Annotated in this window: 28 protein-coding genes, 1 rRNA gene and 1 pseudogene (1 of these 30 only partly in view); 15 read left to right on the forward strand and 15 right to left on the reverse strand. The window is 57.0% G+C overall.

Features of this window, described 5'->3' with window-relative positions:
* A protein-coding gene (locus tag B5M42_RS08005; protein WP_230632804.1) for a UvrD-helicase domain-containing protein crosses the window boundary here: on the forward strand, nt 1–136 show its 3' end. It extends 863 nt beyond the left edge of the window; 136 of the gene's 999 nt are visible here — the last part of the coding sequence; its start codon lies beyond the left edge, outside the window; its stop codon occupies nt 134–136.
* A gap of 242 nt (nt 137–378) precedes the next feature.
* On the opposite strand, the gene B5M42_RS08010 is transcribed toward B5M42_RS08005, so the two are convergent.
* From B5M42_RS08010 to B5M42_RS08020, 3 genes are all read right to left on the reverse strand, one after another.
* Entirely contained in the window at nt 379–4,911 is a 4,533-nt protein-coding gene (locus B5M42_RS08010; RefSeq protein ID WP_134755541.1) for a glutamate synthase-related protein, read from the reverse strand.
* Between the two features lie 1,011 nt (nt 4,912–5,922).
* On the reverse strand, nt 5,923–7,362 hold the full coding sequence (locus B5M42_RS08015; RefSeq protein WP_134755523.1) for an aspartate aminotransferase family protein: 1,440 nt from the start codon (nt 7,360–7,362) through the stop codon (nt 5,923–5,925).
* Between the two features lie 85 nt (nt 7,363–7,447).
* Nucleotides 7,448–8,470, reverse strand: coding sequence for an LCP family protein (locus B5M42_RS08020; protein ID WP_134755525.1), 1,023 nt, complete (start codon nt 8,468–8,470; stop codon nt 7,448–7,450).
* Between the two features lie 213 nt (nt 8,471–8,683).
* On the opposite strand from B5M42_RS08020, the gene B5M42_RS08025 reads away from it, so the two are divergent.
* Genes B5M42_RS08025 through B5M42_RS08035 form a run of 3 tightly spaced genes read left to right on the forward strand, consistent with a single transcriptional unit; the run spans nt 8,684 to nt 11,316 of the window.
* Nucleotides 8,684–9,739, forward strand: coding sequence for an ABC transporter ATP-binding protein (locus B5M42_RS08025; RefSeq protein WP_134755527.1), 1,056 nt, complete (start codon nt 8,684–8,686; stop codon nt 9,737–9,739).
* The gene (locus B5M42_RS08030) at nt 9,732–10,526 is read left to right on the forward strand and encodes an ABC transporter permease (protein WP_134755529.1); all 795 of its coding nucleotides are present in this window, start codon (nt 9,732–9,734) and stop codon (nt 10,524–10,526) included. Before B5M42_RS08025 ends, B5M42_RS08030 begins: the two co-directional genes overlap by 8 nt.
* A gap of 4 nt (nt 10,527–10,530) precedes the next feature.
* Entirely contained in the window at nt 10,531–11,316 is a 786-nt protein-coding gene (locus B5M42_RS08035; protein WP_134755531.1) for an ABC transporter permease, read from the forward strand.
* A gap of 216 nt (nt 11,317–11,532) precedes the next feature.
* Here B5M42_RS08035 and B5M42_RS08040 read toward each other — a convergent pair whose 3' ends face one another.
* Nucleotides 11,533–12,846, reverse strand: coding sequence for an S-layer homology domain-containing protein (locus tag B5M42_RS08040; protein WP_134755533.1), 1,314 nt, complete (start codon nt 12,844–12,846; stop codon nt 11,533–11,535).
* Nucleotides 12,847–13,091: 245 nt separating this feature from the next.
* Between B5M42_RS08040 and bcp the strand changes: the two genes are divergently transcribed.
* The gene (bcp, locus tag B5M42_RS08045) at nt 13,092–13,556 is read left to right on the forward strand and encodes a thioredoxin-dependent thiol peroxidase (protein WP_134755535.1); all 465 of its coding nucleotides are present in this window, start codon (nt 13,092–13,094) and stop codon (nt 13,554–13,556) included.
* A 161-nt stretch (nt 13,557–13,717) separates the two neighbouring features.
* Here bcp and B5M42_RS08050 read toward each other — a convergent pair whose 3' ends face one another.
* From B5M42_RS08050 to B5M42_RS08065, 4 genes are all read right to left on the reverse strand, one after another.
* Nucleotides 13,718–14,728, reverse strand: coding sequence for a BclA C-terminal domain-containing protein (locus B5M42_RS08050; protein ID WP_209280758.1), 1,011 nt, complete (start codon nt 14,726–14,728; stop codon nt 13,718–13,720).
* 110 nt (nt 14,729–14,838) lie between these two features.
* The gene (locus B5M42_RS08055) at nt 14,839–15,813 is read right to left on the reverse strand and encodes a hypothetical protein (RefSeq protein ID WP_230632795.1); all 975 of its coding nucleotides are present in this window, start codon (nt 15,811–15,813) and stop codon (nt 14,839–14,841) included.
* On the reverse strand, nt 15,803–16,108 hold the full coding sequence (locus tag B5M42_RS08060; protein ID WP_134757257.1) for a hypothetical protein: 306 nt from the start codon (nt 16,106–16,108) through the stop codon (nt 15,803–15,805). Before B5M42_RS08060 ends, B5M42_RS08055 begins: the two co-directional genes overlap by 11 nt.
* Nucleotides 16,109–16,164: 56 nt before the next feature.
* Nucleotides 16,165–17,238, reverse strand: a complete 1,074-nt coding sequence (locus B5M42_RS08065; RefSeq protein ID WP_134757255.1) for a tetratricopeptide repeat-containing glycosyltransferase family 2 protein — start codon at nt 17,236–17,238, stop codon at nt 16,165–16,167.
* A gap of 156 nt (nt 17,239–17,394) precedes the next feature.
* Here B5M42_RS08065 and B5M42_RS08070 point away from each other — a divergent pair.
* Nucleotides 17,395–17,754, forward strand: a pseudogene (locus B5M42_RS08070) (glycosyltransferase family 2 protein); the annotation flags it as partial.
* 768 nt (nt 17,755–18,522) lie between these two features.
* Here B5M42_RS08070 and B5M42_RS08075 read toward each other — a convergent pair.
* A complete protein-coding gene (locus B5M42_RS08075) occupies nt 18,523–19,926 on the reverse strand; it encodes a hypothetical protein (RefSeq protein ID WP_230632796.1) in 1,404 nt (467 codons plus the stop codon).
* Nucleotides 19,927–20,027: 101 nt separating this feature from the next.
* On the opposite strand from B5M42_RS08075, the gene B5M42_RS08080 reads away from it, so the two are divergent.
* Nucleotides 20,028–21,896 carry a glycosyltransferase family 2 protein gene (locus B5M42_RS08080; RefSeq protein WP_230632797.1) on the forward strand — a complete coding sequence of 623 codons (1,869 nt, stop codon included), beginning with the start codon at nt 20,028–20,030 and terminating at the stop codon, nt 21,894–21,896.
* Between the two features lie 203 nt (nt 21,897–22,099).
* On the opposite strand, the gene B5M42_RS08085 is transcribed toward B5M42_RS08080, so the two are convergent.
* Together B5M42_RS08085 and B5M42_RS08090 are read right to left on the reverse strand one after the other, a co-directional pair.
* A complete protein-coding gene (locus B5M42_RS08085) occupies nt 22,100–22,783 on the reverse strand; it encodes a class I SAM-dependent methyltransferase (RefSeq protein ID WP_134757251.1) in 684 nt (227 codons plus the stop codon).
* 16 nt (nt 22,784–22,799) lie between these two features.
* Complete coding sequence (locus tag B5M42_RS08090; protein ID WP_134757249.1) at nt 22,800–23,633, reverse strand: class I SAM-dependent methyltransferase; 834 nt, start codon at nt 23,631–23,633, stop codon at nt 22,800–22,802.
* A gap of 189 nt (nt 23,634–23,822) precedes the next feature.
* On the opposite strand from B5M42_RS08090, the gene B5M42_RS08095 reads away from it, so the two are divergent.
* Nucleotides 23,823–24,296 (forward strand): YcxB family protein, encoded by a 474-nt coding sequence (locus B5M42_RS08095; protein ID WP_134757247.1) that lies wholly within the window; start codon nt 23,823–23,825, stop codon nt 24,294–24,296.
* A gap of 164 nt (nt 24,297–24,460) precedes the next feature.
* On the opposite strand, the gene B5M42_RS08100 is transcribed toward B5M42_RS08095, so the two are convergent.
* The 4 genes from B5M42_RS08100 to B5M42_RS08115 all read right to left on the reverse strand — a co-directional run bounded on the left by B5M42_RS08100 (nt 24,461) and on the right by B5M42_RS08115 (nt 31,557).
* On the reverse strand, nt 24,461–25,330 hold the full coding sequence (locus B5M42_RS08100) for an ATP-binding cassette domain-containing protein (protein WP_134757245.1): 870 nt from the start codon (nt 25,328–25,330) through the stop codon (nt 24,461–24,463).
* Nucleotides 25,327–27,750, reverse strand: a complete 2,424-nt coding sequence (locus B5M42_RS08105) for a hypothetical protein (protein WP_134757243.1) — start codon at nt 27,748–27,750, stop codon at nt 25,327–25,329. The genes B5M42_RS08100 and B5M42_RS08105 overlap by 4 nt, the downstream gene beginning before the upstream one ends.
* Before the next feature lie 21 nt (nt 27,751–27,771).
* A complete protein-coding gene (locus B5M42_RS08110; RefSeq protein WP_134757241.1) occupies nt 27,772–28,977 on the reverse strand; it encodes a hypothetical protein in 1,206 nt (401 codons plus the stop codon).
* 1,062 nt (nt 28,978–30,039) lie between these two features.
* Complete coding sequence (locus B5M42_RS08115) at nt 30,040–31,557, reverse strand: methyl-accepting chemotaxis protein (RefSeq protein ID WP_134757239.1); 1,518 nt, start codon at nt 31,555–31,557, stop codon at nt 30,040–30,042.
* 183 nt (nt 31,558–31,740) lie between these two features.
* Between B5M42_RS08115 and B5M42_RS08120 the strand changes: the two genes are divergently transcribed.
* From B5M42_RS08120 to B5M42_RS08150, 7 genes are all read left to right on the forward strand, one after another.
* Nucleotides 31,741–33,219 (forward strand): polysaccharide deacetylase, encoded by a 1,479-nt coding sequence (locus B5M42_RS08120; RefSeq protein WP_134757237.1) that lies wholly within the window; start codon nt 31,741–31,743, stop codon nt 33,217–33,219.
* Nucleotides 33,220–33,280: 61 nt separating this feature from the next.
* Nucleotides 33,281–34,264 (forward strand): AAA family ATPase, encoded by a 984-nt coding sequence (locus B5M42_RS08125; protein ID WP_134757235.1) that lies wholly within the window; start codon nt 33,281–33,283, stop codon nt 34,262–34,264.
* 9 nt (nt 34,265–34,273) lie between these two features.
* Complete coding sequence (locus B5M42_RS08130; protein WP_134757233.1) at nt 34,274–35,845, forward strand: DUF58 domain-containing protein; 1,572 nt, start codon at nt 34,274–34,276, stop codon at nt 35,843–35,845.
* The gene (locus tag B5M42_RS08135) at nt 35,832–39,041 is read left to right on the forward strand and encodes a transglutaminase-like domain-containing protein (RefSeq protein ID WP_230632798.1); all 3,210 of its coding nucleotides are present in this window, start codon (nt 35,832–35,834) and stop codon (nt 39,039–39,041) included. The genes B5M42_RS08130 and B5M42_RS08135 overlap by 14 nt, the downstream gene beginning before the upstream one ends.
* Nucleotides 39,042–39,136: 95 nt before the next feature.
* Nucleotides 39,137–40,675: a glutamine-hydrolyzing GMP synthase gene (gene guaA, locus B5M42_RS08140; protein WP_134757231.1), complete on the forward strand. Its 1,539-nt coding sequence runs from the start codon at nt 39,137–39,139 to the stop codon at nt 40,673–40,675.
* A 130-nt stretch (nt 40,676–40,805) separates the two neighbouring features.
* Entirely contained in the window at nt 40,806–42,203 is a 1,398-nt protein-coding gene (locus B5M42_RS08145; RefSeq protein WP_134757229.1) for an NCS2 family permease, read from the forward strand.
* A gap of 382 nt (nt 42,204–42,585) precedes the next feature.
* Nucleotides 42,586–42,818 (forward strand): 16S ribosomal RNA (locus B5M42_RS08150); the annotation flags it as partial.

Below are 42,818 nucleotides of genomic sequence, written 5' to 3' on the forward strand. Positions count from 1 at the left end.
TGCGCGGGAACGCGACCGCAAGCTGCTGTATACGGTTTGTACGCGGGCCATGCATGAGCTGCATGTATTCACGCTGGGCGAGCCGAGTCCGTTTATTGGCGAGCAGCCGGAAGAGACCTATGAGCTGGAGCGCTAATGTGGAGGCGCGGCTTGGTGGGCCATCCGTGCTTGAGATTCGCTGGGTTGTGAAGGCGTTCAGGCGCAGAAACAGATGAGCAGCTTCCGGAGCGGAGTCAAGTCCAATCCATTGGCCTGGCCGGGATGGAAGGGAAGCTCCGGCGAGTCAAGCAAGAACCGTATCGATCACAAAAAGCGCAGTAAAAAACGCCCCTGCCATCCGCAAAAGCGGAAAGCAGGGGCGTTTCCTTATTTATTCACCTATTCCGTTGCGACCGACTGATCGGCTTGCAGGCCGACCGGCGCGATGCGCACGAAATGTTGATCCAGGTTGTTCAACAGCTCGTCGATGCCTGCTGCGGCTTCGGCTTGACCGGAAGCGGCCAGCTCGTTGCGGTAAGCGCCGAGCAGCTCGTTCAGATCCTTTTTGCTTTGCACGCCAACCGGCTCGATTTTGACCTTCGCGCCTTTGGCAATCCGGCGCTCGATCGCTTGCACGTCGAGGCCCAGCTCAGGAACGAGACGCTGGTAGATCACGCCGCCGGTCATCCCTGCGCAAATCCACGGGCCCGGGTCGCCCATGACGACGGCACGGCCGTTGGTCATGTACTCGAACGCGAAGCCTTTCAGGTTGGCGCGGGCAGCGATGCCGCCAAGCTCATCCTGCAGCGGACCGCTCAGCTCGCCGCCGAAGACGACGTCTGCGCCGGAGAAGCGGATGCAGGCCCGGGTATCGGCGCTGCCTTGAATCAGGAACAAGCCTTTTTGCGCGCCGTAGCCAAACGATTTACCGACGCTGCCGTTGATCAGCTTGCCGTTTTTGCCGGCTGCTTTGAGCACGGCAACCTTACCGCCGAGCGCCATTTTGCCGACGCCGTCTTCTGCGCCGCCGTGGACGGTGATGTCGACGCCGCGGGCGTTGAAGGCGGCCAAGCCGTTACCCGGCACGGAGCCGTCAACGAGCTCCAGCGATACGGTTGGAAGCTGATCGTAGCTGCCGTCGAAGCGGTCTCTGACGCGATGGCTCGCATAGCGGCTGCCGAGAATACGCGATTCGGCATCCACTTTGGACCAGCGGCGAACAATCGGCCCGTCGAAGGACAGAGCATCCGGGAAGAACTCTTGGCCTTCGGCACCTGCAGCGATGCGGATGTCCGAGGAAACCGCGGCATCTTCCTTCGCTTTGTCTTCGGCCGAGATGAATTGCAGCGGAGCCGGACGCAGGATGTCGGACAGGTCGATGCGCTCCAAATGGCTGATTTGCTGCAGCAGGTCGGAACGGCCGACCAGGTCTTGCAGGCTTGTAAAACCAAGCTGAGCGACGATTTCGCGCACTTCCTCGCCCATTGCGCCGAACAGGCGCACAAGGCTGTCAACAGCGATGTCGTATTGACGAGGCACGAAGCGGCGCAGACCTTTTTCTTCCGCTTCCTCCATCGAGTCGATTTGCGTCGCGATACCGACGTGGCAGGTATCCAGATGACAGCCGCGGCAAGTCGTACAGCCGATCGACTGCATCGCGATGCTGCCGAAGCCGGCGCGGTTGGCGCCGAGCATAACCATTTTCACGACGTCTGCACCGGATTTCAGACCGCCGTCCGACCACAGCTCAACGCGGTGGCGCAGACCGGCTTCGATCAGGGCGACGTGCGCCAGCTTCGTGCCGATTTCCGTAGGCAAGCCGACGTGCGTCAGCGAGTGAATCCGCGCCGCGCCGGTGCCGCCGTCAAAGCCGGACAGCGTAATCACGTCTGCGCCTGCTTTGGCCACGCCGACCGCAATCGTACCGATGCCCGGAACGATTGGTACTTTGACGATAATCCGCGCTTTGCGGCCGCTTGCTTCTTTCAGCTCGGAGATGATTTGCGCCAAGTCCTCAATCGAATAAATATCGTGGTTGTTGGACGGCGAAATCAGGTCGGAGCCAATCGTCGCGTTACGCGCAGCGGCGATTTTGGCTGTAACTTTGGAGCCCGGCAGGTGACCGCCTTCGCCCGGCTTCGCGCCTTGGCCAATTTTGATTTCCAGGAAGGCGACGGCGTTAGCCAGCTCGACGTTGATGCCGAAGCGGCCGGAAGCGACTTGCGCGCCGCGCGTTTTTTTGTAACGGCCTAACATATCTTTAATCTCTCCGCCCTCGCCGTTCATGGTCACCATGTTCAGGCGTTCGCCGGCTTCGGCGTAGGCACGGAAAGCTGTTTCGTTCTGGGAACCAAACGACATCGACGAAATCAGCATCGGCAGCGAATGATCGCCGATTGAAATGTCAACCTGCGACGGATCGAGCGGCTTGCGGCCTTCCGCTTGCGCCTTCTCGAAATCGAAGCCGGCAATATGACGGATCGAGATCGGGTTCTTGAGCTCTTCCTCGCGCAGCTTGTCGCGATAGTCGTTGTACGGCGTCGTGCCGGCAGCGGCTTCGTTCAGCGCCTTCCACATGCGTTGGAAGAAACGGAAGTTTTTCGCCGCTTTCGCTTTCGGATTCGTGAAGTCCGCATAACGGGCTTCGGCGTCGGCTGTCAGTTGGGCGAAGCCGGTACCGGCTTTTTCGCTGCCCAGATAGTTGACGATATCGAGCACCTCGGCGACTTCCGGATGGAGGCCGATGGCCGAGAAGAAGCGCGTGTAGCCGCGCAGCTCGTGCGTGCCGATGGTCGAGATGACTTTCTCCAGCCCTTTGGTCAGCGCGGTGTACACCTTGCGGGCCGCAGCGGCGGAGCCTTCTTTATCGGAAGCTGTGGCAAACAGCAGGTAAGGCGAAATCAGATCGGCGCCCAGACCGCAAGCGACGGCGATGTCGTGCAGGTTGCGGATGGCCGCGGAGCGCAGCACGATAGTCACATGGCGGCGCAGGTTGTCGCCCATGCCGAGCTTTTCGGCGCGCAGCGCAATGTCGATGCGGGAGACGACCAGATGCGGGTCGAGCCACAGACGGTCGTTCTGATGCGCGGCGGAGTCGTCGAGCACCAGCAGGGAAGCGCCGCCGCGAACGGCTGCGATAGCTTGCTCAGCCAGCGAGGCCAAGCCATCGGCCAGCGATGTGCCGCGGGCAAACGTCGTCGACAGGGTCGCGACTTGATCCAGATGGTTAAACAGCGCGACCAATTGCTCAAAGGACGGCTGGGACAGGTGCTCTTCGCTTTCCAGACCGTTCGTGCCTTCCAGCAGCAGCGGCGTCAGCAGCTCGATGCGCAGCTTGTTGTCGACCTGTGCGTAGACGGCCGGGCGGGAGCCCGCCACGATGCGCGTCGAGAAATGCTCCATTTCGCGGTCGCGGTCAATCGCCGGATTCGTCACGACAGCTACGCTTTCTTTAATGAAATCCGGGATGTTCTGGCGCTCCCAATGCAGCGCGGCGTGCGGCGAATCGTGACCGAGCGAGCGAATCGGCTCTGCGCCGGTTTCGGACATCGTTTCGATCATCGAGATGCCGTCGCGATCCCAGCCAAATGCGCTGTACAGCTGATCGGTCGCTTCGAGATTGGCGTTCAGCACCGCTTGCGTTCCCGTCGGCGACGGAACGAGGTGGTTGCGCATGCCGGTAATATTCAGACGGCCTTTGGCGCGTTCCAGCACGATCGATTGCACTTCGTGGTAAGGCACGACGCGGACCGGCTGGCCTGGCGTCAGCTCAACGCCGACTTTTTCGCCAGGAGCGATCGGCTTCGGCTCAGCGACCATTTCATCGACAGTAATGACGCCTTGCTCGGACGAGAAGTAAAGCGAGTTGTCGCTTTCGACCATCCAGACCGGACGCAGACCCAGAGCGTCGACGCTGAAAATACATTCGTTGCCATAGCGGGAGACAATGCCGGCAGGGCCTTGAGCATAATGTCCCCACACCTGACGATAATACACGTAAAGGTCCTGCAGCTCCGGACGGAACTGCTTCATTTCGCTGATGATCGGCGGGAATACCATTTCCATCGCTTCAAACAGGCTGATGCCAAAACGGTGGATGAACGTTTCAATGGTCCGGTTCATGTCCTGCGAGTCGGAGCCGCCGTCAACGAGCGGAACGCCCACCATATCGGCTTCGATGCGCATTTTTTTAACCGTGTTGATTTCGCCGTTGTGACCCAGCAGCGAGAACGGCTGAACGCGGAAAAAGCTGGACAATGTATTCGTCGAATAGCGGTTGTGGCCGATGGTGACTTGGGCCGCAAACAACGGATCGCGGGTATCGTTAAAATATTTCGGCAGGATGCTTGCAGCGCCCATCACTTTATAGGCGGCAGTTACGTTGCTCAGCGTAGCGACGTGCACATTGTAACGCGCTTCAATGGCAATGTGCAGCTCGAACAGGTGGTCGGCGACGTTCACTTCCGGCTTGTCGCACAGCGCGGCGATTTGCCAGAAGGTCGGCTCGTCGTTCAGCGCGTTCAGACCCAGCACCGTGTTGTCGACCTGGTTTTCCTGCTCCAGCACAATCGTCACGTTATGCGCAGCGAACAGCTCGCGGATGCCATTCTGCATGTCGGCTACGGAAAGGTCGAGCTTGCGGGGTACAAAAATATGCGCAACGGAAAAACGGTTGTCATAGGCCAGCTTGCCGTCCAGACCGGCGTCCGTCAGCTTCTTTTCCCAAAGCGCGCGCGGAATATCGGTCAAAATACCGCAGCCGTCGCCTTCGCCGTTGATAAAACCGGAACGATGCTCCATTTTGACGAGCGCATCGATCGTTTTCTGGATGTTATCGCGGGACGGGTGGCCGTTCTTTTCAATAATACAAATAATACCGCAGCTGTCGTGCTCGGTTTCCAGCAACTTTTGAAAACGGCCTTCATTTCGCATCACTTCGTTCATTAGCTCTAGGTCAGTAACCTGACCGTCACCTCCAATACAGAATGTTTTTCCCCCATACCGTACAACTGGTTTTTCTTTTCCCGCAGACACCCGATGCAATTCCCGAAATACCTTTATGACAGGCATAAATCCGCAACATGCAAGGCTATGCATAAAAATACAATGCGAGTGAATAACGGCCGCGTTCAAGCACCCCAGGTCGTCAAAATGTGGTTTCTTCCCTGCCGGCAGCACATAGGTCGAAAAGTGTGAAAATGATAACAAAACCTGTGAATTCTGCCCCATCTTACTAGGAAAAAACTGTGTTTCTTGAAAAGGGTAAAAGTATCTTTAGAATAGCATGAAAAAGATGATCCGACAATAGCTGCAGCCGCAAAAGCCGAATGTAAGCGTTACCGTTGTTGCATATTGGTGAATAAAACCAAGGGTTTTGCCGGAAAACGCTCTAGAAAAGGCGAACGAATATGAAATCGGGCTGAAATATAGTTCGCTTCTGGGACATGTTGGCAAAAACACCTGCAGGCCGCTGCGGATGCGGCTTGCGCCGGATTTGCGGCTGTAGGCGTCACCGCAAATTTCGACTTTTGCGGGAGCGGCAGCCCGGATAAAAAATGCCCGCCACAGCCGCTTGCAGCACGGATGGCGGACAGCTTGGCAACGCGGAGTTGCGGCGGCGAGCAGACTGTGGCGATTTTGGGCGGAGGCAAATATCGCCGGAGGCGTCACGGCCACAGGTGCGATCAGGCCCGCGTTGCTTGGAGCCCGTAGCCGTCGCCTGACTGCGGAAGATCGCTCGACAAGCTGCCGACGGCGCGTTGCTCCGCTGAACGAGTGCGGCCTTGGGGTGGCGAGCAGCTCTAGCGCCGGCGTCACGGCCACAGTCCGGTCGAGCTTGCCTGCACGGCTGATCCTTCGCGCCAAGCGGGTCTGACCGCTGGCGTGCGGCCGCTACTGCGGCTTCGGGCGTCGCGCACGGTGCGAAAGGCTGCTGCTTGCCTGCTAACGGGACATCGCCCGGAAGACGCGGTCGGCGGCTTCCAGCGTGTCGTCGACATCTTTATCCGTGTGGGCGACGGTCAGAAACCAGGCTTCGTATTTGGACGGCGCCAGGCAGATGCCCTCGTCGAGCATGCCGCGGAAAAAGGCAGCGAATCGTTCTCCGTCCGTATCCTGCGCCTGCTCGTAGTTGGTGATCGGATGATCGCAAAAATGGGTCGAGAACGCGCCGCCGATCCGGTTGACGGTCAGCGGCACGCCGCGGCGCGCAGCGGCTTCGGCGATGCCGCCGGCCAAGCGGCTGCCGAGCTGTTCCAGCCGCTCGTACACCCCTGCCTGCTGCAGCACCTGCAGGCAGGCGATGCCGGCACTGATCGAGGCGGGGTTACCCGCCATCGTGCCGGCCTGATACGCAGGTCCGAGCGGCGCGACCTGCTCCATCACGGCCTTACGGCCCCCGTAGGCCCCGATCGGCAGCCCGCCGCCGATCACTTTGCCGAGGGCCGTAAGGTCGGGCTCCAGCGCGGCGAAGCGATTCGCCGCCGCGCCGTTTGCGGCCGCGTGCGCTGCAGCGGCCGCAGCGCCATCGGCCCCGGGCACAGCCGTCGGGGCCGCGCTCCCGGCCGCCGGCTGCGCCCCGGCGGCATCGTCTGCGCCGGCCAGCGGCAGGCCGGCGTACGTCTGCGCCGCGCCGTAATGGAAGCGGAACGCCGTAATCACCTCGTCGTAAATGACGAGGGAGCCGTTGCGGCGGGCGGAGGCGCACAGCCGCTCAAGGAAGCCGGCCTGGGGCATGACCATGCCGAAGTTGCCGACGATGGGCTCGACCATGACGGCGGCGACATCGTCGCCCCAGCGGTCGAGCGCCGCGTCGAGTGCGTCCGGGTCATTGAACGGCACGGTGATGACCTCCTGCGCGATGCTGGCGGGAACGCCCGCGCTGTCCGGTGTGCCGAGCGTCGACGGCCCGGAGCCGGCAGCAACGAGCACGAGATCGGAGTGGCCGTGGTAGCAGCCGGCGAACTTGATGATTTTCGAGCGGCCTGTGTAGGCGCGGGCGACGCGGATCGTCGTCATGACCGCTTCGGTGCCGGAATTGACGAAGCGCACCTTGTCGAGCGACGGAATCGCTCCTTTGAGCATGCGCGCGAATTCGATTTCCAGCTCGGTTGGTGTGCCGTACAACGTGCCGCTCTGGGCTGCGCGGCAGATCGCTTCGGTGACGTGCGGGTGGGCGTGTCCAGTGATGATCGGGCCGTAAGCGGCCAAGTAATCGATATAGCGATGGTCGTCGACATCCCAGAAATACGCACCTTCTGCGCGTTTCATGAATACCGGCGCGCCGCCGCCCACGGCTTTGAACGAGCGGGAGGGGCTGTTGACGCCGCCTACGATATGCTGGAGCGCTTCTTCATACAGCGCTGCGGATTTTTTACGTTCCATGAGTGATTCGTCATCCTTTCGGTTTCCACGCCTGCAAAAAGCCTCTACCGCCAAACATCGCGGTAGAGGCGCAGGTACGCACACGTTATTTTTTGGATTTCGGTGAAGCGGTTGGCGTCGGCGATTTGCTGGCTTGCGTTTCGTCTTCCGTTCGTCCGGCAAAGACGTCCTGCACGTATTGCTGCAGCTTGTCCTTGTTGGTGGTCAGTACGGAAGCGCCGCGAATGTTTTTCTCGACGACGAGGTCCGTCGGCGGCAGCTGGGCGCTGGCAATGCCATCGGCTTTCGCTTCGTAGCCGAGCTGGGCCAGCTTGAGCATGTCGTTGACGCTCAGATTTGTTTCAATGTAAGGATCAATCGCGTTCAGAATGCGCGGCAGCTTGATCAGCGAAGACGTCGTCTGCAGCTTTTGGGCAACGGCGGACAGGAACTTGCGCTGACGCTCGGTGCGGGCGAAGTCGGACAACGCATCGTGGCGGAAGCGGACGTATTGCAGGGCCGTTTTGCCGTCGAGGTGCTGCATGCCTTTTTTCAGATTGATGTCATAGATGTGATCGTCTTCGGCGTCGGAATATTTCATATCCTTCTCGACCTCAAGATCGATGCCGCCGATAGCGTCGACAAGTGCGATAAAGCCTTTAAAATCGGTATAAACATAATATTGCACGGGTACGCCGATCAGATCGCTGACGGTTTTCATCGCCAGATTCGGTCCGCCGATCGTAATCGCGGTGTTGATGCGGTCCTCGCCGCTGCCGGGGATTTTCACGTAGGTGTCGCGAAGAATCGAGAACAGCTGGGCGTCTTTGGTCACCGGATCGATGCTCGCCAGCATAATGCTGTCCGAGCGGGGCAGCTCGTTATTCTTCAATCCGCGCGAATCGCCGCCGAGCAGCAGGACGTTGACGCGCTGCTTGCCTTCCCATTTGGGAGGGGCGTATTCTTTTCCTTTGTTTTTGGCTTCTTCAGAGGTAAATACGGTGCCAGCTTGCTCGTCGCCGTCTTTGGAAATATGGTTGGCAAATGTATAGAAGGAATAGCCGTAATATCCAGCCGCTACAAGCAGAAGTAGCCCGATCAGGAGCAAGAAACGCTTTAGTATTCGCATGGCAGTCGCTCCTTTCATCCAGCGGTAACGCTGTTGTTTTAATCTGTACTTTTTTTATTTACAGAAGTAGTGTATCATAGACCTATTGTGTATCCGTGCACAACTACACCGTTTCCTATTATAGATGCTAAGAAAGTTCGATAGCAAGTTTCGGCGAATTTTGCCAAAAAACGCGCAGACTGCGCCGAGTCTTCAATGACAGGGGGGATCGCCGTGCTGGCGATTGATGTTCAGGATTTACGCAAGGAGTTTAAGGTCCAGCAAAGCCGTCAGGGTCTGAAGGGCGCTTTTCAGGATTTGTTTCAGCGCGAATACAAGCATGTCGCTGCCGTCAAGGATATCAGCTTTCAAATTCCCAAGGGCGAGATTTGCGGATATATCGGCGAGAACGGCGCAGGGAAATCGACAACGATCAAAATGCTGACCGGCATTCTCGTTCCGACTTCGGGCGATATTAAAGTCAACGGATACGTGCCGTACAAGGAGCGCGAAAAGTTCGTTTCGGGCATCGGCGTCGTGTTCGGCCAGCGCAGCCAGCTGTGGTGGGACATCGGCGTGATTGAATCGTTTCAGCTGCTCAAGAAGGTGTACCGCGTATCGGAGACCGACTACAAAAAACGGATGGATGAGCTGGTCGAACGTCTGCAGCTGGGCGAGCTGCTGACGCGCCCGGTGCGCAAGCTCAGTTTGGGCCAGCGGATGCGCTGCGAACTCGCTGCGGCTTTGATTCACAATCCGTCGATACTGTTTCTCGACGAGCCGACGATTGGACTCGACATCGTGGTCAAAACGGAAATTCGCGAGTTTCTCAAATCGCTGAATCAGCGGTACGAAACGACGATTTTGCTGACGACGCACGATTTACAGGATATTGAAGCGCTGTGCTCGCGCGTCATTATGCTCGACGACGGCCGGATCATTTACGACGGCGGTCTGGAGGAGCTCAAGCTCAAATGGGGTAAAGGCAAAGAGGTCGTGCTGCAATTCGAGCAGGCGGTGACGCTGCAGCGGCTGCAGGAGCTGACGAACGGTTATGACGTGGCCTGGCAGCTGGAGAACGAGCTGACGGCCAAAGTATTTATCCCGCAAAATCGCGCCAATGTCTCCGAGGTGCTCAGCCGCGTGGTTGGTGTGCTGCAAATCAAGGATATCAAAATTGTCGAAACGAACACGGACGATATCGTCCGCGAAATTTACAAGTCCGGTTCGGCGGACGTCAAGCGGCCGGAGCTGGCGCGCGCTGCGGAGGAGGCAGTTACGCATGCTTAGCGCGTATATGGAATTGATCCGCATCCGCTTCCTGATGATGCTTGCTTACCGCGTCAACTATTACAGCGGTATTCTCACCTATGGCCTTAATATCGGGACCTCTTATTTTGTCTACAAGGCGATTTACGGCAATCAGGATATGATTCAGGGCCTGTCCCTGGGGCAAATGACGACCTATGTTGCGGTCTCGTGGATGGGCCGAGCGTTTTATTTCAACAATCTCGACCGCGAAATCGCCAACGAGATCCGCGATGGCAGCGTGGCGATCCAGTTCATCCGTCCTTACAACTATGTGATGTCCAAAATGATGCAGGGGCTCGGCGAAGGCTTGTTCCGCCTGCTGTTGTTTACGGCCCCGGGCCTGCTCGTCGTCTGCCTGCTGCTGCCGGTCAAGCTGCCTGACGCGCCGTCGGTGTGGGCGTTGTATCTGGTCATGCTGTTTATGAGCTTCCTGATTAACTCCCAGATTAATATTATTACCGGACTTTGCGCATTTTTTCTCGAAAATAATGAAGGCTTGATGCGGATGAAGCGCGTGGCCGTCGATTTGTTCTCCGGTCTGGTCATTCCGATTACGTTTTTCCCCGGCTGGTCGAAGACGGTGCTGGAGTGGCTGCCGTTTCAAGCGATTACGTATTTGCCCGGCGCGGTATTTATGGAAAAAATCTCGGGCGCGGCGGCGCTTGGCAAGCTGGGCGTTCAGGCGCTGTGGTTCGTATTGCTGATCGTGCCGATTATCTGGCTGTGGCGCAAGGCGCGGACGCGGCTGTTCGTGCAAGGAGGGTAAGCCGATGTTCTATTTGTCTCTTGTAGCCGATTATTTCAAAAATTATATGAAAACCCGGCTGACCTACCGATCCGATTTCTGGATTGAGGTGTTGTCCGACTTGATGTTTAACGGACTGAATCTGATTTTCATTCTCGTCATCTTCCAGCAAACGGCGCTGATGGGCTCGTGGAACCGTGATCAGATTTTGTTTATTTACGGATTTTTTATGATTCCTTACGGGTTGTTCATTACATTTTTTAACCTGTGGAATTTCAGCGAACGTTATATTGTCAAAGGCGAGCTGGACCGCATCCTGACCCGTCCGGCGTATAACCTGTGGCAGCTGATGCTGGAAAATATCGATCCGGCTTCGCTGTTCAGCGCGATTGCCGGGTTTATCGTCATGGCCTATTCGTGGAGCCAGCTGGGGCTGCCGTTCCACGTCAGCGATTTGTTCGTGTTTGCGCTGCTGGTGGTTAGCGCGGTGCTGATTTATGGCGGCATCTATACGTCGCTGACGGCGCTTGCCTTTTTCTCCGACGCGCCAACCGGCATTATGCCGCTGATCTGGAACATTCAGAACTATGGACGCTATCCGGTCAATATCTATAACAAGCTGATCAAGGGCGTGCTCACTTGGGTGTTGCCGTTCGCTTTCGTCGGCTTTTATCCGGCGGCGTATTTCCTCGATCCGGCCAACTGGAAGACGTTTGCGCTACTGACGCCGGCGGTTGGCGTCGTGTTCGCGGCGATTGGGCTGTCGATCTGGAATCTCGGCATTCGCCGCTATCGCGGCGCGGGGTCTTGAGGCTGCTAACGGCAGGCCGGTCAACACGGTCTGATAGCCGCCGTTCGGCCGGCCGCACTCCAGGAGTCGCGCGCGGTGCGGACATGATCGGCGGCTTCTCGAACAACAAGCCATCTAAAAAGCTTCCTTCCCGCGAAGTAGGGGAGGAAGCTTTTTGTTAGTGACGGCGGTTGCGAGCATACATTCAGGTTGTAAGCGGCTTACCGTGCATCCGGTTTATGGATTCGCCGGCGCGGCGGCATCGGAATCCATAGGTACACCGGCATCCGTATCGGCATCCGAGCCTAAGCCGGAGCCGATGCCGGCACCCGAACCGATGCCGGGCAGCGGCTTGGCCGATTTCGCTTCCTCCGGCACGGTGATCTCGACTGGCTCGTTAACACGCGTATTGATCGAGGTCAGCGACATCGACAGATGATCGATGGGCGCGGGTAAAGCGTCGCCGTAGGTAATGATGTAGTCGACCTCTTGGCTGAGCGGCAGCTTGGTCGCTTCGTCGAAGGTCTGCACGCCGGATATCGACATGCTCATATCGCTGAGTCCCGGCGTTTGGGCGATTTGTTCCAGCAGGGCGGAATTGCCGAGCAGATTGCCTAACGTTTGAATCAACTGCCGGGTATCGGCCAGCTTGCCGTTCATGGAAATCTTGTGCACCTGCTTGCCGTCTTCTTCCGTAACGCCCAGATCGCGATAGAAGAAATAAGGCGTGATCAGCTTGGAAACGTCCATGTTCTCCTGCTGGAGCTTGATCACTTCTGAAAATTTGAACGGCATGACGGCTGTGGTATCGAACCATTGCATTTCGCCGCTAGAAGGATCAACCGTCTTCATGTAGCTTCCGTTATCTGTGAAAAATTGTTCCATGTCGGTCGTTGTGTCGGTATCGCCCAGATGAATTTCGAATTTCACTGTCTGGTGCATGCCCTGCGCTTTGTTAAATTCGAGCATGGAGGTCGCTTTCATATCCGCTTGATCCGGGATGTCCTCAACGCCCGGCTTGAAGAATATGCGCAGGTTCATCTTCGTCTCCGAGCGATACGTGTTGACTCCCGCCTGCTCGCTGCTTGCGGCTTTCAACCACTCGACGGCGCTTTCGTCGCTGCGCAGCGCGGTACGGACAAGCCCCAGCGCTTGTTCGGCTGTCGGCGCGGCATCACCCAGCTTGGCTCCGAAGCGCTCCTTCAATTCGGCCAGCGCGCTGCTGTCAGACAGGCCAAGCAAGCGGCCGACGATATAAGCGGACTGCTCGACGGTGATCGGTTGATCCAGCCGCAGCGTGCCGTCTTCGTAGCCGTTCAAAATCTTACGCTCCAGCAGCGCGCGGGCATCGTTGGCGTAAGCCGAGCCTTCGGCTACATCACTGGGCAAAGCTGTGTCGCTGCTGGCCGGAGCGAGCTGCAATTCGCTGGTCAGCAGATGGATGAATTCGCCGCGGGTTAGCGGCGCCTCATCGGCCGCATAAGCGGCAGGGGCGAGCAGGGTGAAGCATAACGCGAAGGATAAGGTAACGCGTTTGAATTCCATTTTCATAAATAATCTCCTTTACCCGAGGAAGTATGTTCCATCTTACGGTACCACAATCCGGCGGATTGCGCCAGCTTTTCCATCCGCTCTGCGTCGGAGCGCATGCAAACAGAACCCGCCGCACGCGGCTACCGAAGCTTGGCATCGGCCGTAGAGCAACGGCGGATTCGTGCCGGATCGGGTTGCCGCATGCTTTTATATCGCCTACAATAGCAGATAGACAAATAGATGAAAGGCAGGGAGAGACGATCATGACAACGGCAGTGGGCCAAATGGCTCCCGATTTCACGCTGGCAGGCTCCAACGGTCAGGATGTCGCTTTACGCGACTATGCGGGAAAGAAAGTCGTCATTTATTTTTATCCGCAGGACAATACGCCCACCTGCACGACGCAGGCGTGCGATTTTCGCGATTATAACGGCAAATTTGCCCAATTGGGCGTGGAGGTTCTGGGCATCAGTCCCGACCCGTTGACGGCGCACGACAAATTTATCGCCAAACACGAGCTGCCGTTTGTGCTGCTTTCCGATCCCGCGCATGAGGCTGCGGAGGCGTACGGCGTATGGGCGCTCAAAAAATTGTACGGACGCGAATACATGGGGATCGTGCGGTCGACGTTTTTGATCGACGAACAAGGACGGATCGCCAGGGAGTGGCGCAACGTGCGGATTAAAAATCACGTTCAACAGGTATTGGAAGCGGCAGCGGCTCTGTAAGGAGCACGGGTGCGGGCATGAGGGAAAGCGGACAGCTACGGGCTGCCCGCTTTCTTTTTTAGCTTATGTGTGACAATCACGGCAAGGCCGGCGCTTTCGCTTCGGGAGCCGCCCATGGCGAAGAAAGTCCGGTAGACGTTGATGGCTTTCGCTTTTACTGATCAATCCAGACGAACAATAGTCAGCGTAGCGCCTGCGCCGCCGCCGAGCAGCGTGGCTGCGCCCAGCAAGCCGAACAGCTGCAGCGTGATGGTGGTGCCGGCGCTCAGGTTGGCAATGACCGAATTGTTGAAGGACGAAACCGCAAGCAGCGGATTGACGATCGAAGGGGTGTAGGCTGCGCCGTTGTGCAGTAGGCGCGAGCTAACGAGCAGCGCGGCCGACAAGTTGATCTGATAGGCCAGCAAATAGGTGCCTGCGGCCGGAACGGTGAAGGTGTCATTCGCTCCGTTGACAGTGACGCCGCCGTTCAACACCTGATTGTTCGGCAGCGGAATGTTCGTTCCGCCGAGCACAACGGCTATGATGCTGCCCGCCGTATTTGCGCCGAAGCCGTTGACATCGGTGAACACTGTGCCCGTTGCGCCTGTAGCGCCCGTGGCTCCGGCTGTTCCCGTTGCACCCGTTGCGCCTGTAAGGCCCGTGCTGCCCGTTGCGCCCGTTGCACCTGTCGCACCAGCCGCTCCGGCTGCTCCGGCCGTACCTGTCGCGCCTGTCGCGCCTCTGGCTCCCGGATCACCTGTTGCGCCTGTTGCGCCCAAGGCTCCTGCTACCCCGGTCGCGCCCGTTGCACCCGTAGCTCCTGTCGCACCGGTTGGGCCTACCGGACCGCCCGCCGGTCCTGTCGGACCCGTCGCCCCGGTTGGACCCAGCAGCGTCGGCACGCTCAGGACGCTTTCCAGCTTGGAGGAAAGCAGCAGTTCCTTTTTGATCGCCGTCTCCATTGTTGACTTCACGCTTTGGTCGATGGCCAGCACATCGTTGATGGTAGCGCCCGGTCCGGAAATGCCTGGCAGCGTACCCAGCACATACTGGATTTTTTCACCCTCTGCGTTGAGAATGTGGCTCAGACCGATTTCTTCCATCGCGATGGACGAGAGCAGCAGGTTGATGGCGTCATCGCGGGTGATGGTAATCGTAGGGCTAATATTCGGTATGTTCGGGTAAGACACGGATGTTCACTCCTTTTCGCTTCAACTGGATGTTGATGTTTAGCAGAAATCAACATGATTCGCTAAACATTTCATGATCAATATATAAATGGAATTGGAGATTTAGAATATTAACGTCGTTTTTTTTGCCGGGATGGGGGATCGGGACGTTTCGCTGAGTCTTTGTGCAGCCACGGCTTGGCCGGCGGCGCAGGATTCGACGCCGTTTCTCTGGCGCTGCCGGTTAACCCGCCGTCTGCGCGCGCTGTGCCGAGCAGCGTTTTCAAGCTGCCGATTTGCAGCAGCAAGGCGGGGAAGCTTGCAGCCTCCCCGCCTGCGTACAGCGCGCCTTCCAGACGGAGCAGGGCAGCGAACGCCGCTGCGGCTTCGACGACGCCGGGCTGCGAAGCCCCGCTGTGCGAAGCCCGGCCACTGCCGGTTCGTCCGAGCAAAGCCAGCTTGCGGCGGACGTACAGCAGCCAATCGACGGCAACGCCGAGCAGGCGCTCGCTCCAGCGGCGGCTTGTTTCGGGCGGGACGCCGGCCAGCGGCACTTGGCGGACGGAGCCGGCAGCGCCCGCCCCCCGCCCCGCCGCTGCGGGGGCCAGCCACAGCGCGGCGAGCAGCGCGGCTGTGCCTGCGAAGCTTGCGGCGGCCGAGGCGGCGTCGAGCAGCGCCCGCTCCAGCAGCTGCAAGCTGGCGAGCTGCTGAACGCGGGGGCTGGACAGCCAGAGCGGAAGCAACGTCTGCAGGCGGGTGTGCGTGGCGGCATGAAGGCTGACGGCGGCGTCGGCAAGCCGCAGCAGCGAGCCGAACCACGGCAGCGGATCTTCGGCAGCGTCAACGTCGCTTTTGCTCCAGCCGCCGTTACTGCTGCCAGCTGCATCGCCAAAGCTGCCTGCCTGGCCTGCGTCGCCCGCCTGCGCTGCCGCCGAAGCGGCTGCTTGCGGCGGACGGCCGCGAGCCAGGAGACGGGATAGCTGCCCGTCGATGCGCAGCATGAAGACGGTCAGCGCGTTTTCGGTATACGCCGCCGTTTCAAGCAGCCAGTCCGGCCCGCGCCGGTAGCTTTCGTCTTGAAAAAATAGCGGCTCGCTATTCTTCATGACAATGCTCTTCGTGCTCGATGAGGTCGATGACATCCTCCAGCTTGAATTGGAGCAGCATCTGGTTTTTGATCACGCTGCGCAGCATGCGTTCCACGCTTTTGTTCGCGAGCAGCATTTCGTGGAACGTCAAATGCTCCATTTGCAGCATTCGCTGCAGCTTTTCGCCTTCGGCATTCATAATGTGCGACATGCTGATTTCCTCCAGAGCTATGGAGCTGAGCAGCAGATAGACGACTTCCTCGCGGCTGAGCGTAATCAGCGGATTGATGTCGGGAATATTGGGCATGGACATGGATCATGACCTCCGGCACGTTGAACTGTTCGGGCGTACCCGTGGCGGTGCGGCCCTCACGCGCCGTCCGCCTCATTGAAATACGTATCGTTATGGACAATGCTGGGATGCAGGGGATGGTGAAGCTTGGCAATTTCATGGTGAATGAGTGCCTTGGCGCGCTCGCCCAAGCGGTCGTAGCAATAGGTGAGCTGCAGGTGCGGCAGCCAGGTCCACGCGGATTGATCGCTTAATCCCATAACGTCTTGACGTTTTTCCAGCAGCGCCGCTTGTCTGTACCAGTAGATCGCATTCGCGTAGTGGCCGCGGTCGGCCCAAATCGCTCCAATTTTGCAGCAAAACTCCGCTCTCGGCGCATCATACGCCAACGTTCGCAGCAGCGCCGTCATTTGCCGTTGTGGCTGTTCCAGCACGGCATAGCAATCGGCCAGCTTGTAGCAGGCCGCGATGTTATCCTCGATCCAACCGAGCCCCTCCTCCAGAAACAGCTCATAAGTTTCGGCAGCTTCGGCATGTTGACTGTGGTCCAGCAGCTCATTGGCAAAATAATACCGATCCCGCGGAGAAAAAGGTTCTCCGGCCGCCAGGCGAGCCTGATAAATCCGCAAATTCCGGTCCGTATACAGCCGTTCCTTGCGGTGAGTCACGGCAATTTCGCTGTGCAGCACACGGCCGGCCACAGCCAAATATTCATGCACAGGCCCGTGCCACTGAAAACCGCAGCTTCGCCGGACGAGCCGATTGCGCTTCAAGCTGTGTACGGGATTGCCCGCACTGTCCAGCGTAAGATGATAATCCATCGTCACGCTTTCATAAGGCAGATCCTCTTGGCTGCGCAGCTCCCGAAAAAGCCGCCGGTCCTTTTCCTCCAGCACATCGTCGGCATCCAGCCATAAAATAAACGTCATGGTCGCCTGCTCGAAGGCAAAATTCCGCGCTGCGGAAAAATCGTCCACCCAGGCAAAATCCACGACACGCGCGCCGAACGATGCGGCTATGTTCCTGGTGGCGTCGGTCGACCCGGTGTCGACAACGATGATTTCATCGACAAGATCGGCCACGGATGCGAGGCAGCGGGGCAAGCTTAGCTCCTCGTTTTTAACAATCATGCACAGGCTGATTGTGATCATGGCTACGCCCTCCTTTTTCAGCTAATTCATGTGTATTAAACTTGTACACTCATTATGAGTACCCGGCATCATAACTTTCGCAGCAGGCGAATAATCTGTAACAAACAGGCGGGAGAAGGGAAGATGCACGTGTCGGTTCCACTCGTTTCTTTATGTATGATTGTCAAAAATGAAGCGGCCCGCATTGACGGCTGCTTGTCCTCCGTTCAAGGCGTGGTCGATGAGATCATCGTTGTCGATACGGGCTCTACCGACGGCACGCCGGAGCTGTGCCGCGCTTATGGCGCAGTTATCCACAGCGAACCCTGGAAGGGCAGCTTTGCCGATGCGAGGAACCGGGCGCTGCAAGCGGCTCGCGGCCGCTGGGTTCTGTGGCTCGATGCGGACGAGGAGCTGGATGCTCGGGACCGCGTGCAGCTGCGGGCGGCTGCCGAGCGTGGCGAAGCGGATGCCTTCGGCTTGCAGGTAGTCAACTATTACGGAGCCTGCCGGGCTGAGGCGCGTCCCGACCGGGCGTATTTGCTTGCGCAAATCCGGCTGTTTCGCCGCGAGGCCGGGTTTTCTTTTGTGCGCGATATTCATGAAACGCTGCAGCGGCAAGCGGAGCCGGGAGTGCATGGAAGTGCGCCGGCGGCGGATTATCCGCTTTTGCCGGTAAAGGTGCATCATTTTGGCTATATGGATGACGCTGTGGCGGATAAAAGCAAATTTGCGCGCAATATGGAGCTGCTGGAGCGCGAAAGGCAGCAGCCGGATCATGATCCGTGGTGCGATTACCACATCGCCGGCGAATATTACCGGCAGCGGGAGCTGGATCGGGCCTTCGACGCGGTGAACAGGTCGATTGCTGGTTTTCTGGCGCGCGGTCAGCTGCCGCCGTCGCTGGCTTATAAGCTGAAATATGAGATTTTGTTCGTCCACGGCAGCATGCGCGGAGCATGGCCGGGGATTGAGCGGGCGATTCAGCTGTATCCTGATTATGTCGATTTGCATTTTTACAAAGGCGTGCTGCTGCTGGAGCATGGGCTGTATTTGGAAGCAGCAGCGGCGTTTGAGCGCTGTCTGGAGCTGGGCGAGGGCGGCTGGCGTCATTTGAGCCTGCGGGGAGTCGGCAGCTTTTATGCGGCTTCCTATCTGGGCTTGTGTATGGAAAAGCTCGGGAAGCCGGCCGAGGCTGCCGTGTATGCCCGCTATGCCGCTGCGTTGGCCGGCGCGGTGCGCGAGCGGGAGGCGGTGGGGGCGGAGGAACAGGAGCATGGGCAGGAGCAGGAGTCGTCGGGCGTCTCAGGCGAGCTTTTCGATGACGATAACGGCGTTCGTGCCGCTGCCGGACAACGTGAGCAGCAGGCCGGTGGCGATGAGCTGCAGGTTGCCGGGTACGGTCACCTGGAACATGACGAAGCCGGTTAGGCCGACTCCGGCGGTCAGGAAGTTGAACGTATTCGTGCTGGCGCTCGGCGTTGCCGTTCCAGTGAATTGCAGCTGCAGGCCGCCAAGCAGCGACAGCGTGGAGAGGTAAACGACGAAGCTGATCTTGTAAAGCCCGGTTTGTGTCAGGCCAAACGTGCTGTTGCTGACCACAGTAATCGCCGTGCCGGTCGAAGCGCCGGCTGTGTTGAACTGCACCGGCGAGCTGACGGCAATCGATAACGTCCCGCCGATGTTCGAGCGGCTCAGCGCTGCTTGCAGCCCGCCGGATGCCCCGGTAGGGCCCGTGGCGCCGGTGTCGCCCGTAGCGCCCGTGGCGCCTGTGGCGCCCGTAGCGCCCGTGGCGCCCGCCGCGCCCGTGGCGCCTGTAGCGCCCGTGGCGCCTGTAGCGCCCGTGGCGCCCGTAGCGCCCGCCGCGCCCGTGGCGCCTGTAGCGCCCGTGGCGCCCGTAGCGCCCGTAGCGCCCGTAGCGCCCGTGGCGCCTGTGGCGCCCGTAGCGCCTGTGGCGCCCGCCGCGCCCGTGGCGCCTGTAGCGCCCGTGGCGCCTGTAGCGCCCGTGGCGCCCGTAGCGCCCGCCGCGCCCGTGGCGCCTGTAGCGCCCGTGGCGCCCGTAGCGCCCGTAGCGCCTGTAGCGCCCGTGGCGCCCGTAGCGCCCGTAGCGCCTGTGGCGCCCGTAGCGCCCGCCGCGCCTGTGGCGCCCGTAGCGCCTGTGGCGCCCGCCGCGCCCGTAGCGCCCGCCGCGCCTGTGGCGCCCGTAGCGCCCGTAGCGCCCGCCGCGCCCGTGGCGCCCGCTGCGCCCGTAGCGCCCGCTGCGCCTGTGGCGCCCGCCTCGCCTGTGGCGCCCGTAGCGCCTGTGGCGCCCGTAGCGCCCGTGGCACCTGTGGCGCCTGTGGCGCCCGTAGCGCCCGTGGCGCCCGTAGCGCCCGTGGCGCCAAAATCAAACCAGCAGCAGCACGTCGCGCCGGTTATACCGGATGGATTCAATAGCTGCTCTAATTGCGATAGCAGCACCAGCTCATGCTTCGTGGTGCAATCGATGACGCAGCGGACGCTGGCGTTAACTGCAAGAATATCGCTGATCGTAGCCACAGGCGGCGTTATGCCTGGCAAGGTGCCCAGCGCATATTGAATTTTGGCTCCCTCGGCATCAAGAATACGGCTCATCGCGAGCTCCTGAAAAGCAATAGCCGCCAGATAGGCGTTGATTTCCGCGTCGCTCATCGTTCCAGGTGTCAAAGGGGGAAGGAGCCAGCCGGCCATGTCCATTTCTCCTTTCGAAACAAAGCTGTTGCTTCAGCATAAGCGGCAGGGAGCGCTAAGGTGCATGGCCGATTTTGTTGAATAGGGGGCGTATAACCATAATGAAAGCAAACATTTTGATTGGCAGCCCGGTTTGCCAAAAACCGCACATTTTGCGATTGTTTCTGCAATCCCTGGAATCACTTTCCGATGAACAGGCCGAATTGCATTTTGTGTTTATCGACGATAACAAGGAGGAGGCTTCGTCAAACCTGCTGCGCGATTTTGCCGCTGCCCGCGAACCGAGAGCCGAGATCTGGTCGGCCGAAGCGGAGGAAGCCGCGTACGTTTGCGATGAAACGACGCATCGCTGGAGCGACGAATTGGTGTGGCGGGTGGCAGGACTCAAAAATCGCCTGATTGAACGGGCGCGGCAGGGCGGCTACGACGGATTGTTTCTGATCGATTCCGATGTGCTGCTCCACCCCGACACGTTGTCAGCACTGCTGGCCTCCGGGCGGGACATCGTAGCGGAAATCTTCTGGACGAGCTGGCAGCCTGGCACGATTCCGCTGCCACAGGTATGGCTGAGCGACGAGTATACGCTATATGACCGGCAGCCCGGTGAAACGCTGACGCGGGAGCAGCAGATTTTACGGCAATATACGTTCCTTGGTCAACTACGGGTTCCGGGCGTGTACGAGGTCGGGGGACTCGGCGCTTGCACATTGATTCGGCGGTCCGCTCTGGAAGCGGGCGTGCATTTTGGACGGATTGCCAATGTTTCTTTTTGGGGAGAGGATCGTCATTTCTGCATTCGTGCCTTGGCGCTGGGGCTTGCTTTGCATGTGGACACCCACCATCCGGCTTTTCATGTTTACCGGGAAGCCGATGTGCCGGAAGGGGAGCTCTGGCTGAGGGAAGTGAACCCGCAGGGGAAGCTCCCGTCGCAAGCGGAAATTGCCGAAAGCGGTTTGCCCAAAGTTCGGCCCCATGAGCTGTTGACTGCACCGCTTTCTGACCAACCGCCAGAGCCGTCACCGACCGAATCGCCAAGCGTGCCATCCGGCTCACTATCCGCCCGACCGTCCGACCCGTCACCGACTGCATCGCCAAGCCTGCCAGCCAGCTCGTTGACCGACCTGTCAGCGCACCGGCCAACCGCCCAGCCACACGCAGCTGACAGCCCTTCGCATGCTGCTGCTCCGCGGGCCGACTTCAGCAGCTTGCTTGCAGAAGCTCAAGCCGGTCGCCCGCTGCTGTCTGCAGCGGCGCTCTTTGCGGCCCATACGGAACCCCGGCCCAAGCTGACATTGTCGATGGTTGTATGTAACGAGGCGGACAAATATTTGGGCAAGGTGCTGTCCCGGCATCGTGAGTATATCGACGAGGCGGTCATCATCGACGACGGCAGCATAGACGATAGCGCGGAGCTGTGCCGGGAGCTGCTCAGCGGGGTCAAGCTCCATCTAATCAGCAACGAGCGTCCCAGCTTCGATAACGAGGTGCTGCTGCGCCGCCAGCAGTGGCAGGCAACGGTAGCCAGCTCGCCGGAATGGATTCTGAACATGGACGCCGACGAAATCATGGAGCCTGCGTTTGCTGCCGGCGTAGGCGAGCTGCTGCGGCAAGCCGAAGGAGACGTCGGGTGCTTCCGCCTTTACGATATGTGGTCGGAGACGCACTACCGTGAAGACGAATATTGGCGCGCCCACCTGTTTTACCGCCCGATGCTGCTGCGCTACCGAAGCGGGTTTACGTATAGCTGGCGGGAGCAGCCGCTGCATTGCGGTCGTTTTCCCGGCAATATTTTCGAGCAGCCGTCATTTACAAGCGCCTATCGCGTTCAGCATTGGGGATGGGCCACTCCGCACATCCGCACTGGCAAGCATCGCCGGTATATGGAGCTGGACCCGCATGGGCAATACGGCTGGCGGGAGCAATACGAGTCGATTCTGGATGCTCACCCGCGGCTGGTCGCCTGGAGCTGACCGGCCGGGCAAGTTGCGCAGCGGTATCCTGCTGCGGCGTACCCGTGCGGTCGGCGCAAGCTCGACCGCCCCTTCCGCACTGTGCGCGGCTCCCTCGAACGCGGCATCGTCGGCCGATTCAATTCGATTACATCAAAAAACCTCAGTTCCCTGTTAAAAGGAAGCTGAGGTTTTTGCGAGCGCTGACGGGTGAATGGTTATCGTCATCCAGACATCGGACCAAGCTCCGATCCGAGCTGCGGCTTGCTCAAGGCTGCGCGGAAGCAGGAAAGCCCGCCCCACAGCTCGGTATGTACAGCGTTCTCAGGCCGTTCATAATCGACGGGACCGCTGAAGCGCAGCCCGCTTTGTCGAACCGCAGCGTCAAAGGCCTCCAGATTTACAGTTGGGTAATCCAGCGTCAGCAGCAGCAGCCCTCCTGGCTTTAGCGTGCGGTGAAATTCCTCCAATGCGCGGCCGGCGTCGGCCGGATGCAGATGCTCCAGCACGGAAATACAAAAAATTTTATCAAACATCTCATCCTTATAAGGCAGCCGGGTAATATCCGCTTGAGCGCAAATCGTTTCGATAAAACGTTCCGCTGCTACCGTGCGTGCGGCCTCGTAGCCGATATCTCTGGCGACTTCCTCCAGCATCGCCTCCGGGGAAAGCACGCGGGAATCCCAGTCGCAAGCATGCGCTTGCCGGCAAACGCGGCCGAGCATCCATTTGAACGGATGCGGCACGCCGCACGCCGCGTCCAGCGCTACGTCCTCCGGTTGTACGAGCGAGCAGCACCAGCCGTATTCGTAGGGACGACTCCACCAGGACGCGGGGAGCGGATAGATCAATTTTTCCAGCCGTTCGTCCGTTTCGACAAAAAAACGCGATTCCAGCAACTCGGTCATAAGCGACCCCTTTCGTTCAAAATTCGCTGCGGCGGGCCACGCACACCAGCTCGTGTCCGCGAAATTGCGCCTGCAGCCGGGACAGCAGCGCCATCATTTGCTCAAACGGCGGCTGTCCGTAGTTCGGGTGGGCTTTAACGAGCGTTTCCAGATCTTGCGGAAGCTGGCGGGAGAAGAGGGCGGCCGGGCTCAAGCCGCTTAGTCCCAGCAATAGCTTCAAGCTGCGCCGGGAATAATGGAACACATGATCGGGCTCAACATACAGCGGCGAGTGGAAGCCATAGGTTTCGTTCGTAAACGAGTTTTTATTGGGTACGCTCAACAGCAACAAGCCGTCGGGCTTTAAACAGGCAGCCAGCTCGGTCAAAAAAGCCTGCGGCTGCGGCACATGCTCCAGCACATGCCAGCAGGCAATCGCATCGTAACGCTCCTGCTTGTCCAGTCCCCCGGGCCAAGCGCCGTGCAGCAGCTCCAGTCCGTATTTCGCCTTGGCGTAGGCACACGACAGCCCCGAAGGCTCCAGCCCGGCAACCGTCCAGCCCGCGCTGCGAGCCGTATAGAGAAACTCGCCCGTGCCGGCCCCAATCTCCAGCAGGGAGCCCTTCTCCGGCCTCCACATTTCCAGCAGCAGCGCATTGAACAAGGCATGCTGCGTAAATGTAGCGACTGCATATTCATCGCGCATTCGCAGCCACTTGGCGTCATACACTTCTTCGACCAGCGCGGCTGTGTCGAGGTCGTCCCTTCCGGTTTGATAAATCAGATCGCAGCGCTCGCAAAGCTCCAGCGAAAATCGCCCGTAATCATGAAACAATGTGACACGCTCGTTTTCACATAAAGGACAACACATACCCGGCTCCCTCCCTTGTCTACTGCGATACTAGCATCTATATGCAGATTGATGTTTTTTATAACTATGGAACAATATTCCAGCTATTGGACAAAGGGGAGAGTGCTCTGTTCTTCTTTACAGATTAGGATGATATATATTACAATGGAATGTAGAATTTAATTCAGCGCGCTTCAAAAGGAGATTAGGATGCAAAAAAACATACAATGCCAATTCGAGCTTACTGCGCAGCAAATCATAAAATTTCAATTTTTACATCTGTATACGAACCCCGCCGTTTTCATTTTGACCGTTTTCGGAATGGTTCACATCGCTTTGATTTGCTTTACCCTGGCAGCGAACGGATGGACGGCTATTTCCGACACCAGCATGTTTTCATGGGTATTTGGCTTGCTTGTCCTGCTCATTCCGTTAATGGCGTATCGGGGAGGGCGAAAGACGGCAGCTAACCGTCTTGTTCAGGAGACGCGCAGCTATACGTTTACTGCCGAGGGGATCGAATATGAATCTGCCTCGCAAAGCGTCCGATTGATGTGGAGCGATTTTAAATATTTGCAAAAATCCCGCAAGATGTTGTTTTTTTATGTCAATCCGAGCTGCGCGCAGCTCGTTCCAGTTAGCAGTTTTGCTTCTGCGGCCGAGCTGGAACAAGCCGTCGCCTAGGCTCGGGCGGGTATGCCCCGAGGCGGCAAACGGCGCGGCAGATGGCTTTTCTACATGGTTATATATTTGCTGATCTTTCTGGTTACGGCCGGCGTCGTTCATTTCATTTCCACGCAGCCGGGTGGCTGATTTTGCCTGACCGGCACCGTAAGCCGCTTTTTCCGCTATTGATCGAACATATACAAATAGACGTCTTCCAGATTAGGCTTCACAGATTGTACGTGAGCAACCTCAGGTCGGTGATCGCCTACGATACGAACGCAAATCCCGTCTTTTTCCCCGCTGATGTTGCTGACCTTATAACGGGCCTGCACCTCTTGCAGCTCATGTTCAGTAATGCGCGCTTCAAATACCTTGTCTTTCATTCCCTCCAGAATAGCGAAGGGATCGTCCTGCAGAAGCAGTGTTCCTTGTTGGATCAGGATGACCTGTTTGGCGATAAATTCGATATCCGAGACTACGTGGGTCGCTACAATGACAATTTTATTCAAAGCAATAGCGGAGATGAAGTTTCTGATGCGGATGCGTTCTTTAGGGTCCAGTCCGGCTGTAGGCTCGTCCAGGATGAGAATTTTAGGATCGTTGAGCAGCGCCTGCGCAATCAGGATTCGCTGTTTCATGCCGCCCGAATAAGAACCTAGCTTTTTATTCATATCCTGCTGGAGATTTACAACCTGCAACAGATGTTCAATTCTCGCAGCGGCTTCCTTTTTCTTCAAGCCTTTTAACGCAGCCATATACCACAAAAAACGGCTGCCCGTAAAATCTTCGTAGAGGCCCTGCTGCTGCGGCATGTAGCCGACGATATCCCGGTAGCTTTTTCCGAGCTTGGCAATCGGCACTCCTTCAAATTTGACCTCGCCCGTATCCGGCTTCAGATTGTCCGTAATAATATTCATTAACGTAGATTTGCCGGCCCCGTTAGGTCCAAGCAGCCCGTATACCCCGGGAGTCAATGTGGTCGTAAAACGATTTAATGCAACCTTGCTTCCTTTGTTATAGCTTTTGCTGATCTCATTTATGGTAAGAATCATCGCGCGCTTCCTCCTGATATCCGAAGACGATCATTATAGGTATGCCAGGAAATAAAACCTGCACAAACACTGATCACAGCCAGTACGGTAAAGTAGAGAGCCACGCTTCGTATCAGACCGTTTTGAGCGAATTCGGTACTTAACAGAAACAGATTATTAAACGAAAATTTGCGGACAAACGCCATACCCGTGAACTGAATCAGCAACGGGCTTACCAGGAAGGCCGATGTCAGCAGAATCGCTACCGCTTGTTTTTTCACGAGCAGCGTCAAGCATACGGCGCATTGCGTCATCAGCAAAATTCCGAGCAGCTGGAGAACATGCGTGAGCAGAACAAATTCCCATATACGGATGTGCAGGTCGACATGCCGAAATAATTCGACGCTTTGTATGGGGGCATTCCAGTCGAGGGCCGGATAGCCGCGCAGCAAATTAATAACAGGCGGAGCGTAGAGGATCAACATGAATACACCGGCAATCAGATAACCAACTGCATGCTTATAGGCAAATAACGTCCAACGTCCCCTGCGGGAGCAGCGCAACAAGGCGATCATTGAATTCCGATAATCCATTGGAAAAAGCGTGCATACACAAAGCAGCAGCAGGACTGTAAAGCTTAGACCGTTGAGCAAGTCCCGTTTAGGGTTGTTGAAGATATAATTCGAGGAAAGCTCATTGACAAAACTACCCGTGATCTCTTGCTCGCGCTGCAGTTCTATCAGATAACGGCTTTGTTTATAAAGTCTTTCAAACGCTTTTCTCTGGAGCTCGAAGAGCTTGAGCTGACTGATGGTATCGTTATATTCCAAAAGCGTAAGCTTGCCGGATTGATAACCTGCCTGTGCAGACGCATATTCGTCGGGCAGCGAATCGAATTTGCGCTTCTCCGCTTCGATGAAGCTCAAATTTGCGCCATTCATTTCTCCCGAAACGATACTTGTGTAACGGTTATACATAGCATCGTCTTCATTGAAACGAATTTCCTGAATATCGATGCTTGAATAACCAAGCGCGATGGCGATCAGTACGACGAGATACCCTTTGCCTGTAACCAGCATTTTGAACAGCTCATGATTAAAAATATGAATGGATCGGCTGGGCCGCAGCAGCTTGCTTTTCAGCCAATTCCACCCACCTGCAAAAACCGCCCGCGAATGCTCGATATAACGCTTGACGTACAGCAAGACGGCAAGCACGGGCAAGCCAATCAGCAAAACGGCTGCGGTGATTGCCGAAATCCACAAGTGTTGATAAGGAAATCCGAACACATTGATATTTTTATAATCACCCAACAGTTCGAAGGTATGGTAAAAAGCGAACAGGTTTATATACTTGACGATATTGGCGTAAGAAAAAGGATGGATGAACGCGTACGCGATATAGCTGCCGCCGATTAGCGCGGTAACGTAAACGTAAATTTTACTGGCATGGTCGAGCAGCACAAAAAATACGGCAAAGATGAAGCTTAACAATAAACAGGCGAGCGCTTTGCCGGCCACAAAGGCATACAGATATTGTTTGACCGTAAGCAATAAGCTGGCATGGCGAAATGCACCCATCGATTGTACATATCTTGAAACGTCGCCAAAGCCGTATAAACGATCGGCCAGCCATAAAATGGAGCCGTAAAAAACAACGGCCAGCATCGCCGTTACGAACGTCAACGCGCACAGCTTGGCGGCAATCAGCGCGCCTCTGCCTTGCTTATTCGTGCGAAGCAATCGAATAAGGCCCGTTTCTTTTTCATGCAAAAACAAATAGACGCATAACAAAAAAATAAGAATAGCCAGCATCAAATCCGTAATCACAAAACGGGTGCCTGACAGGATTCCATTGTCCAAGCCTGCATGCAGCGGAATTTCCTGCAAATGTACAAAATCACGGGGTGTTTTCATAATATTGCGATAAGAAAACGAATGCTCGTTTTGAAATATAGAGACGGAGAGCAGCTTATCGGCTTTCTGCTGCATGCCTAGCAAATAGGGGCGATAGTCTGCAATAGCCTGGTATTGGGAGAACACGATCTCGCTAAAATATTGATCCCTCCGCAGCAGCTCCGCATCGTCTGCATACGGGCTTCGATTGAACGCCTCGATCAGCAAAGGATCGTTTTTTTGAATATCGGCAACCTGCGAGCGCAGCATCGGATTCTCAGGATCGCGTGCTGCGTACAGAAGGGCGGAGAATCGGCCCAACTGCTCCTTAAAGGAGCGAATTTTTTCGAGCGACTGCTCGAACGGCTCCGCTGCGAACGGTTTTTCAAACGAGTAATACTCGTCCCGATGCTGAATGAGATAGGCGTTCGCATCCATTTGTTCTTTTACGTATAAATAACCGTTTAAGACAAATAGCAATGGGATTAACAGGATGATCATTTTTTTTGTGAAAATTTTCAAAAGCTCATATCCGATCAGTTTCATGCAAACCCTCCACGGAAGCGGTTAGTTGTCAGGGGTTTCCAATAAGGTTTGGAAGGTAACATGCCCTGTACCAATATCCTTTTTGTTCGCATATTTAATCATGTTGGTTTGCCCTTGTTTATATCGGACAAACATGTAATCGGCATCGCCAACGATGAAGCTGTGATCCAACGGAAGAAAGGACAGATCAAATTTGTCCACAAGCTGGTAATTCGTATCGTACACGCTCATTTCGTGCCGAATATGCTGATACTTCTCCGTGGTGAGATAAAACCAGACGGGACGAGAGAAGAGATAGTTGCCGCTTGCATAAAAATTAGATAAAAAATCGCGCCGGATCGGTAGCTCCGCGATCTGATTGCCGTCCAAATCAGCGGAATAGCCCAGCCAGGCTTGCTGATCGTCGGGATCGCCGTAAAAATAAGAAAAAATCAACTTATCGTTGAAAATCCCCTGAATCGTACTGTTTTTGTGGTCGTCCTCTGAGAACATCCTGGATATGGTCCGGTTTTGAATATCGTATTGCATCGTTCTGTACATGTTTTTGGCAGGCTCAAGAAAATAAACATGGCTGCCGTAAGGAATAATATCTGCGATATAGCCGGCCGGCAAATTCCCGTGATAGATTTCTTCAGGCTTGGCAAAAGCGCTTTGCAGATCGTATTGCATGATCTTATATTCCAATTCCGATTTTTTATTAAAATCCTTGGTTGAGTAATACACCACGCCCCGGTGAATCGCAATGGCATCGGGAGGAAAGTCGAAAGTCAGCTTTGATTTTCGCGAAGAGCCGTCTTTGGCTAGTTCAATGAGCTCAAAGCGCTTGGCGTTTTCGTTATTTTTGCCGGGTACGTTACGGCTTTCAATGGTATACAGATGATTATCGGAATACGCCAAAAAACCTGGATAATCTTCCTTGTTTACATAGGCGTTGCACGCCGCGCTTTTATCGGCGCCGGTCTCGTGCAAGCAATCCGTATCCGGTCGATTGTCCAGTAACACCGGCTTCATGGCAGCTTTATCCATGTAGTAGATGTAGCTGCCGTTCAAGAAATAATAGCCATTGTCGCTGATCGCCGTATGAATGCCTGTTCCTTGCTCGTGAAAAGAATAAGGGTAGTCGGTAGCGGGATTGTAAGTATCGCTGTAATCGGCAGAGTCCCCGCATGCGGTTAAGCTGCTTGCACAAATAAAGAGCAATAGGGCATAAATCAGTGTTTTTTTCATGATCTGCTCCTCTCGTCAGTAAGACGGATGGCGTGGCCTGTGTCGAGAAAATAGAATGTGCTCTTGACGGAGGCCGGGCGGCGCGCCGCCGCCTCCATCAAGAGCCGAATTTCGTGATCCATGTATACGAAAAACGAACAAGAGCTAGGTGCTAGTCGAAGCTGTCCACGACTGGGAGTTGTAATACACGCCATGCGATCCAGTCGCAGAAATCGAAATCGGATTCACATGGTTTGAGTTTGCGGTTGCACTAACGCTAGACGATCCGGCGGATGCATTATTCGTTACGGTGTAACGATTGGTGATGGAGCCCCACCCGTAAGTATACGTAACGCTTGCAGTCAATCCTGCAGTGGTCCCGCTAATCGAGGTGCTGGCTGTGGCGCTGGAGCTTCCCATGCTAAGCGAAGCATAGGTCGAATACCCGCCTACGGAGCCACTTTGCGAAGTGGCCGCAAAAGCGCTGCCGGAGATGCTTAAAGCAGCCCCCATTACAAAAGTGAAAGCAAGAAGCATTTTTTTGTTCAGTGTTTTCATTGTTCAATCTCCAATCTGCATGTAATTGATCGTACCGGTCTTGCTACCGCCCGTGTTCAGGCTAAATAAAGCTGTCCTCCCCTCGTCAATAAGGTTACTCTTCCGCGCTATTTACAAAGTGAATGAAAAGTCCCATAATTAGGGTGTTCTTTACTTTGTCGTTAGGCGGGTAGAGTACCGGCAGAATCGCTTCCTGCATTGCCCGTCAAAGTAATCGGGAAGCGGTTCTATGTATTGTGAAATAGAAGCAACCGTAGTTGTCTCTATTTACAATCGTGATTTGAAAATAAATACTTTTTAAATATTTTTTTCCAATTTTATATGTATACTGTATCATACGACGAGGTCTTTCACAATACGAGAAGCTCTATTCGATCAAAATGTAAAAAATAGAAAAGGTTTATTTTTTTGTTAGTGGCCTGCTAACAGGTGTGGTCATTCAACCCGACAACGTCAAAAACGCGTCTCCGGATTTCCCGGAAACGCGTTTTTTTGCTAGGCGGCGATAAGCCGCAGTCAGCAGATTTAATTGATCACCTTGCGCAGATTCGTTTCGGCTTCCTTGATCCGGACCAGGCTGTTGCGATTGTTTTGCAGCAGGGATTGGAGCGTGGCCGAAAGCTGCTCCAGCGTGGCCGAGGCCTGCTGGCTGATCGACGCCAGATTGCTGGTCGCATCGCCAATCGAGGTGGAGGAATTGCTGATTCGATCCATGAGACTTCCGTAGCTCGTAGACAGCTCCTTGAGCATCGCTACTGAATCGGTGATCGATTCAAACGCATGCTTGGTCTGCTCGGTAATTTCGTTGCTTTGCTGCATCCGTATCGCAACCTGATCCATCCGCTGACGCGTCTGGCTGGACAAGCCGGTAAATTCGCGCAGCTGCTCGGAAATGCGTTCGGCCGATTTCGCCGTCAGATCAGCCAGCTTGCGAATTTCCATAGCGACAACGGCAAAGCCTTTGCCGTGCTCGCCGGCCCGCGCCGCTTCGATACTGGCGTTCAGCGAAAGCAGGTTGGTTTGATTGGCGATGTCCTGAATGGTCGCGCTGAATTGACTGGTTTCATTCAAGCGGTCAATCAACTGGGACGTATCCTGCGAAACGGCTTCAATATCCTGCGTAAACGCGGTGAACGTAGCGGACAGATGCTCCATGCGGTCCTTGCCTTGATCGGATAAGTCGGCCGCTTCGCTGGTCTTGTTCAGCAGCGTATGGATTGAGCCGGACATTTGCTGCACCAGATCGTTCATATTGCCGATCGAATCGGTAATAGCCAGAGTCGAATCGACCTGATCGCCCGCGCCGCTGGCAATTTCCTGAAAGGCGCTGTTCATTTCATCAAACGAAGTGCTGTCTTCTTCGCCGGTTTTCGAAATCTGATTGAGATGGTCAGTAATCAGGGCGATTTGCTTCAACGCTTGCTCGCGCGCTGTTTCCTGTTCCTTGTTCAGCTTCTCAGCCTCATCACGGGCTATTTCGGTATTGCGGGTCATGAAGGCGGAAACCTTGAGGACAGCAAACATGGCAATGCCCAGCAGAATGAAATAAATGATATAGGTTGGCGCCGTTTGCTCGTCAAGATGCAACTGATCTTTTTGTGCAGTCAGCATATAAATCATCAGGCCGAGCGACCACGCGGCGCTGACCAGCCACGGCGTCATTTTCATAAATATGAGAATCGTAATCATAAAATAGTAAATCGAAAATACGTTTGTTGCATTCGGGTTTTGGAAAATGACGACGGTTGTGCTAACCCCGCACGACAAAACGGCCAAATAACACAAGTAATGAATAAGCTTTTTGGAAAAATGGAGTGCGGCATACGCGCCGCAAAATACGGTTTGCAAGATGACAATGGTCCACGTACTGGCGTCGGCTACGCCGTTTAGCGCAAATACGCTCAAATAGACGAGCAGCGTCGTTGCTGCCATCGCCAGAAATACGATGAAATTTCTGCGAATGACGTCTTGATCCCTGAGGGAGAAGCTTCCGGCCTGTGGGCCGTCGTCGCGGTTCTCCGCATGTTGAAGCACCGATTTCATTGCAATCTTCCTTTCGTTGGCCGAGTATAAAGATGAAAAATCTTTTATAAGAAAGTTTGTTTCTACGCTTTATCGAAGCATTCCTCCAAATAAGATTCTAGCAAAAATAGACATACAAAGGATATTTCTCCCATATACTCTATCAGCAAGCAAAATGATAGAACAAGCGGAGGGATTCCCGGCATGACACCTTATGCACAACGATGGCTTATTCGATGCAAAACATGGACCTGGCTGGTTTTGTTGACCGTACTCGCCGGTTTCACCTTCAGCGTCCCCGTCATGGCGGAAACGGCGGGATCGGGAAGTGAGACAGCCGCAAGCGACGGTATTTTTCGCGAACTGGCCCAAGGTCAAAGGCTGGTGGCGGAGAAAACGTACCGGACGCCGGAGCAGCCGACGGTCTATTTGACCTTTGACGACGGACCGAGCAAGCTGACCGGGCAAGTGCTGGATATTTTGGCCAAGGAGCATATTCAGGCCACGTTTTTTGCATTGGGAGAAAGCGCCGAGACCCATCCCGAGATGATTCAGCGGATTTTGGCGGAAGGGCATACATTGGGCAATCACAGCTACAATCACGTGTACGCCGAGCTGTACGGCAATTTTCAAAGCTTTTGGGAGCAGATTTCAAAAACCGAGCGCATTTTCCAGCGCATTGCCGGTGTGCAGCCGTCTCTGGTGCGGGCGCCGGGAGGCACTTATACCAATTTTGATCCCTTTTATTTCTATTTAATGGAGCAAGCCGGTTACACGATGATCGATTGGACGGCCGACAGCGGCGATTCGCGCCGGGCAGGTGTGCCGACAGCTGAAATTATCAAGAACGTCAAGGATTCCAAGCTAACGCATGAAATCAATCTCCTGTTTCACGACGGCGCCGGTCATGAGAATACGATCAAGGCTTTGCCGGAGGTCATTCGTTATTATAAGGAAAAAGGCTACGCATTCGCGCCGCTTGGCCCAGAGGTCAAGCCAAGTCAATTCCCTTCCGGTAAGCCGAAATGGAAGCGAAGCTGGAGTGAAGCCGCGTTTACCGGCCTGCTGGAGCAGGCGCGGGCACATAAAGCGCTGCAACGGCAGTCGCAGAGCGGGATAACGGGACAGGAGCCAGCCGACGGGCAGGAGCGGGATGCTGAAGCGTTGGCCACAGAGCTGATGCGACGCCAGAGCGAGACGGCGCTTGCAGAGTCGGAGCAGGCATTGGCTGCACAGCGCGTCCGTCCGCCGCTCGTCATCGAAACCGTCGGAGGCGGCTTGACGCTGCTGCAAGACATCAACAGTGACGAACGCGGACGGATCGAGGTTCCGCTGCGGCAGCTGGTGGAGCGGCTGGGCGGACAGGTGGAATGGGAGGCTGCGAGCAAAACGGCCATCGTCCGCCGCGGGCTGACAGAAATCGTCTACAGCTTATCCCGGCAGGATATAAGCGTATATACGCTGGGACAGCTGACCGCGGTCTACCATTTGCCGGATATGCGGTTGGCAGACGATACGCTGCAGGTCTCGCTGAGCGGAGCCTTGGCGTTGCTGGACACGAGAGTAACCGTCTCACGCCTTGCGGGCGGGCAGCAAATCGTCGCAGTCTCGCTGCCGGTCGGCTTGCTGTGGCCTGCAAACGGGATGACTCTGCGAAACTCGCTTTATGCCTTTGGCGGTTGAACGTCTAAAATGGTAGAGAGCTGGGAATGCTAGAAGCATACCTTTATTTGAAGGAGGCTTCATGCCTATGCAGCCCTTTGCCCGGATCTTTGATCAGCCGCAGACGTTGATAGAGCGGATGATTCATAATGTTGAGAAAGTGCTTGTCGGAAAAAGAGAGACGATTGAGCAGGCGCTGGTCGCGATGCTCGGCGGCGGTCACATTTTACTGGAGGACGTGCCCGGCGTCGGCAAGACAATGCTCGTCCGGGCGCTGGCGCGGACGGTTGGCTGTGACTTCAAACGGATTCAGGGCTCCCCCGATCTGCTCCCCACCGATGTGACGGGGGCGGCTGTCTATCAGGCGCAAACGGGAGAGTTTGAATTTCGCCCGGGGCCGCTGTTCACGCCGATTGTCCTCGCTGATGAATTGAACCGCACCTCGCCCAAAACGCAAGCGGCCTTCCTCGAAGCGATGGAGGAAAAGCAAGTGACGGTGGACGGCGTCGGGTACGCTTTGCCCAAGCCGTTTTTGCTTTTGGCTACCCAAAACCCGGTTGATTACGAAGGGACCTACCCGCTGCCGGAAGCGCAAATGGATCGCTTTCTGGTGAGACTGCGGCTTGGTTATCCGACGCCGGAGCATGAAGCGCAGATGCTCGATCGCTGGCAGGAGCGGCCGCCGATTGAGCAATTGAAGGCTGTGATCGTTCAGGACGAGTTGGTTTTACTGCAAAACGAGGTCAAGCGTATTCATGTCGACGACTCGCTCAAGGAGTTGATTGTCCGTTTGACTGCAGCGACGCGGGAGCATCGGCTCCTGACGCTTGGGGCCAGTCCCAGAGCGTCGCTCGCTCTGATGCGGGCCGCTCAAGCGGCTGCTTTCATCAAGGGGCGCAGCTATGTGGTGCCTGACGATATCAAGGCGCTGGCCATTCCCGTACTGGCCCATCGGCTGCGGCTTGCCCCGCAGGCGCGGATGAGCGGGCATACGGCAGAGCACATCGTGAGCGAGCTGTTGTCTCTCCAGACGATTCCGGTGCTGCGCCCGGCATCGTCCAAGTAGGTGAGCCGGATGAAAAATCGCGGATCTTATATGCTGTTGTCGGCTGCAAGTCTTTCTGCCGGCACGCTTGCGCTAACGCGCGGCGGAGTCGGAGCGTGGTTTTTGCTGGCTGCTTCCGCCAGTTTGCTGATGTATGCGGTCGTTCTGCCCTTATTTGTTCTCAAGTCCTTGTCCGCAGAGCATCGCATGGCTTACCCCGCTTGCCGTGCAGGCGATCCGATGGCGTTTGCGCTGCAGCTGTCTTATAGCGGCTTGCTTCCGCTATTGTGGCTTGTCGTCCAAGTAAGCTGGTTGCATGAGAGCAGCGGCCAGCTCGTTCGTTATCGCAAGCTGCTGTTTCCCGGCTTTCGCCGTTCGACCACGCTGCACTACCGGCTGACCGGACTGTGGCGCGGCCATTATCGGCTCCAGTCGGTGCAAGCGGCAACCGGCGATTTGTTCGGCTTTACCGTCAAAGTGAAAAAAATCGAGCCGTCGCTAGGCTTTGTCGTCTATCCGCGCCCCTCGTCGCTGGATCGTCCTGTTCTGCAGCTGAGGCCCCAGGACGACGGCGCGCCGCTGACTGCGGCTTTACGCACAAGCAGCCCGTCCAGCGACGGCATCAGGCCCTATGCCGATGGCGACTCTTTCCGGCGCGTTCATTGGCGCGCGTCGGCCCGATTGAATCGGCTGGTGGTCAAAGAAACCGAGCGCCTGGCAGGCGTGAAGCAGATGCTGCTGCTGGACGCGGGCTCTGCCGCTGTGCCGCCGAAGTGTGTGCCGACAGCCCGCGGCAAGGGAGGAGCGGATGCGAAAGCATCCGCGCGGGGCAAGGGGGGAGCCGAAGCGGGAATGGATGCGAAAGCGTCTGCGCGGCGCAAAGGTGGAGCGGGAGTGGGAATGGATGCGCAGGCGTATGCTCGGGGCAAAGGCGGGGCCGGAGCGGGAATGGATGCGCAGGCGTATGCTCGGAGCAAGGGTGGAGCCGAAGCGGGAATGGATGCGCAGGCGTATGCTCGGGGCAAGGGTGGAGCCGGAGCGGGAATGGATGCGAAAGCATCCGTGCGGAGCAAGGGTGGAGCCGAAGCGGAGATGGAAGCGAAAGCGGTTGGTTCCGGCGATGTGGAGCAGACGCGCGCGCTGCTCGAAAAGCGCGTCGCCCTTGCTGCCGGCCTGCTGGAAGCAGCGGCCGGCGCGCGCACGAGCTGCGGCTTCGCCTGCAGCTCCGCGCACCCCCGGCGAATCCCTCCGGCGATTCGCCCCGACTTGACGCTCGCGTACGAGACGCTCGCGAGCGTGGGCGGCAGCGCCGCCGCGCCCTTCGCGGAATGGGTCCGCGAGGAGGCGGCGGCGCTGCCGCCAGATACGTCGATGCTGCTGCTCACATCGACGTTGGACGGCCTCCTGCTGAGCGCGATTGCGGAAGCGCGCAGCAGGAGGCGGGACGTGCACGTCATCTACGTGCACGGGCGGTCGACCCTCCCGCTGGCTGAGCGGGAGGGAGCCGCGCAGCTGCAGGCGCTGGGCTGCGGCTTCACGGAAGTGCCGCATCCGCGCAGCGAGTGGCCGCAGCCGGGAGGTGTCGCCGATGCTACCGCGTGAGCCCTTGCACCCTCATCGATCTTCCGCTGGAGCACAGCTGCCGGGCACCCCGGTAACCAACGCCTTGCCATCCGACGCAGCACAGACGCCCGAACAACCGCCGCCCGTCTCATCACCCGCCGTGCAGTCGGGTTACGCCGCCGCGTCTGCCCACACGGACGCAACGTCGCCGATGAAGCTGCCGCCCAGTCACCCGCCGCCCGTCTCATCACCGACCAAGCAGTCGGGTTACGCCGCAGCGTTTGCCCGCACAGGCGCAACGTCGCCGACAGAGCTGTCGCCCGAACAACCGCCGCCCGTCTCATCACCCGCCAAGCAGTCGGGTTACGCCGCAGCGTCTGCTTACACAGGCGCAACGTCGCCGACAGAGCTGTCGCCCGAACAATCGCCGCCCGTCTCATCACCCGCCAAGCAGTCGGGTTACGCCGCAGCGTTTGCCCGCACAGGCGCAACGTCGCTGACAGAGCTGTCGCCCGAACAACCGCCGCCCGTCTCATCACCCGCCAAGCAGTCGGGTTACGCCGCAGCGTTTGCTTACACAGGCGCAACGTCGCCGACAGAGCTGTCGCCCGAACAATCGTCGCCCGTCTCATCACCCGCCAAGCAGTCGGGTTACGCCGCAGCGTCTGCTTACACAGGCGCAACGTCACCGACCAAGCTGTCGCCCGGTCAATCCTTCGCACCCTTGAGCGCACCTGCTCTGACGCGGCTTTCCGGTCAAACGGCGCCAAACGCCGCTTCCCGCAGCACGCCGCCAAGTCATCTGCTGCGAGACGGTTGCTTGACGCTGCTGCTGCTCTTGCTGCTGTGGGAATGGCTGCGTCCGCTGCCGGCCTTGTCCGATGTCTCGGAGGTATACATGATCCGGCCGTTTTTGCTTGCGTTTGCTTTATGCATGGCCCTGGACTGGCTCAAGGTGCCCGGCGGGATCGGCTGGCCGCTGAAAGGCGTCGTCGTCACCGCTTTTGTCGGCTATTTGTTTTATCCCGATACGTTTCCCTCTCCCGCTTGGTTGGCCGATTACGGCAGTCTTTTTATAGAAGATATTCGTCATGGCCTGCACGGTGAGCTGGAAGCGATTAGCGCACAGACGCGTACGATCTTGTTTTTGTGCGGCTGGCTGCTGCTGATTTCCGTCACGCAGGCGCTGCTGCTGCAGCGGCAGCTCGGGTTATGGTTTGTTGCGCTGACACTTATGTATTTGACGCTGCTGCAGCTGGCTGCGGGAGCCGATACCCGGGACGGCTTGATCCGCACGGCCGGCATCGGGCTGCTGCTGCAAGCATTGTGCAATTTGCCGCGTATCGAGGAACGCTACGGCGTGCAGTCGGGCAGCGCCGTCTGGCCGCTGCGTTGGACGTTGCTGAGCGTAGCGGCCGCTGCTGCGATTGGGGGCGGCGGCTGGTATGCCGCGCACGGAATGAAGCCGGAGCTGATGAAGCCGATTGACTGGTCGACGCTCGGACAGCGCTTCGATTCGCTTTACAATGACACGGCGTCGCCCCGTCCGCTATCAGCGTCGCGTTCGGGCTATGGCGAGGACGATTCGCGGCTTGGCGGTCCGCTGGTTCCGGACGAAGGCATCGTATTTACGGCAAAAACATCCCGGCTCACCTACTGGCGCGGCGAAGCCAAAAGCTTTTACGACGGCCAGGGCTGGACCGGCCCTGAGCCCGCCTGGCAGGCCTTTGCTGCACCGGCATCGGCCGCTGAGAGCAGCGCCGCCAGCGGCCTCCGGGCTGACACGGACGCATCGGCTATCGGCAACGCCGGCTCCCGGGGCGTCACTGAAAACGTCGGCGACGCGGATTCAGCCGCAGACAAAGCTCTCGCCGACGCGACTAACAGATCGGACGCCACGGCCAGTTTCGCGGATAGGGACACCGGCTCGGTCGACGCGAGGAGCACCTTGCCAGTTGCCGGCCAGACATCTCCAGCCTCTGCGGTCGCCGAAACGCTTACGCAGGAGGTCGTATGGGGAGCGTCAGCTTCGAACAAAATCATTTTCCACGGCGGCACGCTGCTTTCCGTCGATGCGCTGCTGACCGATTCAGGAAGCCCGTATCCGCCGCAAGCTGTGCTGGCCGAGCCCGCAAGCGGCAAAATCAGTCTGCCGATCATCGCAAGTCCCCTCGCTTACTATAAAATCACCGTCCGCGACGACCGCCCGGACCCTGCTGTGCTCAGCGCCGAGCCGGACGCTTCGGCTGCTGCCGCTGCGTACCTTCAACTGCCGGATGAGCTGCCCCCGGCCGTGCGCGAGCTGGCTGCGCAGGTGACGGGCGGGCTTGTCGGCCCGTATGCCAAAGCGGATGCGATTGAGCGCTACCTGCGCGCAACCTATGCATACAGCTTGAGCAAGCCGACCGTACCCGCACGGGGGGAGGATGTGGTGAGCCACTTTTTATTCGTGGATCGGGTCGGCTACTGCGACCATTTTTCCACGGCAATGGTCGTCATGCTGCGCGCGGTAGGCGTCCCGGCCCGCTGGGTCAAGGGCTTCGCGCCCGGTACGCCGGAGGCGGGCGCGGCCGACGGTGACGGCTTGCTGCGCGTCACCGTGCGCAACCTCGACGCTCACTCGTGGGTCGAGGTCTATTTCCCCGGCGCCGGCTGGGTGCCCTTCGAGCCGACGCCGGGCTTCAGCGGCGCGGTCGAAGGCGCGCCGCCCGCGCACACGGCGGCTGCCGCGCAAGCCGCCGCCGCGATCCCGGCTGCGACCGCTGCGCAGCCGCAGTCAAGCGAGCCCGCCGCACCAAGCGGGCTCGGCGAACGCACGCAGCTCGCCTGGCGCAAGCTGCGTGAGCTGGCAGCGGCCCCTGCGGCGCAGCTGGCGGCAGCGGGGCTGGCCGCCATCGGCCTGTTGGCCGCTGTATACAGCAGGCGGCGTCCCGAAGCCGCCGCCGCCCGGGCTGCGGCGCTGGCGCTGTATGCGCCGCAGCCGGATCGCCGCGCCTCGCTGCGCCTGATGGATGGCGTCTGGCTCAACATCTACCGGCTTTTCGGGACCAAGCCGGCCGATCACACGGCGCGGGAATACGTCATGTCCCTCGCCGCGCTGAGCGATACGCAGCGCGGGGCGCTGCTCGATTTTACCCGTAAATACGAAGCAGTTCGCTACAACGCAAACGAAGGAAGCGGCTGCACCCGGCGGGAAATCGCCGCCCTCTGGAAAACGATACGATCCCCGCATTAAGCTCTTTACATCTTGGGCAGGTAATGTTTAAAATTAGTACCTATAATAGTGATCGGCGGACAAGCGGGATTGCTACGAAAATAGGAGGCCGAAAGATGAGTAAACCGAGTGAAATGATCGTCGTATTGGATTTTGGAGGGCAGTACAATCAGTTGATTGCGCGGCGGATTCGCGATTTGGGCGTGTACAGCGAATTAATGCCTTTTAATACTTCTGTGGACAAAATCCGCGAGCTGCAGCCTAAGGGCATTGTGTTCTCGGGCGGCCCGTCGAGCGTGTACGGCGAAGGCGCGCCGGCAGTAGACCCGGCGATTTTTGAATTGGGCATTCCGATTTTCGGTATTTGCTACGGCATGCAGCTGATCGCCCATCAATTGAACGGCAAAGTGGAGCGCGCACATACCCGCGAGTATGGCAAGTCGGACGTCGATTTTGTCACCGGCAGCCCGCTGGTGGACGGACTTGACGCCAAGCAGGTCGTGTGGATGAGCCACGGCGACCATGTTTCTTTGCTGCCAGAGGGCTTTGTGCTTGATGCCAGTACCGGATCGGCGCCAATTGCTGCGATGAGTCACCGCGAGAAGCATATTTATGCCGTGCAATTCCATCCGGAAGTGCGTCACTCCGTCAAGGGCAACGAAATGATCCGCAATTTCATCTATGGTGTCTGCGGCTGTACGGGCGATTGGACGATGGAGTCGTTTATCGGCGATACGATCCGCGATATTCGCGACCAGGTTGGCGACAAAAAGGTGCTGTGCGCCCTCAGCGGCGGCGTCGACTCGTCGGTAGTGGCTATTTTGCTGCACAAAGCGATCGGTTCGCAGCTCACCTGTATGTTTATCGATCACGGCCTGCTGCGCAAGGGCGAAGCCGAAAGCGTCATGGAGACGTTTGTCGGCAAATTTGATATGAAAGTGGTCAAAATCGACGCGCGCGAGCGCTTCCTGGGCAAGCTGGCCGGCGTAGACGATCCCGAGCAAAAGCGTAAAATCATCGGCACCGAGTTTATCCGCGTCTTCGAAGAGGAGTCCCAGCAATTCGACGACTTTACCTTCCTGGCGCAAGGCACGCTCTACACCGATATTGTAGAAAGCGGCACCGCTACTGCGCATACGATCAAATCGCACCATAACGTCGGCGGGTTGCCTAAAGATATGAAATTCAAGCTCGTCGAGCCGCTGAAGGCGTTGTTCAAGGATGAAGTGCGCAAAGTGGGCGAAGAGTGCGGCCTGCCGGCCGAAATCGTCTGGCGTCAGCCGTTCCCGGGTCCGGGTCTGGCGATTCGCGTATTGGGCGAAGTGACCGAAGACAAGCTGAAAATCGTCCGTGACTCCGACGCCATCCTGCGCGAAGAAATCGCCAGAGCCTGCCTCGATCGCGAGATCTGGCAATATTTTACGGCGCTGCCGAACATGAAAAGCGTCGGCGTCATGGGCGACGCCCGTACGTACTCCTACACCGTGGGCATCCGTGCGGTTACGTCCATTGACGGCATGACCGCCGACTGGGCGCGCATTCCGTGGGACGTGCTGGAAAAAATCTCCGTGCGCATCGTCAACGAAGTCGAGAACGTTAACCGGATCGTTTACGACATAACCTCCAAACCACCGGCCACGATCGAGTGGGAATAAAATAGCGTTTTCAATCCGAACATTATTTCTGTTCCCTCAGAAGTAACGTTCGGATTTTTTTATATTGACGCAAGATGATGCAATCATTAGAATAGCTAGTAATTATGATTGTTCAGGGGGAGTTAAACAGATGGATCGCTTTTTTAGGTTAAAGGAGCATGGAACGAACATCCGCACGGAAATTATGGCCGGATTAACCACATTTATGACGATGGCTTACATTTTGGCCGTCAATCCGGATGTGCTCAGTGCGTTCAAATCGGGCGCGACCGGCGGCGACTGGACGGCTGTCTTTTTGGCAACGGCGATTGCGGCCGGCGTGATGACCATTGCGATGGGATTGTTCGTGAATTTTCCGGTGGCGCTTGCGCCGGGTATGGGCTTGAACGCTTATTTTGCTACAATCATTTTGTCCTCACAGGGTAAGTTTACGTTCCAGATGGGGCTGACCGCCGTCTTTATTTCTGGCATTATTTTTCTGATCCTGACGGTGACCCGGATTCGCCAGCTGCTGCTGGTGGCGATTCCCGACAGCTTGAAGCATGCGATAACCGTCGGTATCGGCTTGTTTATTGCGATCATTGGCTTTAAAAATAGCGGCATTCTCACTGTGGCGGTCGAAACCTCGAACGATGTCGCTGCCCACAAATTCACGGACCTGCTTTCTTTTGAAACCGTCTTTCACATGGGCTCCTTGTCCGACAAAAACGTGATTCTTGCGATTGTTGGCCTGCTGCTGATTTCGATTTTTATGGTGCTGCGCGTGCGTGGCGGCATTTTGTTCGGCATTTTGGCGACCACGGTGGTCGGCTATTTTATGGGCATGGTTGATCTGGGCAGCCTGAGCGGCGAGCGCGCCACCTGGATTCCAGACATGAGCAAGCTGGCGTTTGCCCATTTTGATTTCGCCGGCATTATGACGACGGGTATCGTGTCCGTTATTGCCACGTTTACCTTCGTTGAGCTGTTCGATACGTTCGGCACGCTGGTCGGTACGGCCAATCGCGCCGGGTTTATGAAAAATCAAGCCGAAGGCACCAAACGCGTCGGCAAAGCGATGTTTGTGGACGCCGTGGGCGTAAGCGCCGGCGCGCTTGTTGGTACAAGCACCGTGACAGCATACATTGAAAGCGCATCGGGCGTGGCCGAAGGCGGTCGCACCGGCCTGACGTCCGTAACGACAGGCGTTTGCTTTTTGCTCGCTTTGTTCCTGGCTCCGATTGCGATGCTGATTCCGGGCTCGGCAACCGCCGCTGCTTTGATTGTAGTGGGCGTGTTGATGATGCAATCGGTCCGCGAGATCGATTTTAATGATTTCGTGGTGGCGATTCCATCCTTTTTGACCATTGTGATTATGCCGTTTACCTACAACATTGCTAATGGCATTTCCTTTGGCATCGTAACTTACGTGCTGCTGGCCGGGCTGGCCAACCTTGGAGGCAAAGGGCATTATAAAGTACACTGGCTTCTGTGGATTCTGGCAGTCCTCGTGCTTGCGCGTTATATCTTTATCGGCAGCCAAGGCTAGTCGCTATGCTGCTCGTCCCGGTGCTTGCGCGCCGGGTTTTCTTTTTTTCTACAAAAGCAAAGCGGATAGTTTTTTTATAAAAAAGCTTGCATTCTGTTTTTTGATTTGTTATATTACTCCTTGCCGCTTCAAAAGCAGCACGATTCGACAAACAAGTTGAAAAAAAGTGCTTGCAATCAGATAGGCAGATGTGATATATTAATCAAGTCGCCTTCGAGAGACGGCGCGGCAATGAAACACCGATTGCTCTTTGAAAACTGAACAACGAGTGAAGAAGCACAACGGTCGCGCAAGCGGCCACAACAAGAGATTGCAAAATCTCGCTAGCAGTAAATTTTGAGCAATTGAGCTTAACAATAACGGACGAGCAATTGTCCACACCTTATTGGAGAGTTTGATCCTGGCTCAGGACGAACGCTGGCGGCGTGCCTAATACATGCAAGTCGAGCGGATTCTTTCCTTCGGGAAAGGGTTAGCGGCGGACGGGTGAGTAACACGTAGGCAACCTGCCCTTGAGATCGGGATAACTATCGGAAACGATAGCTAAGACCGGATAGCTGGTCTCTCCGCATGGAGAGATCATGAAACACGGAGCAATCTGTGGCTTGAGGATGG

This window comes from Paenibacillus athensensis (assembly GCF_004514475.2).
GTDB lineage: Bacteria > Bacillota > Bacilli > Paenibacillales > NBRC-103111 > Paenibacillus_AL > Paenibacillus_AL athensensis.

Excerpts from the sequence above, each read along its gene's own strand:
- B5M42_RS08040 (WP_134755533.1), bottom strand. The coding sequence starts at position 12,846 with ATGAAAATGGAATTCAAACGCGTTACCTTATCCTTCGCGTTATGCTTC.
- B5M42_RS08145 (WP_134757229.1), top strand. The coding sequence starts at position 40,806 with ATGGATCGCTTTTTTAGGTTAAAGGAGCATGGAACGAACATCCGCACG.
- B5M42_RS08030 (WP_134755529.1), top strand. The coding sequence starts at position 9,732 with ATGCTTAGCGCGTATATGGAATTGATCCGCATCCGCTTCCTGATGATG.
- B5M42_RS08125 (WP_134757235.1), top strand. The coding sequence starts at position 33,281 with ATGCCTATGCAGCCCTTTGCCCGGATCTTTGATCAGCCGCAGACGTTG.
- bcp (WP_134755535.1), top strand. The coding sequence starts at position 13,092 with ATGACAACGGCAGTGGGCCAAATGGCTCCCGATTTCACGCTGGCAGGC.
- B5M42_RS08075 (WP_230632796.1), bottom strand. The coding sequence starts at position 19,926 with ATGGCCGGCTGGCTCCTTCCCCCTTTGACACCTGGAACGATGAGCGAC.
- B5M42_RS08110 (WP_134757241.1), bottom strand. The coding sequence starts at position 28,977 with ATGAAAAAAACACTGATTTATGCCCTATTGCTCTTTATTTGTGCAAGC.
- B5M42_RS08130 (WP_134757233.1), top strand. The coding sequence starts at position 34,274 with ATGAAAAATCGCGGATCTTATATGCTGTTGTCGGCTGCAAGTCTTTCT.
- B5M42_RS08065 (WP_134757255.1), bottom strand. The coding sequence starts at position 17,238 with ATGATCACAATCAGCCTGTGCATGATTGTTAAAAACGAGGAGCTAAGC.
- B5M42_RS08090 (WP_134757249.1), bottom strand. The coding sequence starts at position 23,633 with ATGTGTTGTCCTTTATGTGAAAACGAGCGTGTCACATTGTTTCATGAT.
- B5M42_RS08095 (WP_134757247.1), top strand. The coding sequence starts at position 23,823 with ATGCAAAAAAACATACAATGCCAATTCGAGCTTACTGCGCAGCAAATC.
- B5M42_RS08135 (WP_230632798.1), top strand. The coding sequence starts at position 35,832 with ATGCTACCGCGTGAGCCCTTGCACCCTCATCGATCTTCCGCTGGAGCA.
- B5M42_RS08120 (WP_134757237.1), top strand. The coding sequence starts at position 31,741 with ATGACACCTTATGCACAACGATGGCTTATTCGATGCAAAACATGGACC.
- B5M42_RS08020 (WP_134755525.1), bottom strand. The coding sequence starts at position 8,470 with ATGCGAATACTAAAGCGTTTCTTGCTCCTGATCGGGCTACTTCTGCTT.
- B5M42_RS08100 (WP_134757245.1), bottom strand. The coding sequence starts at position 25,330 with ATGATTCTTACCATAAATGAGATCAGCAAAAGCTATAACAAAGGAAGC.
- B5M42_RS08035 (WP_134755531.1), top strand. The coding sequence starts at position 10,531 with ATGTTCTATTTGTCTCTTGTAGCCGATTATTTCAAAAATTATATGAAA.
- B5M42_RS08015 (WP_134755523.1), bottom strand. The coding sequence starts at position 7,362 with ATGGAACGTAAAAAATCCGCAGCGCTGTATGAAGAAGCGCTCCAGCAT.
- B5M42_RS08105 (WP_134757243.1), bottom strand. The coding sequence starts at position 27,750 with ATGAAACTGATCGGATATGAGCTTTTGAAAATTTTCACAAAAAAAATG.
- guaA (WP_134757231.1), top strand. The coding sequence starts at position 39,137 with ATGAGTAAACCGAGTGAAATGATCGTCGTATTGGATTTTGGAGGGCAG.
- B5M42_RS08115 (WP_134757239.1), bottom strand. The coding sequence starts at position 31,557 with ATGAAATCGGTGCTTCAACATGCGGAGAACCGCGACGACGGCCCACAG.
- B5M42_RS08085 (WP_134757251.1), bottom strand. The coding sequence starts at position 22,783 with ATGACCGAGTTGCTGGAATCGCGTTTTTTTGTCGAAACGGACGAACGG.
- B5M42_RS08080 (WP_230632797.1), top strand. The coding sequence starts at position 20,028 with ATGAAAGCAAACATTTTGATTGGCAGCCCGGTTTGCCAAAAACCGCAC.
- B5M42_RS08010 (WP_134755541.1), bottom strand. The coding sequence starts at position 4,911 with ATGCGAAATGAAGGCCGTTTTCAAAAGTTGCTGGAAACCGAGCACGAC.
- B5M42_RS08060 (WP_134757257.1), bottom strand. The coding sequence starts at position 16,108 with ATGTCCATGCCCAATATTCCCGACATCAATCCGCTGATTACGCTCAGC.
- B5M42_RS08055 (WP_230632795.1), bottom strand. The coding sequence starts at position 15,813 with ATGAAGAATAGCGAGCCGCTATTTTTTCAAGACGAAAGCTACCGGCGC.